Below are 52,710 nucleotides of genomic sequence, written 5' to 3' on the forward strand. Positions count from 1 at the left end.
AAGATGATCAAGCAGCGCAAGGACTCGATCAGCCAGTTCGAAGCCGCTGGCCGCACGGATCTGGCCGACAAGGAAAAGGCCGAGCTGGCAATCCTGTCCGCCTACATGCCGGAACAGATGTCCGAAGCGGAAATCGTTGCCGAAGTCCAGGCGGCGGTCGCGCAAACCGGCGCGGCCGGCCCGCAGGACATGGGCAAGGTGATGGGCGTGCTGAAGCCGAAGCTGGCTGGCCGTGCCGACATGACCGCCGTGTCGGCGCAAGTCAAAGCCGCGCTCGCGAAGTAATTTCCGTTTGTCCGGACTGCGCGCGCCGTCGACCGACCGTGCGCGCAGCGTTGAGTTTTTTAGGTAGCGTCATTTACTGTGATTCCACCGTCATTCCTGCAGGATCTGCTCAACCGCGTCGATATCGTCGACGTGGTCGGTCGGTATGTGCAGCTGAAAAAGGGCGGCGCGAACTTCATGGGGCTGTGCCCGTTTCACAACGAGAAGAGCCCTTCGTTTACGGTTAGTCCGACTAAACAGTTTTATCACTGCTTCGGCTGCGGCGCGCATGGGACGGCCATCGGATTTTTGATGGAGCACGTGGGCTCGTCGTTTCCGGAGGCGGTCAACGAACTGGCGCAATCGGTAGGTTTGACCGTGCCCAACGAGCCGTCGCCCGGATATGGCGGCGGTTCCGGCGGCTATGCGCCGGCTTCCAAAGCCGTCACCACGGCGCTTTCCGATGTGATGCAGACCGCCTGCGACTTTTACCGCAAGCAGTTGCGTGGCGCGCCGGCCGCGATCCAGTACCTGAAGAAGCGCGGCTTGACCGGTGAGATCGCGGCCCGTTTCGGGCTGGGTTATGCCCCGGACGGCTGGCAGAATCTCGAAGCGGCATTTCCGAACTATCGCGACGATGCGCTGGTCGAGGCGGGCCTCGTCATCGTCAGCGAAAAGTCCGATGCACAGGGGCAGAACCGCCGCTATGACCGCTTTCGCGAGCGGATCATGTTCCCGATACGCAACGTGAAGGGGCAGGTGATCGGCTTCGGCGGCCGCGTGCTGGACGGCGGCGAACCGAAATATTTGAATTCGCCCGAAACGCCTCTATTTAACAAAGGCAGCGAGCTATACGGACTATTCGAGGCGCGTCTGGCGATTCGCGAACAGCACTACGTGCTGGTGGTGGAAGGCTACATGGACGTGGTCGCGCTGGCCCAATTGGGGTTTCAGAACGCGGTCGCCACGCTCGGCACGGCCTGCACACCGGTTCATGTGCAGAAACTGATGCGCCAGACCGACATGGTCATCTTCAGTTTCGACGGCGATTCGGCGGGCCGGCGCGCCGCGCGCCGCGCGCTGGATGCGTGCCTGCCGCACGCGGCGGACAACCGGACTATCCGCTTTCTGTTTTTGCCGTCCGAGCACGACCCGGACAGCTACGTGCGCGAGTTCGGCACCGAGGCGTTCGCCGAGCAGGTCGAGCGGGCGATGCCGCTGTCGCAGTTCATGCTCAACGAGGTGCTGACCGGCAAGGAGCTGGATCAGCCGGAAGGCAGGGCCCGCGCGCTGTTCGACGCCAAGCCGCTGCTGCAGGCGCTCCCGGCCAATGCGCTGCGCGCGCAGATCATGCATATGTTTGCCGACCGGCTGGACGTGCCGTTCGACGAGGTCGCCGCGCTTTGCCAGGTCGATTCGCGCATCGCGGCCGCCGCGCGTCTCGCGCCGGCCCGCAAGGACCGGCGCAGCGTGACGGGGATCGAAGAAAAGACGTTACGCAATCTTGTGATGTATCCGCGCACGGTGGCGGTGCTCGATGAGGACGCCGAACAGGCACTGCTGAGCGTGACCCGCCATGGCGAGTTGTTCGAAGAAGTGACGACGCACGCACGGGCGCTTGGCGATTCGGCGGAGTTTCAGTTGCTTTCCGACCTATTGCGAAACGGCGCAAACGCCCCAACTTTCGAGGAAATCTTTCGCAAAATTCTAGACTATGATGAAAATGTCCGGGATTTGCTGCTGAAAGACCCGGAGGACGCGACCGTCATCGAGGAGCGGCGCGAGCAGGAACGGATCGTGGGCGAGGAATTGAAGGCCGCGATCCTCAAGATGCGCTACGACGCATATTGCGACCGGCTCGAGCAGCTTTCGCGGCAATCCCGGCACACGCCGGAAGAGTTTGCGGAGCTTTCGGAATTGAATCGGAAACGGGCTGACATGAAGCGTCAGCTAGGTCTGTAAGGGAGAGGCCAGAAACCTGGGTGGTATAATAAAAGGTTTCTAGCGGTTTGTTTTTTAAGGGTTTTCCTAGCAAAGGCGAAAAGGCGATGCGATGGCAAAGACTACAGGTGGAAATCAGGCAACCGGCACACGCTCCAAGGAGCCGAGCAGAAAGGTCACCGAGGCCAGGTTAGCTTCTTCCACCAGAAAAACGTCTGCTGTCAGTGTTGCACCGGCTGCCAGGAAGAAATCTTCGACCACTTCGGCGATGAATACGGATTCGGTCGGGGCGGCGAAAGCCGTGTCGCCCGTTGCGAAGCGGTCAAGTGTCAGAAGCGCAAGGGAAGCGGCTGCCGCGCAGGACGATGCGGTAGTGCGCGAGACTCCAGTATCCACGGTTCTACCGGCTGTTGTCCACCAGCCGCGAGTCGAGACTACAGCCGGTACGGCGAACTCCATGACGAAAAAGCTGAACGAAGTACCCGTCGATGACGATGCAACCCAGGCCGAAGACACTCCCGCCGCTGCACCGGGCAAAGTGGAAAAGGTCAAGGCTCGCGACCGTCGTGCAAAGGAAAAAGCGCTGCTGAAAGATGCATTCGCGTCGTCGCAGCCGGGCACGGTGGAGGAACTCGAAGAGCGCCGCTCCAAACTGCGCGCGCTGATCAAGCTCGGCAAGGAGCGCGGCTTCCTCACGTACGCTGAAATCAACGACCACCTCCCGGACAATTTCACCGAGACCGAGGCGATCGAAGGCATCATCAGCACGTTCAACGACATGGGCGTGGCCGTGTACGAGCAGGCCCCCGACGCCGAAACGCTGCTGCTGAACGACAACGCGCCCGCCGCTTCGTCCGACGACGAAGTGGAAGAGGAAGCGGAAGTTGCGCTTTCCACGGTCGACTCGGAATTCGGCCGCACCACCGACCCGGTCCGCATGTACATGCGTGAAATGGGCACGGTCGAGCTGCTCACGCGCGAAGGCGAAATCGAAATCGCCAAGCGGATCGAAGACGGCCTGAAGCACATGGTGATGGCCATCTCCGCATGTCCCACCACGATCGCCGACATCCTCGCGATGGCCGAACGCGTTGCGAACGAGGAGATCCGCATCGACGAACTGGTCGACGGTCTGATCGACGCGAACGCGGACGATGCGGACGGCTTCTCCGCGCAAGAGGCGGAAGCGATCGAGAGCGAGGACGAGGACGTCGAGGAAGAGGACGCAGAAGACGAGGAAGAGGACGACGGCACCGCGCAAGCCACGGCCAATGCCGCGCAGATGGAAGCCCTCAAGCGTGCATCGCTCGAAAAATTCGCGTTGATAAGCGAATGGTTCGACAAGATGCGTCGCGCGTTCGAGAAGGAAGGCTACAAGTCCAAGTCGTACCTCAAGGCGCAGGAAACGATCCAGAACGAACTGATGACGATCCGCTTCACCGCGCGTACGGTCGAGCGTCTGTGCGATACGCTGCGCGCGCAAGTGGACGAAGTGCGTCAGGTCGAGCGTCAGATCCTGCACACGGTAGTCGACAAGTGCGGCATGCCGCGCGCGGAATTCATCGCGCGTTTCCCGGGCAGCGAGACGGATCTCGAGTGGGCCGACAAGATTGTCGGTGAAGGTCACGCGTATAGCGCGATCCTCACGCGCAACATTCCGGCGATCCGCGAACAGCAGCAACGTCTGCTGGATCTGCAAGCGCGTGTCGTGCTGCCGCTGAAGGACTTGAAGGAAACCAACCGCCAGATGGCAGCCGGCGAACTGAAGGCGCGCCAGGCGAAGCGCGAAATGACCGAGGCGAATTTGCGTCTCGTGATCTCGATCGCGAAGAAGTACACGAACCGTGGTCTGCAGTTCCTCGACCTGATTCAGGAAGGCAACATCGGCCTGATGAAGGCGGTGGACAAGTTTGAATATCGTCGTGGCTACAAGTTCTCCACGTATGCGACGTGGTGGATTCGCCAGGCCATTACGCGTTCGATTGCCGACCAGGCGCGCACGATCCGGATTCCGGTTCACATGATCGAAACGATCAACAAGATGAACCGCATCTCGCGGCAGATTCTGCAGGAAACCGGCCTCGAGCCGGATCCGGCAACGCTGGCCGAGAAGATGGAAATGCCGGAGGACAAGATCCGCAAGATCATGAAGATCGCGAAGGAGCCGATCTCGATGGAAACGCCGATCGGTGACGACGACGATTCGCATCTGGGCGACTTCATCGAAGACACGAACACCGTCGCTCCGGCCGACGCCGCGCTGCACGCCAGCATGCGCGATGTCGTGAAGGACGTGCTCGACTCGCTGACACCGCGCGAAGCGAAAGTGCTGCGCATGCGCTTCGGCATCGAGATGAGCACCGACCATACACTCGAAGAAGTCGGCAAGCAGTTCGACGTGACGCGTGAGCGGATTCGTCAGATCGAGGCCAAGGCGCTGCGCAAGCTGCGTCATCCGAGCCGGTCGGACAAGCTGAAGTCGTTCCTCGAAGGGAATTGATCAAGGCTAGGCGTTCGCAGCAGATGATGTTGCGGTTGAAGGGGCTTCCCGGTTGTTTCGCGCAAGCGAAGCGGTTGCGGAGGCCCCTTTTTCGTGTAGTATGTCGGCCAATCAACGAATGGGCCCGGACTTTCGCGACCGGGTCTTTTTCTTGGGCCGGACGCCGTGTTGGTTGCAGGCAGCGGACTCATAATCCGCCTCCGAAAGGACATCGTGGGTTCGAATCCCACCCGGCCCACCAAAGCTTGAAAAAAGGGTTCCGAATTTCCGGAACCCTTTTTGTTTGGCGTAAAGCCGTGTGGTTAATCTGTTTCGCCGAATTCAGATTGCGGCTATGTGAAGCGACTTCGTCATTGGATTTGGCGGATTTAAAAGCGCTTCATCGTCATCTCCGCGGCGCACACGGGCTTATTAATCCACCTGGCTCGCATTCGACGAGTATCGTGATTTATTGTCTGGTCGACGCCGCTGAAAACCCCGTGATTTAAATCCTTTGTCTGCGGACATTTCCACAGACAGTCCGGTGCTTCAGCTTGTCTGCGCGGTCCGTCGCACAGACCGCCGCACAGACCGCCGCCGCCGTGCGTTGCTAAGCTCACCTGCAGTTGGTCCGAACTTCGGGTCGAGGGAGTGGCACGTCGTTTGCGAAAGATTGGCGTCCACGCCACACCAATAACGAGAACGATCATGCGATCCGACCACACCGCTACCGAGGTGGCCACGCCTTAACCACCACCAACTGCGCCGCTCGACGGCGCTGGCGAGAGCGTGTCACATAGGGAAATCCGCGCATTGGCGCGGGTCACCTTCTGCTTTGCCTGGCTCTTCGGGCTGGAACCGTTCCTGACCGGGGCGGCCGACGATGTGGCGCGCTCGAAGTTCGGCCGCCATTGACGCTTTCTCGCGTCGCGCACTTGGCGAGACGTCGCGGGGGAGGTGGAAAGTTTTGTCGCGGAACCAAAGCAGTTTCTACAGTCTGGTGCCGTACGGCGAGTAGTCCAGCGCCCGGGCGCTGAGCGGCGTTCGGGGAAGCTGCCCCCGCCGGTTATGAAATGAGAGAAGCCAGCCAAAGCTGAGACGGTTTGGGAATCAGGGCAAACGCCGTGTCAAAAAGGGGCCGGCTGCGCCGTTAGTTGAATGCGGAAGGCAGTTCGATGTTGGCCGTTCGCTTTCAGCACGGGCTATTGTCACGCGGCGGCCGGCGCGGCAGTTCACCTCCGGCAATGCCTGCGCTGAAGGCTTCTCACTCGACGCACGCGCTTGGCAAACCTACTGGGCGCAAAAGCGTATCCCAGGAAAGAATCCCTAGGCGGCCCGCGGACAGCTTGGGGCACAAAGCCCCGCCATCAGGCGACCCGGGCGCTGGCGCACAGTCGATGTGCGCCATGTTCGCGAACGCGTAATTCAATGCGGCCGCGAATAAGTTAATAAAAATCTCAATATCAATCGCGGTCGGCCAGAAATCGCAGAGACTACATTAACTCGATTAAGTTCCCGGTTTTCCAAAATAAATTTAGAGCATGTCCAGATAACGCACGAGCAATTGCCTTATTTTCGAGCAATCAGCTGTCTTTAGTCCGTGTCGTTCCGACCCGATTACGTCACGCGTATTAAACCACTGTTGCATATGCACAACTTTGTTTTTGAGACGTTGCAAATAATTAATGGCGAGAGCCGTCGCGCGGCGTGTTGGATGTTGCGATAAACGTCTGAAAAACAACGACTTAACGCCTTCGCAGCAGACATTGTTGCGGATTTTGAAAAATCCTATTTCGCAAATTGCCGGCGCCGCTATTAGGGTGTCCCCCTACACTCACGCTTCGTTTGAAGGGTGCCCGGCTGTCCGAAACGGTTCGGCCAAAGGGCGGCAGCACGTGCGATGCATGCGCTGACGAGGCAGGTCCCGCTCCCCGTGTAAATTTATCGAACTGGAGTCCCACATGAAGAAGAGTCTCATCGTCGTTGCGGTTGCCGCATCGTTCGCATCCGTCGCTCACGCACAAAGCAGCGTGACCCTGTATGGTCTGTTGGACGCGGGCCTGACGTACACCAGCAACGTTAACCACAACTCCAAGTGGGCAGCAGGCAGTGGCGGCATCAACCAGAGCATGTTCGGTCTGCGCGGTTCGGAAGACCTGGGCGGCGGCCTGAAGGCAATCTTCACATTGGAAAGCGGCTTCAACGTCAACAACGGCAAGTTCGCTAACAACAACGGCATGTTCAACCGTCAAGCGTTCGTCGGTCTGTCGAGCGAGCAATTCGGTACGGTCACGCTGGGCCGTCAATACGACGCGGCTCAAGACTACCTGGCACCGCTGACCGCAACGGGCAGCTGGGGCGGTACGTTCTTCGCGCACCCGTTCAACAACGACAACCTGAACACGAACGGCGGCCTGTCGGTCAACAACTCGGTCAAGTACTCGAGCGCTAACTACGCTGGCTTCACGTTCGGCGGCACGTACGGCTTCTCGAACCAGGCTGGCGCATTCGCCAACAACCGCCAGTACAGCTTCGGTGCCGCATACCAGTGGCAAGGCCTGCACCTGGGCGCCGCTTACGCACAGCAGAACAACCCGGCTGCAAATACCAGCGGTGCTTCGGACGGCGTTCTGGCGAACACAGGCGGCATCATGACGGGCAACTTCCGTCAGCGTGAGTTCGGCGCAGCTGCTTCGTACTCGTTCGGCCCGGCTACTGTCGGTGCGGCGTGGACGCAATCGCGTGTGGACAACCTGGTTGGCGCAGCGCCCGGCCAACGTCAAGGTAGTTCGAACAACTACGAAATCAACGGCAAGTACAACGTGACCCCGGCTCTGGGCCTGGGCATCGCTTACACGTTCACGGACGCACACGGCTACGGTATCAACGCTGACGGCAACGACATGAAGACCCGTTACCACCAGATCGGCCTGCAAGCTGACTACTCGCTGTCGCGTCGCACGGACGTTTACGCTCAAGCCGTGTACCAGCACGCAATGGGCGACGGCGGTGTCGCTTCGATCTACAGCGGCGACAACACGCAACTGCCGTCGTCGTCGAAGAACCAGACGGCTGCTACGGTCGGTCTGCGTCACCGCTTCTAAGCTTCAGCAGAAGCTGCCTGTAGTACGAAAAGGTGCCGTTCGCGGCACCTTTTTTTATGGGCGCGGCAATTCGAATGTCGCGCGCGCTGGCGGGGCCCTCGCGAACCCCGCTCGCCATGCGATTTAGAAGATCGTACGTCCGGCTATTCAGGATCTGACCGACGAGCAATGGCAGCACATCGTGCCGCTGCTGCCGGAAATGCTGAGTCACGGACCTCGGCGCGGGCGTCCCAACATCGACATTCGCTGGGTGCTGAATAGCGTGATGTGGGTGCTACATACACGCGAGCCATGGAGCGCGATGCCCGAGCGCTATGTGTCGTATCAGACCGCGCATCGCTACTACTTGCGCTGGAAGAGATCGGGCGTGCTGGTCGCGATCGCGCTGGCGCTGTTCAAGACCGATGAGATCCTGGAGCGGCGCGTCACCCGCAAGAGCGGTACGCGCGGGGAGTAGGTCGTTAGAGGGCGCTGCTTTTCTTCGCGGCCGCGGCTGCGTCCGCGATCAAGGCCCACTTCGAGGCGCGCCTCGCCGGCCGCTCCGCTAGATCTGCTCCCGCCCGAACGCGCACAGGCGTTCGAGATCGAGCACCTCGATCTGGTTATATGAGAGGCGCAATATCTCCAGTCTTTCGAGGTTTTGCAGCGCCTGGTTGATCCGCTGGCGCGACACGCCCGCCAGCAGTCCGACTTCTTCCTGCGAAATGGCAAGCGTGCGGCCTGTGTCCGGATAGAGGTCCGGGTTGAACAGCTGCGCGAGCGACTGCGCGACGCGCGCATCCACGTCCAGCAGCCGGCTATTCTGGATCGACGCGATGAACTCGCCCATGCGGTTGTTCAGTTGTCGGATCACGAAGCCGGTGAACGGCAGGCTGGACTCCAGCAGCGCATGGAAGGTCGACGACGGCACGAACATCACGAGCGAAGGCTGAATCGCGGCCACGTCGTATTTGCGTAGTTCGCCCTTGATCACGCTGCCTTCTCCGAACCAGCCGCCGGGCGGCACGCCGGACAGCGTGCAACTGCGTCCCGAGGCGTTGTAGATGGCGAGCTTGATCAGCCCGGCATGCACGCCGATCCAATAGTCCGACGGTTCCTGGCGGCGCGCGATCCACGCTCCGCCTTCCAGATGCTGCGCGTGCGCGGTGGCAAGGACCAGCGCCTGATGCTCGGCGGCGAGCGCCCGAAACCACGCGCAGGTCGCAAACAGCCGCGCCAGCTCCGCGCGCGCGATCCGTCCCGGCCGCTCCGGGCGGGCGTCTGCGAGGGTGGCGGGCGTGGCGTCGTTCATAAGCGGCTTGGGAGCGTGTCCAACGAAAGTTTGAGTCCGATAGCGCCACGGACGCACTACTCTGTCATTTGAATGACAGACAGTTCACCATGACCATTGCTAGGCTAGGTCATCAATCAATCAGAACAATCGACGGCGCGGCCCGCGCCTCAGGAGACGATCCCATGAAGCACATGTTCGACGAAGGTCTTGAGCGGCGTGAGGCCAATTATGTCCCGCTGACGCCGATCGACTTCATCGTGCGCGCAGCCGAAGTCTACGGTGACCGGCCGGCGGTCGTCCATGGGGAGATTCGCCGCAGCTGGCGCGAGACCTACGAGCGCGCGCTGCGGCTTGCCAGCGCGCTGCGCCAGGCGGGTATCGAACGCGGCGACACCGTAGCGGCGTTGCTGCCCAACATCCCGGCGATGGTGGAAGCGCACTTCGGTGTGCCGATGGCCGGCGCCGTGCTCAACACGCTCAATACGCGGCTCGATGTGTCGTCGCTGTTGTTCATGCTGCGCCACGGCGAGGCGAAGGCGCTGATCGTCGATACGGAATACGGTGAATTCGCGCATCGCGCCGCGCTGGAATTCCCCGACTTGCGGGTGATCAGCGTGGCCGACGCGATGCCGGCCGACCCCGCGCAATTCATCCGCGCGACGGACTATGAAGCGTTCCTGCAATCCGGCGACCCGGCCTTCGCATGGACGCAGCCGGCCGACGAGTGGGACGCGATCGCGCTGAACTACACGTCGGGCACCACCGGCGACCCGAAGGGCGTGGTCTACCATCATCGCGGCGCGCATCTGAACGCGCTCAGCAATATTCTCGAATGGGACATGCCGAAGCATGCGGTGTACCTGTGGACCCTGCCTATGTTCCACTGCAACGGCTGGTGTTTTCCGTGGACCGTTGCGGCGCGTGCGGGCGTCAACGTCTGCTTGCGCAAGTTCGACGCGAAGACGGTGTTCGAGCTGATTCGCCGCGAGGGCGTCACGCATTATTGCGGCGCGCCGATCGTGCAGAGCGCGCTCGCCAATGCGCCGGCTGAATGGCGCGAGGGCATTGCGCAACGCGTGTCGACGATGGTGGCGGGCGCCGCGCCCGCACCGGCCGTGATTGCGAAGATGAAGGAGATCGGCTTCGATCTGACGCACGTGTACGGGCTGACCGAAACCTACGGGCCCGCCGCGGTCTGCGCGAAACAGCAGGAGTGGGAAGCGCTCGACGACAGCGCACGCGCCGAACTGAACGCGCGCCAAGGCGTGCGCTATCACCTGCAGGCGGCGGTGACCGTGCTCGATCCGGACACGCTCGCGCCAGTGCCCGACGACGGAGAAACGATCGGCGAGATCATGTTTCGCGGCAACATCTGCATGAAAGGCTATCTGAAGAACGAGCGCGCGACTGAGGCAAGCTTCGGCGGCGGCTGGTTCCATACCGGCGATCTCGGTGTGCGGATGCCCGACGGCTATATCCGCATCCGCGATCGCAGCAAGGACATCATCATTTCAGGCGGCGAGAACATTTCGAGCATCGAGGTCGAGGACACGCTGTACCGTCACCCGGCGGTGTCGGTTGCCGCCGTGGTGGCGATGGCCGATCCGAAGTGGGGCGAGGTGCCCTGCGCGTTCGTCGAACTCAAGGAAGGCGCTCAGGTGACCGAAGCGGAAATCATCGCGCACTGCCGGCTATTTCTTGCCGGCTATAAGTTGCCGAAGGCCGTGCGCTTCTGCGAACTGCCCAAAACGTCGACGGGAAAAATTCAGAAGTTCGAACTGCGCGCGCGGATCAAGAGAGAAGAAAGTGACTCGCAATAGCGCGTGATCGCCATAGCACGCGGTTCGCGTAGCATGCCGGGCCGCGCTTAGCCGCGCGTGTCGACCCAATGGTGCGCCCAGCGTGCCGAGTGCTGCAGCGCCTGCTCTTCGTTCGTGAAGTAGTCGAGCGAATAGAACTGGTAGCGGCCTTCGCTGCGCGCGCTGTCGGCGCGTTCGAGCAACAGGTTGGATGAAAAGCTGCCGTCGGGCAAACGATGCGCCGAGGGCTTGACGGCATAGCCGTTGTAATGATGAGTATGTCTGTTTTGCATTTTATATTTTAATGATGTTCGAGTGCGTCCCGGCCGTATGAACCCGTTAGACGAGTTGCACGGACGAGCTGATTCAAAGCCATTGCGAGCCGAATCCTGACGCAGTCGGGAAGCGAAAAAAATGGGCGTTGAAGCCGGAGGGGAGAATGAGGTGCAACGAGGCGTTTGGCGCTTGGGCAAGCTGCTGAATGCAGCTAAAAGCGATCGCGCCAACTGTGGGAGACGAAGCTCCGCGAGGATGTCGCTGCAGCCCGATGTCCGTTGCCGGACACCGAGCCCTTCAAACTTACAGCGGCTTGATGTTAGCCGCTTGCAGACCCTTCGGGCCTTGCTTCGTTTCGAAGCTCACCTTCTGATTCTCAGCCAACGTCTTGAAGCCGTCGCTGCGAATTTCGGAGAAATGCGCGAACAGGTCGTCGCCGCCCTTGTCCGGGGTGATGAAGCCAAAGCCTTTGCTGTCGTTGAACCACTTAACGGTACCGGTATCCATGAAGAATCCTTGAGGAAAAAATAGAAGAAATTGCTCTGTTGAGAGCGCGTGAAGCGTCAAGGAGGGAGAGGACAACGAATACCGCTGACGAGCGAGACATTGATGAACAGCAATCGAACTTCTTGAACTTCGGGTGCCACATTAACCGCCGGGCATGTCAGCGTCAACATATAACTTGTAACTGTTTTGCCGGACGCGGCAAATCATTGCCACTGCGCGTGTTGCGATGGAGCCCTGGTTTCGTCATGCCGTGTTTCGCGTGACGCGGCATGACGCTCAAGTGGATCAAACCGTGCAACAGGCAGTGAAGCCTCAGTGAGGCATCTTTCAAATGCCTACTTTATGTGCGGTCAGAATCAGGCGCAAGCCGAGCGCGGCCACTGCGCTCGCGGCTACGCGATCGATCCACGCTTTCCACTGCAGATAAACTTCGCGCGGCCGTTTGCTCGAAAAGCACAGTGCGACGATCGTGTACCAGCCGGCCTCGATCGCGAAGATTGCGGGCGGCAGCGCGAAGTAGCACCACACCGGCGGATGTTGCGGCAGCAGCGCCGCGAAAATACTGCCGTAATAGACGGCCGTCTTCGGATTGCTGAGTTGCGTGCTCAAGCCGATCCAGAAAGACTTCCGCGGATTGGTGAAGGTGCTCCGCGCCGCGTCGAACGCGAGCGGTTTGGCGGCGCCGCGCCAGATCTTCGACGCAAGGTACATCAGATAGACGCCACCGGCGACCTTCAGGCCGACGTACAGCCATTCGACCGTTGCCAGCAATGTGTAGAGGCCGAGCAGCGCGATGCCGCTGAAGAACACGCCACCAATGCCCATGCCGAGCGCGGTGGCGAGACCGTCGCCGCGCGACAGCCCGATCGCATTACGAGCGACGATGACGAAGCTCGGTCCCGGGCTCATGGCGCCTAGCAGTAGCGCGGCCAGGATAGTGAGGATGGCGGTTGAGGCAGGCATTGTCGTGTCTCCAGCGCACAGAGGTTAATCCGTGAAACATAACATGACGGCGTGAGGTTTGAGGCTTTCGGCGGCCTTTGAATTTTCTGCGGATGGCTTTGACAAAAGAATAAGCAATGAAAAAAGTTCGCAAAGCCAATAGGCACCCGTTACAGGAAGCAAAAAGATTGAATGCTAGAATTGCCGCCTACACGTTGAAGGTCCCCGGAACGTTGGCGCGAGACTCGGCCGCATTCAAGCCGTGGGCTCACGAATTCTCTTTTAATCCAGCCTTTGAAAGACATGTTTTCCAGATGCGTGTTTTGCGCATCGGGACAGACATCGTGAACTCGAATTGCACTCGACCATTTAAATCACGCATGAACCTTCACGTTGTCTTGTGGGGTCTTTGTTTGTCTAACGCGAGCATGACTAGCTGAAACATCGGTAGGCTATGAAAGAGCGAGAAGAACAACTGCAGCTCGATTTCCACGGGAATGCGCGTGAGCGCCTGATCGTGTGGATACGCCGACGCATGCACGAATACGACATCACGATGGAAGCGCTCGCCGACTCGCTCGAAGCCGACGCGAACGCCGCCCGTGCAGTGATGTATCGCGACGCATACGGCAATACGTGGGACGGCCACGGCGACAAACCCGACTGGCTCGCGCGCGCAATTTACGCCGGACAGAACATCGATCACTTCCGCTGTTCGTGAGTCGTTTTGGCCGCGAGCATGTCGTTTGTTCATCGGACGGCGCGCGCGTTTGCCGTTGATCGCATGCATCATCGGTCTTAACATCGGCGGGTCGTTGCCGACTCGTGGCCACTCCATTCGGGCTCACGCGGCACAGAACTGGAAGCTGCATGCCGTATCGTCGTCCAATATCTCCATCCACATTCCCTGCTCATCGTTTTCTTGCGCACCTTCGCTATGCTGTGGTGTTCGGCCTTTTGTGGCTGAACATCGGCTGGTCATTCGGTGCGGCCCATGAACCTGTGCGGCATCCATTCGTTCGCGTGAGCCACCCAGTCGCGCAGCCTGCGACGCACACTTCCAAAGCGAAAGCCACCGCGCGAGGCAACGCGACAAAATCGACCACTGGCAAAGCTCGGCGTCATGTCGCACACAAGCGCAAGCAAGTGACGAGCGCCGAACGGCCGATGCACATCGGCAAGCTCACATCCAAACATCGTCGACAAGTCGCGCGCAATACGAAGGGGCCGCGCGGCGTGAGGCGTCCCGCTGCGTTAGCGGCGCAACACGATGCGCGGTATCCATCTGCATCACGCGCTTCTGCTTCAGCGCGCACGGAGCCGCGTTTATTGGCGCGCTGTGGCTATACGCCTAAATCACATGCACTGCTTCGCGCGAGAGCCGTCTATGTCGTCGACGAACGAACGCATACCGTGCTCACTGAAAAGCAGGCCGACCTGGTCTTGCCAATTGCTTCGGTATCGAAATTGATGACCGCGGTCGTATCGCTCGATGCGAAGCATGCGCTGAACACGCCACTCAACGTCACCGTGCAGGACCAGGATTTCGACAAGTTCACGGGCTCGCGCTTGAGCGTCGGCTCGATACTGTCGCGCCACGACATGTTGCACATTGCGTTGATGTCGTCGGAGAACCGCGCTGCCGCCGCGCTCAGCCGCGATTACGCCGGCGGGCGGCCTGGGTTCGTCGCGGCGATGAACGCCAAGGCTCGCGCGCTCGGCATGCTGCATACGTCGTTCGTCAATGGCACGGGTTTGTCGCCGCAAAACGTTTCGACAGCGCGCGACTTGTCGCGGCTCGTCGAGGCGGCGAGCCGCTATCCGCTGATTCGCGCTTATTCGACAGATCGTGCGCAGGTCGTTTTCCCCGGCGGCGGCCACGCGCAACTGAGCTATCACAACTCGAATGCGCTGGTGCGAGCCGGCGGGCGCTCGATCGTGTTGCAGAAGACCGGCTTCATCAACGAGGCCGGACATTGTGTCGTCGTGCGGATGATGGCGCACGACCGGCCCATCGATATCGTCGTGCTGGGCGCGCCCCGCCCGCGCGATCGCATTGCCGACGTGGTGCGGATCAGCCGCTGGCTGCGCTGTTCGCTGAGGTGAGCAACTGTTCGACAGCCGAAAAAAAGCCCGCACAAGGCGGGCTTAACTACTTGGAGTTTCGCGATCCAGTCGCTGGACGGATCACCCTCAGTGTATGTGAAAGCTATATGAAAGTGTTAAACATACACTTCACAGGTCGAAAAACACGGTTTCCTTGTCGCCCTGCATGTGGATGTCGAAGCGGTACACATTGGCGGTGTTCGGTTCGCGACGCGCGATCAGCGTGCCGCGCCGGTCGGCCGGAACCGCTGTCAACACCGGATCCTGCTCGTTCGCCTGCGCGTTGTCCTCGAAATAGATCCGCGTGAACGTGTGCAGCAGCATGCCGCGCATCGTCAGGATCACATTCACGTGCGGCGCCTGATCCGGGCTGACGCGGCCGGGCTTCACCGTTTCCACGAAAAAGCGCTTGTGCGGGTCCGTGCCCGTGCCGACGCGCGCAAAGCCGCGAAAGCCGGTCTTCAGGATTTCCTCGCGCGACTCCGGGTAGTGGCCGTTCGAGTCCACTTGCGACATTTCGACCATCGCGTCGCCGATCGCTTTGCCGTCGCCGTCGAACACCTGGCCGATGATCGTGATGTGCTCGCCGGCCGCTTCACGGTCGGCCAGAACGTGTGTGAACAGGCTCCTGTAGTCGAAGTCGTATTGCTGCGGACAAAGACCGTACGCGAAGTAGGGTCCAACGGTTTGCGAAGGCGTTTGCTTAAGAGTGGTCATGGCTTAGCGCTCCATCGGGGTTTCGTTCGGGCCGCGCAGCACGATGTCGAAGTCGTAGCCGAGCGCGTAGGCCTCCTGCGTGGTGTCGAGCGAGAAACTCGAGATCATGCGTTCGCGGGCATGCGCCGGCGTGCCCTGGTAGATCGGGTCGAAAGCCAGCAGCGGGTCGCCGGGGAAATACATCTGCGTAACGAGACGCGAGCCGAAGTGATCGCCGAAGAGCGAGAAGTGAATGTGCTGGGGGCGCCACGCGTTCGGGTGATTGCCCCACGGATAGGCGCCCGGCTTGATCGTCATGAAGCGATAGCGGCCTTCGGTGTCGGTGATGCAGCGGCCCGCGCCGAGGAAGTTCGGGTCGAGCGGCGCATCGTGCTGGTCGGCTTTGTGCACGTAACGGCCGGCCGCATTGGCTTGCCAGATTTCGACCAGCGTATTGCGCACCGGGCGACCGCCTTCGTCGAGCACGCGGCCCGTCACGATGATGCGCTCGCCGAGCGGCTCGCCGTTGCGCACCGCGTTGCGCGTCAGGTCGTTGTCGAGCGGATCGAGGTCGTCCGTGCCGTAGACCGGCACCCGCTGGTCGCGCAGTCTTTCCTTCAGCGGAATCAGCGCACGGGTCGGGCCGCGTTTCACCGACGAACCGTAGCTCGGATAGACGTAGCCGGGGTGGGACGGGAAGTCACGCGGGGTAAGAAAGGAATCTTCCATCAGTGTCTCCTTGGGGAATTGTGGGGTGCGGCGATATGAAGCGACTTTATCGAACCGAAGCGGTTATGCAAAATGACGTTTTCGCCCTTTTCGTATAACCTCCCGTTATGCAACGCAGTCTCGCGGACAGCCGCGTCAAATTCCGCCATCTCCAGTGCTTTCTGGCCGTCGCCCAGTTCGGCAGCGTCCAGCGGGCGGCCGATAGCCTGTCGATCACCCAGCCCGCGGTCTCCAAGACAGTCGCCGAACTCGAAGAGATTCTCGGCGTGAAGCTGTTCGAGCGCGGCCGCCACGGCGCCGTGCCGACCCGCGAGGGGCAACTCTTCATGCCGCACGCGAGCGCGTGCGTCAGCGCGCTGCGTCAGGGCGTCGATCTGCTGGCGCGCGCGGAAGGCGCGGCTGCGGCGACGCTGGAGGTCGGCATCCTGCCGACCGTCGCGGCGGCCTTGATCCCGCCGGTGCTCAAGCGCTTCGCGACGCTTTGGCCGCGCGTGATCGTGCGTCTTGCGACCGGCGCAAACCCGGAATTGCTCGAGCGCCTGAAAGCGGGCACGATCGAATTCGCGATTGGGCGCCTCGCCGATCCGGAGCGGATGGTCGGCCTCAGTTTCGAGCAGCTGTTCACCGAGCCGCTGATCGCAGTGGTGCGTGCCGGGCATCCGTTGGCGCAGGGGCCGGGTTTGCCCGCAACGTCGCTGAAGGATTTTCCGGTGGTGTTGCCGCCATTCGGCACGTTGATCCGGCAATCGGCCGATAGTCTTTTGAATGCCTGGGGCGTGCAGCCGCTATCGGCGTTCGTCGAAGTGTTGTCGGTGTCGACGGGCCGCGCGTTGACGCTCGAGAACGGCGCCGTGTGGTTCGTGCCGCTGAGCGCGGTGGAATACGAACTGGCGAACGGCATGCTGGTGCGTTTGCCGCTGCCGTTCGCGGGCACCGGCGAGCCGGTCGGTTTGATCCGGCGCTCGGATACGCAGCCGTCGCCGGTGGGACGGGCGTTTATCGAGGCGGTGCGCGAAGTCGCGCAACAGCGCATGGCGGCCGCTGCGGAGAAGCCTGTGCGCAAACGCAGCAGAAGCAAAGCATCGACGAGTTGATACAGGCTGCCCGAGTCGTTGCGCAGCCGTGCCGGACTGGCCGGAACAGTGGGCGTAGTGACAGCAGCGGGAAGCAGGGAGTGCGCCGCTGACGCCCGTATGAACCATCCAGTACAAAATGAAGGTTGCGAACGCCCTGCTACCAGGTGTACAAACACGGTGCAAAAGCCGTCGCGGGCCGCGTTTGCTGCGGCACATCACGCTGCCGGCGCCTCCCGGCGGGCCGTCGACGGTTGCATCGAACATCGGACACCCCCGGACCCAGCGCCGAAAGACTGTACAAGGAGATTGCCATGCCCAGCGACCTGCCCACTCCAGACGCCGCGCTGCGCGCCGTGTCGGCGCCTGAGCACAACCCGCTCGGCACCGCCGGCCTCGAATTCGTGGAGTTCGCCGCGCGCGACCCGCAGGCGCTCGGCGAGACGTTCGTGAAGCTCGGCTTCAAAGCGGTCGCGCGGCATATCAGCAAGGACGTCACGCTGTATCGACAGGGTGAGATGCAGTTCCTGATCAATGCGGAGCCCGATTCGTTCGCCGCGCGCTACGCCGAGGAATACGGCGCGGGAATCTGCGCGATCGGCATTCGCGTGGCCGACGCGCAGCGCGCTTTCGACCGGGCGATCGAACTCGGCGCGTGGGCGTTCGAAGGCGAGAAGATCGGCGTCGGCGAACTGCTGATCCCGGCGATCCAGGGCATCGGCGACTCGCACATCTATTTCGTCGACCGCTGGCGCGGACGCGGCGGGCAGCGCGGCGGCCTCGGCGATATTTCGATCTTCGACATCGACTTCCGGCCGATCGAAATCGACACGGCGCACGCCGACCTGAGCCATGAGGGGATCGGCCTCGTCGCGGTCGACCATCTGACGCAAACGGTCGGCGAGGGGCGAATGCAGGAGTGGCTCGACTTCTATCGCGACCTGCTCAACTTCCGCGAGATTCACGAACTGCACGCGAACTGGCATGTGTCGGCGGAGTCGCGCGTGATGGTGTCGCCGTGCGGCGCGATCCGCGTGCCGCTGTATGAAGAAGGCACGCGCCGCACCGACCTGATGCACGAGTACCTGCCGGACCATCCGGGCGAAGGCGTGCAGCATATCGCGCTCGCCACCGAGGATATCTTCGCGTGCGTCGAGCGCCTGCTCGCGAACGGCGTCGAATTCGTCGAGCCGCCGCCGCGCTATTACGATCAGCTCGACGCGCGTCTGCCGGGGCATGGGCTCGATGTCGAGCGGCTCAAGCGCACGCACGTTCTGGTGGACGGCGAGATCGGCTCCGACGGCGTGCCGCAGCTGTTTTTCCAGACCTTTGTGCGCCGCCGCAGCGGCGAGATTTTCTTCGAGATCGTGCAGCGCCAGGGGCATCACGGTTTCGGCGAAGGCAATCTTGCGGCTCTCGCGCAGGCACGTGGGGCCGGCGTCTGATCACACGCCCGATCAATCGGGATCAGGCGTACCCGCCAGCTCGGGATAGACCATGCGGTAGGCCGTAGCTTCCTGCAACAGCCATTCGCGGAAACTGGCGAGCGGCTTGCCGTGGCTCAGTTCGGTCGGATAGACGAGGTAGTACGCCGAATCCGTGACCGCCGGCGTATCGAGCGGGATCACGAGCCCAAGCTGTTCCAGCTGCGTATCGACGAAAAAGCGCGGCACCAGCGCGATGCCGAGCCCTGCCGCCGCAGCGCTGATCAACATCGTGTGGAGTTCGTAACGCACGCCCTGCATGGTCCGGTTGTCGTCGACATCCAGGTTCGCGAACCATGCGGCCCAGCCGTCGGGCCGGGTGGTGGAGTGCAGCAGCGGATAGTCGAGCAGTTCGGCCGCATGCTTCACACGCCGCGTCAGCAAACTCGCGGCGCACACCGGCACCACTTCCTCGCAAAACAGAAAATCCGCCGACGTGCCGGGCCAGGTCGGCCTGCCGTAGTGAATCGCCGCTTCGAAATGGGTATCGGCGAACGGGAACGTACCGGTGCGCACTCCCATATTCACGCGCACGTCCGGGTAGTGCGTATTGAATGCCGCGAGCCGCGGAATCAGCCATTGCGATGCGAACGTCGGCAGCACCGCCAACTCCAGATAACCGCCACCGCTGCCATGCGCGATGATCGACAGCGTGTCGCGGTCGAGGTGTTCCAGCGAGCGCCTGACCTGCGCGCTATAGACCTTGCCCGCCTTCGTCAGCACCACGCGCTGTTTGACACGCACAAATAGCCGCACGCCGAGGTTGCTTTCCAGCGTATTGATCTGCCGCGATACCGCGCTCTCGGTGAGGAACAGTTCGCGCGCCGCATGCGTGAAGCTTTCGTGTCGCGCGGCGGCTTCGAAAGCGAGCAGCGCTCCCATGTTGGGGATCTTGAACTTTCGCACGTTGATTCCAAAAAAGCATCAAGTGGCGATTTTATCTCGCTTTACGGCAGCCTTGCGGATTTTGAATAATCTCGCCTTCGAGATGCCGCGCCGCCTTTGCGTGCGCGCCGGCTGGTCACGTCGAGCGCAGCGGCACTCGCCCGAAACGCTGCGTGGAGAACCCCAAATGCGAAACACCAAGAATGCAAATGTCGAACAACTGCTGTTGAAATTGCTGGGTGCCGATAAGACCGCGCGCCTGTTCGCGACGCTGAATCATCCGCGTGTGCTGAACGAATGGGAAGACGGCAGCGTCACGCGCGCGGAACTCGCACAGGCGATGAATATGGCGCTCTTCGAAGACCTGCTCACTCGCTCGGCGAATGGCCGTCAGTACACCGAGGACACGATCGCCGCCGGTGGCAGCGTGTACTTCGACCACGGCGCGCTGCGCACGGTACGCTGGCCGCACAGCGGCGCGCTGCCGCCAGGCGAAGGCGCGTTCGCGCGCATTCTGCGGCCACTCGGCTTCAGCATCAACGGCCGCTATCCGCTCGACCGCCTCGGCATGACCGGCCGCGCGTGGGCGCATGACGATGCGCCCGATGAGATCGCGCAGTTCTTCGTCAGCGAGTTGCATCCGGAACGTTTCTCGGCGGCGTTTCAACAGGCTGTGACGAATGTGATCGGCGCGTCGCGCGATCCGCTGACGCCGCGAGCCGCCGGCCAGTTGTGGGAGCTCGAACGCGAGGGCGTGCTGCCGCTCGACGCGGCCCATGAATTGCTGCCGGTGATCGTCGGCGCGTTCGCGCGTCAGCACGACACGCCACGCGAAGCCGATTACGACGTATTGTTGAAGGAGTCGGCGGAAATGGCGTGGATCGCGACCGAAGGGAACGCGTTCAATCACGCCACCGATCGCGTCGATGACGTGTTCAAGCTGTCCGGCGACGAGAAGGCCAAGGGACGTCCGATGAAACCGGATGTCGAACGCTCGCGCTCGGGCCGCGTGTTCCAGACCGCGTATCGCGCAGACATTGTGCGGCGCGAATTAAGGGCGGCCGACGGCAGCATCGTGACGCGCGAGGTGCCGGGTTCGTTCTACGAGTTCATCACGCGCAAGCGCAGTTTCGACCAGGACGCGCGCCGCTGGGAAACGGACCTGCGTTTCGACGCGGGCAACGCGCAGGGCATCTTCAAGATGACCGCGAGCCAGGCGGCCTGAGCGAAAAACGCAAACATGGGCGGTCAGGCAAGCGATGTCGGAGACGAGGAGCGCAGTGGGAACGTCATTGGATGAAGAGCAGGGCGCGAGCGTGAATGCGTTGGACCAAGGGATGCCGCGCACGTCGAACGAGCCGCGCGGCGCCACACCTTTCACGGGCACCGCCGCCGTGATGCGGGCGCTCGAAAGCGATTTGCGCGGTCACGTGCGCGGCGAAGTGCGCTTCGATCAGGGATCCAAAGCATTGTATGCGTCGGACGCGTCGAACTATCGGCAAGTCCCGCTCGCCGTTGTCGTACCTGCGGATGTCGACGATCTGCTCGCCACGCTCGCCGCCTGCCGCCGCAACGACGTGCCGTTTCTCGCGCGCGGCGGGGGCACGTCGCAGAACGGCCAATGCGTGAATGTCGCGGTCGTGGCCGACGCGAGCAAGTACGTGAACCGCGTGGTGTCGGTCGATCCCGTCGCGCGCGTGGCGATCGTCGAACCGGGCGTGGTTTGCGACACGTTGCGCGACGCCGCCGAGCAGCACGGCCTGACGTTCGCCCCTGATCCGGCGACGCATAGCCGCTGCACGCTCGGCGGCATGATCGCCAACAATTCGTGCGGCGCGCATTCGGTGATGGCCGGCAAAACGGTTGAAAACGTCGAGGCGCTGGAGATCGCGACCTTCGACGGCGCGCGCTTCTGGGTCGGCCCTACCTCCGACGATGAACTCGCGCGCATCATCGCCGGAGGCGGTCACCAGGGCGAAATCTACGCTGCGCTCAAGCAATTGCGCGATACCTACGCCGATCAGATTCGTGCGAAATTCCCGCGCATCAAGCGGCGCGTGTCCGGGTTCAATCTCGATCAACTGCTGCCGGAAAACGGCTTTAACGTCGCGCGTGCGCTGGTCGGCACCGAAGGCACGTGCGCGGTGACGTTGCGGGCGAAAGTGCGTCTCGTGAAGAGCCCGGCCGAACGCGTGATCGTCGTGCTCGGCTTCACCGACATCTACACCGCGGCGGATGCCGTGCCGCATTTCATGCGCCGCGGGCCGATCGCGATCGAAGGGTTGGACCGCGCGATCATTCGCGGCTTGCAGGCGCGCGGACTGAAGAAGGACGAGATCGCGCTGCTGCCCGAAGGTGATGCGTGGGTCGTGCTCGAATTCGGCGCTGACACGCAGGACGCGGTGCTTCGCGACGCGCAGGCCGCGGCCGCGTATTTCTCGTCGGGCGAAGCGGGGCCCAACGTGTCGGCGGCGCTCGTCGAAGACTGCGCGTTGCAGGCGAAGGTGTGGTCGATCCGCGAGACGGGAGCGTCGGCGGTGGCGTTGTCCGTCGAGTCGGGCAAGCCCGATCCGGTGGTCGGCTGGGAAGACGCGGCGGTCGATCCGCTGCGCCTCGGCGATTATTTGCGCGCGTTCCAGGCGCTGGTGGATCGCTACGGCTACGAGACCTGCCTGTACGGCCATTTCGGCGACGGCTGCGTACACGCACGCATCACCTTCGATCTTCGCAGCGCGCAAGGCGTGTCGACGTGGCGCAAGTTTCTGCGCGAGGCGGCGGAGCTGGTGGTCGAATTCGGCGGTTCGCTGTCGGGCGAACACGGCGACGGCCAGGCCAAGGCCGAGTTTCTGCCGATCATGTACGGCCCCGAATTGATGCGGGCGATGGAACAGTTCAAGGCGATCTGGGACCCGACCAATCGCCTGAATCCGGGCAAGGTGGTGCGCGCGTATCGCGCCGACGAGAACCTGCGGATGGGCCCGGCCTACAAGCCGGTGACGCTGCAAACCAGACTCACGTTCGCGAGTCGCGAAGGCGACGGCTTGCAGCGCGAGATCGAGCGATGCATCGGCATGGGCAAGTGCCGCTCGCTAACGGGCGGCACGATGTGCCCGAGCTATCGCGCGACGCGTGAAGAGAAGTATTCGACGCGCGGCCGCGCGCATCTGTTCTGGGAAATGCTGCAGGGCGACGTGATTGCCGATGGCTGGCAAAGCCGCGAAGTGAAAGAGGCGCTCGATACCTGCCTCGCGTGCAAGGGCTGCAAGTCCGATTGCCCGACGCATACGGATATGGCCTCATACAAAGCGGAATTTCTTTCGCATTACTACGAGACGCATCGCCGGCCGCGTCAGGCGCTGTTCATGGGGCGGATCGGCGAATGGGCGCCGTGGGCGGCGCGCTTTTCACGTGTCACCAATTTCATGACGGCGGCGCCGGGACTGGCTACGGTAGGCAAGTGGATCGCCGGTGTGGCGCAGGCGCGTGTATTGCCGAAGTTCGCGGAGTCCACGTACAGACAGATTGCGCGCCGTTCACCGCAAACGGCGCATGGCAATGGCGATTGCGTGAAGAAAGTGGTCCTCTGGGTGGATACTTTCAACGATCACTTCACCCCCGAAATCGCGCAAGCCGCCGCCGATGTGCTCACGCAACTGGGCTGGCACGTCGTGTTGCCGAAGAACCGTTTGTGTTGCGGTCGTCCGCTATATGACTACGGTTTGCTCGAACGTGCGCGCGAACTGCTCACGCAAATTCTCGACGACCTCGCCGACGATATCGCCGCAGGCGTGCCGCTAGTCGGTTTGGAACCCGGTTGCTTGTCAGTGTTCAAGGACGAACTGCTGAAGCAACTGCCGGGTCATCCATTAGCGAAACAACTGTCCGCGCAAACGTTCCTGTTCTCCGACTTCGTCGCGCGTCAGCCGTTCGACTGGCCGACGCTTGCCGCCGATGTGATCGTCCACGGGCATTGCCACCAGAAGGCATTGTTCGGCATGCAAGGCGATAGCGTGCTGCTGAACAAGCTCGGCGTGAAGTGGAAGCTGCTCGATGTCGGATGTTGCGGCATGGCGGGATCGTTCGGCTTCAACGCGGAACACCACGCGCTGTCGCTGAAGATCGGCGAAGACAAGCTGTTTCCGGCGGTACGTGAAGCGACTGCGGCGAATGCGGAGACGATCGTGCTGACGAACGGCTTCAGTTGCCGCGAGCAGATCGAGCAGGGGACGGGACGTCATGCGATGCATATCGCGCAACTGGCGCAGCGGGCGTTGGCGCGGAGATAAGCTTTACCGCGCGACGCACCCGAGGCAAGCGCGCCCCGACACCCCGCGCGCTCTGTTATTTCTTCGCCGCTTCGCCGATTGTCGGCGCTTGCGCAAGGTCCGCGCTAGTCGCCATCCACAACACTTCCGCGTCTTCTTCGCTAGTGGAGACCGCGGCGTGGCCGGTGCGGCTGTCGAAGTACAGACTGTCGCCGGCGTTCAGATGCGTCGGCGCATACAACTCCGAATACAGGCACACGCTGCCGCTGATCACGTAGAGGAATTCTTCGCCTTCGTGGCGGCCCCAGTCGTCGAATGCGTCGAGCGTATGCGCGGAGATGCGGATGCGAAACGGCAACATCGCCTTGTGCGCGAGGTCGGTGGCGAGCAACTCCATCTGGTAGCCGCGATACGCGTGGCGCTGGCCTTCGTTTTTGCGGGTCAGCGCGCGGCGCCCGCTCGCGCTCACCTTCGGCGTGGAGCCGAACAGTTCGCCGATTTCGATCTTCAGCCCGAGGACGATTTTTTGCAGCACATCGAAAGTGGGGGACATCAGGCCGTTTTCGACTTTGGATAGCGTCGAGCGGGAGACGCCGCACAGGCGGCTTGCGGTCTCCAGCGTCAGGTCCTGCGCCTGACGGGTGGCGCGGACACGGCGGCCGAGGTCGGTGGTTGACGGGTCGGCGGGTTTGCTGAGATGGGTGTCCATGGGGTTTGCTGCTTTTTCGGGTACGCGCTTTACGGTGGCGAGTTGTGTTTCCGATAATAACATTTGGCGCGACGGCCGGATTTACAGCAGCGGATGGTGCGGGTAGCGCGGGGTGGAGAAAGCGGCGGGCACGCCCGCTCGCTTTTCTCATCGGAAACCCCGACATGGGACGAGACCCTGCGAGCCGCTACCCGACAGCCGCAACGCAATCGATTTCAATGTCGAAATGAACGGGCCAGGCGGGCACGTTCACGAAGATCCGCGCAGGTGGATCGACTGGAAAATAACGTTTGTAGACCGTGTTGACCGCAGCGAACTTCTCGACCGACGTGCAGTAGACGTTGCACTTGAGCACCTGCTCCAACGATGACCCGGCCGTTTCCAGGCACAGCTTCATCTGCTCCAGAACCAGTTCGGTCTGACGCTCGATCGGCGCGTCGATGACCTCGCCCGTCGCAGGATCGAAGGGCGGAAAGCCTGAAACATAAACCGTGTCGCCGTGGCGCGTCACTGCCGAAGTGGGCGCTTTCCAGTTATCAAGGTAGGTCGACAGCGGTTCCACACGAATGATTTCACGAGCCATGCTTGTCTCCATCTAAATCATCAGAAAGGGCTTGCGCGGGCCGGGCTCTTGTTCTCACGCACCATTGCGGAAAAGCTCGTTGAGTTGCGCGCCGGAAGCCGCGCCCGCAAAGCCGTCGAAGCGCCCCTCGGTCAGCGCCTGCGCGGCCTGCATGAAGCCGCCCCATGCCGCGCGGGCCAGCGCACCGCCGACACTGATACGCCGCACGCCGAGCGCGGCGACGTCCTGCAACGTGAGCGCCGACGTGGAGCCGATCAACAGGTTGACGGGCTTTGGCGCCACGGCGGCGACCACGGCCTCGATCTGCTCGCGCGTCTCAATGCCCGGCGCGTACAGGCAATCGGCGCCGGCCGCGGCATAGGCCTTCAGGCGCGCGATCGAGTCATCGAGATCGGGCTTGCCGGCGAAGAAATTCTCCGCCCGGCCGATCAGCAAGGTCTCGCCACCCGTTTCATCGATCGCCCGGCGTGCTGCGCTGAGCCTTTGAACGGCGACATCGATCGGGAACAGCGCGCCGGCGGGGTCGCCCGTGGAGTCTTCGATCGACAGGCCCGCAACGCCGGTTGCGACGGCCAGCTTCACGCTTTCGGCCACGCCTGCGGGGTCGTGGCCGAAGCCGTTCTCGAAGTCGGCGTTCACCGGCAGATCGGTCGCTTCGACGATATCGCGCAGGTGCGCGAGGATCGCCTCGCGAGGCAGCGTGTTGTCGGCGTGGCCGGTGGACCACGCAAAACCCGAACTCGTGGTGGCGAGCGCCTGGAAGCCGAGGGTTTGCAGATAGCGGGCGCTCCCAGCATCCCACGGATTGGGCAGCACGAAGCAGCCGGACGTGTGCATCGCGCGGAAGGCGGCGCGCTTTTCAGCGATGGTGCGGGGCATGGCGTGTCTCCTGGAAATGAGGGAGCCGAGGCTCCCATGTGGATCAGGCAACTTCGGGATCGACTACTGGAAAGTCTATTTCCGTATCGAACGCATTGTTGACGAAATTCGTCAGCATGTACTGTGCGCTCAATGCGATGATCTCGACGATGTTCGCATCGCTGAAGCCCGCCGCGCGCACTTTTTCCAGATCGGCTTCGGAAATCTTGCCGCGCGTTTCCATCAGCGTGCGGGCAAACGCGACCGCTGCGGCGGTGGGCGGGTTGTCCGCTTGCCCGAGCCGGTTGCGGCGTATTTCGTCATCCGCGATATGCGCGAAGTTGCCGGCGACATATGTGTGGGCGGACAAACAATACTGGCAGCCGTTCACCTGCGAGACAGCGAGTGCGATACCGTCGCGGGTCTTCGCGTCGAACGTCTTCGTCAATGCGGCTTGCAGGCCGGCCCAGCCGTTCAATGCGTGCGGGCTCAGGGCCATGATACGGAACAGGTTCGGCGTCATCTTCAACTGCCTGGTGAGTGCGTCGAGGACGGGTCGCGATGCTTCGGGCGTCTGGTCGATGGTCGGAATTGCGATGCGTGACATGGTGATCTCCTGATCGGTTGAGAGGATGCATTCGGCGTTTGCATGCAGAGGCTGCACTGAGCGGCTGCGTTCCTGCATGAGGATGAAGTCTAGGTTCGGTGGCTTTGCTCGGGGTCCGCGAAACGATCGGAAAAGTCCAGCCACGAATGTCGAAGGTCAAATGAAAATCGGCGCCTTGCGCCGACATGAATCTGTCGATGCAAGGCGCCGAAGAAAAGCGCGCTGAAGGGTGCTAGATCATGATCATGTGCGACGCGCACGCGTTCGCGCGGTGTTGCGCGCCTTGCTGCCTTCTATCGCCATCAACGCGGCCTTGGTATGCAGGCCGCCGGCAAAGCCGGTCAGGTCGCCCGAGGAGCCGATCACGCGATGACAAGGCGCGACGATCGATAACGGATTGCGTCCGTTCGCCGCGCCGACGGCCCGCGTGGCGCGGCTGTTGCCGATCTGCGTTGCGATATCGCGGTAACTGCGCGTTTCCCCAAAGGGAATGGTGAGCAAGGCATTCCAGACTTTCTTCTGGAACTCGGTGCCGACGAACTCCGTGTCCAGCTCGAAGCGCGTGCGTGTGCCCGCGAAGTACTCGTTCAACTGGCGCGCGGTTTCCACGAGTACGGGGTTGTCGCCGGCCTCGTGCATGTCGCCGAGCTTCACCCGATTGGGCCGATCGTTCTCCCAAAGAATCGCGACCAGCTTGTCATGCGACGCAACCAGCTTGAGCTTGCCCACCGGCGACGCGATCACCTTGAATTCGTAAGCCATTCTGTCTCTCCATCCGGTTTGATCCGTGAAAGAAGAATAGGGCGGATGACTTTGCGGAGGGTCCGCCGGAGCGTGCGGATCGTCCTTGAATCAGGCAGGGCCAGTGTCGGTGCGATAGTCGGCGGGGCTCGTGCCATAGACCTCGCGGAACGCTCGCACGAACGTGCCACGGCTCGTATAGCCGGCGTTGCGGGCCACCTGGTCGAGCGCCACGTCGCCGGTGCGCAGTTGCGCCGCGGCCTGCCGCATGCGGATGTCGCGCAACACCTGCATCGGCGACTGGCCGAGCGCTTCGGAAAAGCGCGCCATGAACGCGGAGCGGCTCAGGAACGCGGTCCCGGCGAGGCTCGCGACCGTATGTGGCGCGGCTGGGCGCGCGACCATATCGGCAAAGGCTCGCGCGATCTGCGGGTCGCCGAGCAGCGCGAAGCGTTCCATCCACAGCGCGTTGGATTTCAGCGAGCGACGCACGAGAGCCACGATGGCCTGTTTCAGAAGCGCGCCGGACATCGCGCCCGCGCCGACTTCCTGCGCGCTCAGTTCGTCGAATGCCGAGCGCAGATAGACATCGAGCCGGTCCGACACATCGAACTGTTCGACGATCGGCGTCGACAGCGTCTGGAACAGATTGATCGACGCGCCATACGTCGCGCTGAAGTAGCCGCAGATCATCACGGTCATCGGCTCCTCGTTGCCGGCGCGGAAGCGGTTGACGGAATCGACGATCTTCTTGTGCTCGCTGCCGAGAATGGTGGTCGGCGCAATGCCCGCGTGAGGGCTGGGCACTTCGAGCCGCAGGGGATGACGCGGCGGCACGATCAGCAGCGTGTGCGGCGCGAGTTCGACCGGCTGCGCGCCTTCGATATGCAGTCTGCCGGTGCCGGAAAGAATGTAGTGAATTCCCGGCGCCGCGTTGCCGTCGAGTTCGAGAATGAACCCCGGACTGACGAGGCATTCTGACAGACTGAGGACCTGGATCTCGAGCAGCGTCATCAGCTCGTTGAGGTCCTTTTGAGCGATGCGGGAGGTGTTGGGGGTGGGCACGGGTTGCGTATTCGAGTATGGGCGATGCTTGGGGCGAGTCGGTGAATTACGTCTGCCGTATTTTGTCACTTTTGACGCAGCATGAGATATCCCGCGCCGGCAAGGGAACTTGCGAGGCGCGAGTAGCAGACGTATTGCGTGATGGCTGAATTGGGAAAGCAGGAAGGGGTCAATGCTGCGGCAAGCGGGCCGCGAACTTATTCAAACGTTTTTCCGACGGGCGAAGCGCAACAGTCATACTTCGCTCAACACACAAAAAAACGAGCACATGCGTTGCCACGCATGTGCTCGACCACACCACGTAACAACGGCCAGTTATTGCCCCGTATTCGCCCCAGCCGCACTCCCACCCGCTTGCGATGACCCCGTTGGCGTCGTCCCATATCCGGTGGTATCGGCCTGCGCAGTCGCGTTCTGCGCGGCGACGCGCGCTTCGGCAGCCTGGATGTCAGCGGGGTAAGTGGCGTCGGTAGACTTGGCCGGGTTATACCCCGCCTGCTCGATTTGCTGCAATTGAGCCTTGACCTCCGCACGCGTGAGCGGTTGCTCGGTTTGTGCGAACGACGCCACCGGCGCGGCAAGAACAAGCGCCAGCGCCACTGTCTTGATGAGTAATTTCATGATGCTTCCCTCCGAGATTGTCAGATCCGGCACCGCAATCTCCGGCACCCATTGAAGGAGTCTAGGAAGCGATTAATCCAGGGGAAACCGCCCAGGCGTTAATTCAGTATTGCAGCAAACAATAAGTCGGCGTCATGTAATGTTGTTTGCAAGGATCGTGTCAAACACCCTTGCGCACGTCGACCCGATAAACCGTCACTTGCCGGTATGTATCGCCGGGCCGCAAGATGACCTCGTCCTGCCCGGCCATATTGACCTGGTTCGGAAAGCCGCCTGCTTCCAGACACAAGCCCGCATACCGTTGATACCTGACGCCGCCGCGTCCCGAGTCGCCATTCAGGAAGTTGCCGGTATAGAACTGTAAGCCGCGCTGATCGGTCGACACGGTCAGTTCGCGGCCGCTGCCGGGGTCGTATGCGCAGGCGACCTGGCGCAGCGGCGGCGCGCCTTCACTCGCGCCGTCGCCGGCTGCATCGCGCAGCACGTAGCAATGATCGAAACCCCCAGCCCGCGCCAGTTGCGTGTGCGGCCAGTCCAGCCGCGCGCCGATCGGTGCGCTCTGGCGGAAGTCGAACGCATTGCCCGCGACCTCGGCCAGCTCGCACGGAATCATCGCGGCGTCGACTTCGAAGAACTGCTCGGCGTCGATCGACAACATATGGCCGCGAATGTCGGTGCCCTTCCGGCCCGTTAGATTGAAGTATGGGTGGCTCGTCAGATTGAGCGGCGTTGCCGCATCGGCGATCGCTTCGTACTCGATGGTCAATGTGCCGTCGTCGCCGAGCGAATAGCGCACTTGCGTGGTCACGTTGCCCGGAAAACCGGCGTCTCCCTCGGGCGACTCCAGACGCATCAGCAACGCGCCGTTGTCCTCGCTCACGTCCCACAGCGCGCGATGAAAACCCACGGTGCCGCCGTGCAGCAGGTTCGCGCCTTCGTTGCGGTCGAGCGTGTACTCGATACCGTCGAGCGTGAAGCGCGCATTGGCGATGCGGTTCGCCCAGCGGCCGATCAGGCCTCCCATGTAAGTGGTCGCCGCCACGTATTCGGCGGGCGTGTCATGGCCGAGCAGGATGTCGCCGAGGCGACCGGCGCGATCCGGCGCGTGCCACGAGACCAGCGTCGCGCCGAGGTCGCTGATGGCGACCTTCATGCCGTGCGCGTTGCGCAGCGTGTAAAGCCGGACGCGATCGCCGCCGTGCAATGTGCCCCACGCCTCAGAAGAAAGTTGTGCGATGCTGATCATGTCGTCGGTGGAAGGAAAAGAGAAAAGGCATGTTCAGCCGGGCGCTGTCGTCGGATTCGCGCGCTCCTGGTATTCGCGCGGCGTACAGCCGAGTTCACGGCGAAAGACCGCGTACATGTATTGCAACGACGTGAAGCCGCAACGAATCGCCACTTCCGCGCTCGACGCATCGCGTTTGGCCAGCAGCGCCTTCGCGACATCGAGCTTATGGCGCAGAATTTCCTGGTGCACGGTGCACTGCCGTTCGCGCCGGAAGTACTCTTCGAGCGACGAGCGCGATACGCCCACATAGTCGGCCACCTGCTCGGTGCGAATCCCCTGGCACGCGTACTGACGGATGAAGTGCCGCGCGCGCATCACATACGGACTCGCGAGCGGTTGATGCCGGGTCGATTCGAGCACGTTGATGCCGACCGGCGGCACGAGAATGCGCCGCCCCGGAAAACGTGCGCCGTGCAGCATCTGATGCAAAACGTGCGCGGCGGTGCGACCCATTTCCTCGGTGCCCTGAATCACCGACGAAAGCGGAATGCGCGTCAACGTGCGCGTTAGCGGGTCGTTGTCGATACCGATAATCGCGACTTCCTCGGGCACCGGAATGCCCGCGATCAGACACGCCTGCAACAGATGCCGCGCCCGCGCATCGGTCACGGCGATGATGCCGACCGGCTTCGGCAGTTGCCGCAGCCAGGCGGTGAGTTGCTCGGTCGCCTGGTTCCATGACGGCGCGCTGGTCGACAGGCCGCGATAGATCTCGCTGTCGATCTGCGCGTCGCTGCGTCCATCGGCGCGGCGCAAATGGGCGAACGCGAGTTCGCGCTGCTGCGCCCAGCGGTTTTCCTGCGCCTGCGGCAGGCTATACGACGCGAAGTGTTCGAGGCCCGCGCCGATCAGATGCGTGTAGGCGAGCGACACGAGCTTGCTGTTGTCGGTCGCGATATAGGGTAAGTCCGGAGGGTAGTGCGCCGGGTCTTCGAACGACGACCCGACCGCGACCACCGGCAACGGACAGTCGCGCAGCGCTTCACCCACAGCGGGGTCGTCGAAGTCCGCGATGATGCCGTCGCCGTCGAAGCGCTCGATGCCGGTCAGCCGGCAGCGGAAATCTTCTTCGAGGAAGAGATCCCACGCGACTCGGGTGGACAGCAGGTAATTGCCGATGCCGGTGATGATCTCGCGGTCGTAAACCTTGTTCGCATTGAACAGCAGTGCGATCCGATGGGTCGTCTGGGGTGTTTGCGGACGGAGCATGACGGTGAGTGGCGTGCGGATCGTGGGACCCAACGCGCCTTTGTCTCCTGTTTAGTGGCCGCTTAACGCGGCGCCATTTTTAAGCGTCTGGTTATTCTAGGCCCCGAATCGGGCGCCGGTGCGAAACAAACACACGGGCGGTAAGAAACATCAAGCGAGCTGCGCAATTTCGCAATTGCCGATGCTCCCCGCAAGCGGCAGCATGGCGACACCTTGTAGACCGGCGTGACGAAGCGGCACGAGTTGCGGTGCAACATACACTGGAGACGCTGATGTCTTACTTCGAACACATTCCCGAGATCCACTATGAAGGCCCGCAATCGGACAACCCGCTTGCGTACCGTCATTACGACAAAAGCAAACGGGTACTCGGCAAGACACTCGAAGAACATCTGCGCCTTGCGGTGTGCTACTGGCATACGTTCGTGTGGCCGGGCGTCGACATTTTCGGGCAAGGAACCTTCAAGCGTCCGTGGCAGCAGGCCGGCGACGCGATGGAGCGAGCGCTGCAAAAAGCCGATGCGGCATTCGAATTCTTCTCGAAGCTCGGCACGCCGTACTACACGTTTCACGACACCGACGTCGCGCCCGAAGGCGCGAGTCTGAAGGAATACAGCGAGAACTTCCCGCGCGTCGCCGACTATCTGGCGCGCAAGCAGCAGGACAGCGGCATCAAGCTGCTATGGGGCACGGCCAACCTGTTCTCGCATCCGCGTTACGCGGCGGGCGCCGCGACCAGCCCCGATCCGGAGATCTTCGCGTTTGCCGCGACCCAAGTGCGCCACGCGCTCGACGCGACGCAACGGCTCGGCGGTGAAAACTATGTGCTGTGGGGCGGGCGCGAAGGTTATGACACGCTGCTCAACACCGACCTCGTGCGCGAACGCGAACAGCTCGCGCGCTTCCTGCACATGGTGGTCGATCACGCGCACAAGATCGGCTTCAAGGGCTCGCTGCTAATCGAGCCGAAGCCGCAGGAGCCGACCAAGCATCAATACGACTACGACGTCGCGACCGTACACGGCTTCCTGCTGCAGTACGGGCTGGAGAAAGACATCCGCGTGAACATCGAGGCCAATCACGCGACGCTCGCGGGCCACTCTTTTCATCACGAGATCGCGACAGCTTACGCGCTGGGTATCTTCGGCAGCGTCGACGCGAATCGCGGCGATCCGCAAAACGGCTGGGACACTGACCAGTTTCCGAATAGCGTCGAAGAACTGACGCTGGCCTTCTACGAGATTCTCAAGCACGGCGGCTTCACGACGGGCGGCATGAACTTCGATTCGAAAGTGCGACGCCAAAGCGTCGATCCGCAAGATCTGTTCTACGGCCACATCGGCGCGATCGACAATCTCGCGCTGGCCGTCGAGCGCGCGGCGGTGCTGGTCGAAAACGATCGTCTCGAACAGTTCAAGCGTCAGCGCTACGCGGGCTGGAACGCGGAGTTCGGCCGCAAGATTCTTTCCGGCGACTACTCGCTGTCGACCCTCGCGACGGATGCACTGGCGCGAGGCCTCAACCCGCAGCATGCGAGCGGTCAGCAGGAGAGGATGGAGAACATCGTCAATCAGGCGATTTATAGCGGAAGCTGAAAGGCATCCGGCGTATGCAATAGAAACACAAAGCATCACATAAGGATCGCGCGGCCACGTCGACCGCGCGAAGGGGAAGCTTTGGCTTGTCGCTTGACCGGTCCTGTCGCTCGCAGCGCAGGCCGAACAATCCGGTATTCCGGCTATTACAACGAAACCATCTTTCATGGGACCGGAGTAAGTGCTGAAGCACTAACTAGTACAACGAAACCATCTTTCACGGGACCGGAGTAAGTGCTGAAGCACTAACTCCGGTCGACAAAGGAGACAGACATGCAATTCAAAACGCGTCGTAACGTACTGAGTTCCCTCGTGTGCGGAGCGGTACTCGCCAGCCTTTCCCTTGCCGCGCCGCTCGCGCATGCCAGCAAGGATCACCCGGAAATCGGCTTCTGTATCGACGATCTGCGCGTCGAGCGCTGGTCGCGCGATCGTGACTATTTCGTCGCCGCAGCGGAAAAGCTGGGCGCGAAAGTGTCGGTGCAATCGGCCGACGCGAGCGAGGAGCGGCAAATCTCGCAGATCGAAAACCTGATCTCGCGCGGTGTGGACGTGATCGTGATCGTGCCGTTCAATTCGAAGACGCTCGGCAACGTGGTCGCCGAAGCGAAGAAAGCGGGCATCAAGGTGGTCTCGTATGACCGTCTGATTCTCGATGCCGACGTCGACGGCTATATCTCGTTCGACAACGAGAAGGTCGGCGAACTGCAGGCACAAGGCGTCTACAACGCGCAGCCCAAGGGCAACTACTTCCTGCTCGGCGGCGCGCCGACCGACAACAACGCGAAGATGCTGCGCGAAGGCCAGCTCAAGGTGCTCAAGCCCGCCATGGACAAGGGCGACATCAAGGTGGTCGGCCAGCAGTGGGTGCCTGAGTGGAGCGCGTCGACGGCGCTTCGCATCGTCGAAGACGCGCTGACCGCGAACAACAACAAGATCGACGCGATCGTCGCATCGAACGACGGCACCGCGGGCGGCGCGATCCAGGCGCTGGCCGCGCAGCACATGGCGGGCAAGGTGCCGGTGTCGGGCCAGGACGCGGACCTCGCGGCGGTCAAGCGCGTGATCGCCGGCACGCAAACCATGACTGTGTACAAGCCGCTGAAGCTGATTGCGGGCGAAGCGGCGAAACTCTCGGTCGCGCTGGCGAAGGGCGAGAAGCCCGCGTACAACGCGCAGTACGACAACGGCAAGAAGAAGGTCGACACGGTGCTGCTGCAACCCACGTTGCTCACCAAGAGCAATGTCGATGTGGTCGTCAAGGACGGCTTCTATACCCAGGCCCAGCTCGCGAGCCAATGAGCGTAACGCGCGCGCGGCGCAGCCCGGTGCGTGCGATGCGCATCGAGGCCGCCGTGCGCCTTGCAGCGAGGCATAGCGAATGACGCAACCTCTACTGACGATGCGCGGCATCGTCAAGGCGTTTTCCGGCGTGAAGGCGCTCGACGGCATCGACCTGACGGTCTCGCCGGGCGAGTGCGTCGGTTTGTGCGGCGAGAACGGCGCGGGCAAATCGACACTGATGAAAGTGCTTTCAGGCGTGTATCCGCACGGTACCTGGGATGGCGAAATAATCTGGGAAGGCACGCCGCTGAAGGCCGCCAACGTGCGTGACACCGAACGCGCCGGCATCATCATCATTCACCAGGAGTTGATGCTGGTGCCGGAGTTGTCGGTGGCGGAGAACATCTTTCTCGGCAACGAGATCACGCTGCCCGGCGGCCGCATGAACTACGCCGCGATGTACCAGCGCGCCGACGAATTGCTGCGCGAGCTCGGCATCAGCGGCATCAATGCCGCGCAGCCGGTGATGAACTATGGCGGCGGCCATCAGCAGTTGATCGAGATCGCCAAGGCGCTGAACAAGCGTGCGAAGCTGCTGATTCTCGATGAGCCTTCGTCGTCGCTGACCACGTCGGAAATCAGCATCCTGCTCGACATCGTGCGTGATCTGAAGCGGCGCGGCATCGCCTGCGTGTACATCTCGCACAAGCTCGACGAGGTTGCGGCGGTATGCGACACGATCAGCGTGATTCGCGACGGCCGTCACGTCGCGACGGAGCCGATGCACGCGCTCACCACCGATCGCATCATCTCGCTGATGGTGGGCCGCGAGATCAAGAACCTGTTTCCGCGCGAGCCGCATCCGATCGGCGACGTGATCTTCGAAGCCCGTCACGTCACCTGTTTCGATGTCACCAACCCGCGCCGCAAGCGCGTGAACGATGTGTCGTTCGCGTTGCGGCATGGCGAGATTCTCGGCGTGGCCGGGCTGGTGGGCGCGGGCCGCACGGAGTTGATGCAGGCGATCTTCGGCGCGTATCCTGGCGTGAGCGACGCGACCGTGCTGCTGGACGGCAGGCCGCTCAAGATTCGCGCGCCCATCGACGCGATTCGCGCAGGCATCGCGATGGTGCCGGAGGATCGCAAGCGCCACGGCATCGTGCCGGGCATGAGCGTCGGTCACAACATCACGCTCGCGGTGCTGGAGCGATTCGCATCCGGTGGACGGATCGACTCGGCCGCCGAACTCGACACGATCCACACGGAGATGAAGCGGCTTTCAGTGCGCGCCGCGCATCCGATGCTGTCGATCGCGAGCCTGTCGGGCGGCAATCAGCAGAAAGCCGTGCTGACGCGCATGCTGCTCACCAATCCGAAAGTGCTGATCCTCGACGAACCGACGCGCGGCGTCGATGTCGGCGCGAAGTACGAAATCTACAAGCTGATTTTCCAATTGGCGCAGCGGGGCATGTCGATCGTGATGGTGTCGTCCGAATTGCCCGAGGTGCTCGGCATCAGCGATCGCGTGCTGGTGATCGGCGAAGGCGAGTTGCGCGGCGACTTCGTCAACGACGGTCTCACGCAGGAGGACATCGGTCTCACGCAGGAGGACATCCTCAGCGCCGCGATCCGTCCCGTGCAGCGATTAAAGAACCCTACCGCAGCGAGTGCAGCATGACGCCCGACGTTACTTCCCAACGCGCCGACAACACCGTGCCGCGAGGCGCGTTCGGCGGTCCGCAGCGTATTCAGCAACTGTTCGCGCGCTACAAGATCCTCGCGTTGCTGATTGCCGTGGCCGCGATCTGGATTTTCTTTTCCTTGCTCACGCACGGCGCGTTCGTCACGCCGCGCAATCTGTCGAACCTGCTGCGGCAAATGTCGATCACCGGCATGCTCGCATGCGGGATGGTGTTCGTGATCATCGCCGGTGAAATCGATCTGTCAGTCGGTTCGCTGCTCGGATTGCTCGGCGGCGTGGCGGCGATACTCGACGTCAACCGGCACTGGCCGATCGGCGTCACCGTGCCGGTGGTGATGCTGCTCGGCTTGCTCGTCGGCATGTTCAACGGCTGGTGGTCGACCTACCGGCGCGTGCCTTCGTTCATCGTCGGCCTCGGCGGGATGCTCGCGTATCGCGGCATTCTGCTCGGCGTGACCGGTGGCTCGACGATCGCGCCGGTGTCGGACAGTTTCGTGTTCGTCGGCCAGGGGTATCTGCCACGGCTCGCGGGCGACACGCTCGCGGTCGTGCTGTTCCTGCTGCTCGCGTTTCTGACGATCCGGCAACGCGCGAATCGCCAGCGTTATCAGTTGCGGGTGGTGCCGTTCTGGCAGGACGTGGCGAAGGTGGTCGGCGCGGGTGCGATTCTGGCTGGCTTCGTCGCCACGCTGGATCGTTACGGCGGCATTCCGGTTCCGGTTCTGCTGCTGCTTGCGCTGCTCGGCATCTTCACGTGGATCGCGACACAGACCGTGTTCGGGCGGCGCATCTATGCGGTCGGCTCGAACCTCGAAGCGACGCGCCTCTCCGGCGTCAACACCAACCGCGTGAAGCTGGCGATCTTCGCGCTGATGGGGCTGATGTGCGCGTTCGCCGGGATCGTCAACACGGCGCGGCTCGCAGCCGGCTCGCCGTCAGCGGGCTCGATGGGCGAACTCGATGCGATCGCCGCGTGCTTTATCGGCGGCACGTCGATGCGCGGCGGCTCCGGCACCGTGTACGGCGCATTGATCGGCGCGCTAGTGATGGCGAGCCTCGATAACGGCATGTCGATGCTCGATGTCGATGCCTACTGGCAGATGATCGTGAAGGGCAGCATTCTCGTGCTGGCGGTGTGGATCGATGTCGTGTCGGGATCGAACCGGCGATGAGGTGAGACGCGAGTCCATTTTCAACGTGCGGTCGCGCCGGGCTGTCGCCCGGTTGCACCGCACCGAACCGCCTCGAAGGGCTCCTCGCCGTTCCACGCATTTAATGAAACACCCCACGATTTCCCTCATCTCGTAGTGATCGCCTGATTTCCCCGCCCCGCGCCCGCCTCACCTGAGCAGACGAATTTAAGTCTCCCGTCTGCTCCTCCGTCTTATTACTATTCCGCAACAACACGCCAGGCGCCCCACGCGCTTTCGCAGCTTCCTTTGGTCATCATCGCGCAAGCTGATCGAGCCATGTCATGTTAAAGCGCAGAACCTTCCTGCTCGGCGGCGCCAGCGCGGTGGGCGCATTGCTGGTCGGCTGGTCGGTATTGCCGCCGCGGCAGCGCCTGACTACGTCGACGCCGCTGCCGGCGGAAGGCTCGCAAGTCGCGCTCAACGGCTGGGTCAAGATCGCCGCCGACAACAGCGTGACGATCATCATGTGCAAGGCGGAGATGGGCCAGGGCATCCACACCGGCCTTGCGATGCTGCTCGCCGAGGAACTCGACGCCGACTGGTCGCAGGTGCGGGTGGAAGAAGCGCCGATCGACAAGATCTACAACAGCATGCAGAACGTCATCGACGATCTGCCGTTTCGTCCCGACGACGACAGCGTCGTGAAACGCACCACAGTCTGGTTCACGCGCAAACTGGTGCGCGAGGGCGGCACGATGATGACGGGCGGTTCATCGAGCATCAACGATCTGTGGACGCCGATGCGAGAAGCCGGCGCCTCGGCGCGCGCGATGCTGATCGGCGCGGCGGCTTCGCAATGGAACGTGCCGCCCGGCGAATGCCGCGCTGCAAGCGCCCACGTGCTGCACGGGTCGGGCCATAAGGCGAGCTTCGGCGAACTGTCGTCGCTGGCCGCGCAGCAGGCGCTGCCGCGCAAGGTCACGCTGAAAAATCCCGCCGACTTCAAACTGATCGGCCAACCGGTGCGGCGTATCGAAGCCGCGTCGAAGATCAACGGCACGGCGCGCTTCGGCATTGACGCGCTTCCCGATGGCCTGCTGTACGCCAGCGTCGTGATGTGCCCGACGCTCGGCGGTACGGTTGCGCATTTCGACGCGACGCCCGCGCAAAAAATGCCGGGCTTCATCAAGGCGTTCGCGGTCGCGCCGTATGGCGGCGGCACCGGCGGCGTCGCCGTGATCGCGGAGAATCCGTTTCGCGCGATGAACGCGGCCAGCGCGATCGGCGCGACCGGCGTGACCTGGCAGGACGGCGCCGCTGCGACGCTGTCGAGCGCGGACACGCAGGCGCGCCTCGCGCGGGCGCTCGACGACAGCGACGGTTACGCGTACTTTCATCGCGGCGATGTCGACGCCGCGATGATCGGCGCGAAGCACACCGTCTGCGCCGAGTACTACGCGCCGTATCTCGCGCATGGCGCGGTCGAGCCGGTCAACTGCACCGTGCAGGTCGCGGACGGCTCGGCCACCGTGTGGGTCTCGACGCAGATGCCGGCGCTCGCGCGGGCGCACGTCGCCAAAGTGCTGGACCTCGACGCGGACAAGGTCGACGTGCAGACGCAATTACTCGGCGGCGCGTTCGGGCGGCGGCTCGAACTCGACTTCATCGCGCAGGCCGCGGCAATTGCGCGCGAGGGGGGCGGGCGTCCCGTGCAGACCATCTGGTCACGTGGGGAGGACTTCACGCACGACTTCTATCGGCCAGCGTGCGTGTCGCGGCTGAAGGCCGGCCTCGACGCGCATGGCAAGCTGGTCGCGTGGCACAGCACGTCGGCGGGTCAGGCGATCGTGCCAGAAGCGCTCAAACGCTACTACGGCGCGCCGCGCATTCCGATCGACAAAACCACCTGCGAAGGCGCGTTCGATCAACCGTACGAATGGCCTGCCGCGCGCGTCGCGCACAAGGTCGTCGAGTTGCCGGTACCGGTCGGCTTCTGGCGCTCGGTCGGTCATTCGCATCAGGCGTTCTTCACCGAGAGTTTCACCGACGAGGTCGCCGCCGCCGCCGGCCAGGACCCGATCGCGTTTCGCGCCGCGCTGCTCGTCGAGCATCCGCGTCATCTGGCGGTGCTAAAGCGCGTCGCTGTGTTGTCGGATTGGGGGCATCCGTTGAAGCGCGCGGCCGATGGCGCGCCGTGTGCACGCGGTGTCGCGCTGCATGAGGCGTTCGGCAGTGTCGTCGCGCAGGTGGCGGAGGTGTCGATCGGGCCGAAGCGGCAGATTCGCGTGCATCGGGTGGTGTGCGTGATCGATTGCGGCTTGCCGGTGAATCCGAATCTGATCCGTCAGCAGATGGAAGGCGGGATCGTATTCGGTTTGTCGGCCGCGTTGCAGGATGAGATCACGATCGTGAAGGGCCAGGTGCAGCAGAAGAACTTTGTCGATTTCCCGGTCGTGCGGATCGACGATTGTCCGGTGATCGAAACGGACATCATGCCGAGCCAGATGCATCCGCAGGGCGTCGGCGAACCAGGCGTGCCGCCGATCGCGCCCGCGGTGGCGAACGCGGTGTTCGCGCTGACCGGCACGCGTCTGTACACGTTGCCGTTGCGGCTGGCGTGACGCACGGCGCTTCGAACCTGCTTCACGGCGATACCAAAGCGCGGCGACTCGGGAGGCAAGCATGGGATCACTGAACATCAACGGCCGTGCGGTGGCGGTGCAGGCCGAACCGGATATGCCGCTGCTATGGGTGCTGCGCTGCGAACTAGGCATGACCGGCACCAAGTTCGGCTGTGGCGTGGGCATCTGCGGCGCGTGCACGATTCATCTGGACGGCGCCGCGTGCCTTGCGTGTCAGACGCTGATGTCGGGCGTGCGCACGCAGAAGATCACGACTATCGAAGGCGTGCAAGGCGCCGAAGCGCAGGCGTTGAAGGCGGCGTGGATCGATCTCGACGTGGTGCAGTGCGGCTATTGTCAGAGCGCGCAACTGATGGCGGCCTGCGCGCTGCTCAAACGCAAGCCCCATCCGACTGACGCCGATATCGACGCGGCGATGTCGAACATTGTGTGCCGTTGCGGCACGTATCCGCGAGTGCGGGCGGCGATTCATCAGGCGGCGGCGAAGCGCCGGCCGGCCTGAAGCCGTACCGGCGCGTGTTTCGCAAAGCTAAGCTGCTCGCTGTTGAACGCCGTGCGGGCTCAATTCGCCAGCATCTCCACGACGGTGACCACCACCGTGAAAATTCCGATGCATCCGCCCAATGTGACTACGCCTTGCATGAATGGCGACATACGTGACCCCGCAACGTGTGGTTGGTGTCCACGTATTTAACCGGAAATGAAAGGAAAAAGAAAGGTTATAAATAATAAATCGTAAGCATTAGGGGGCTTTTGCCCCCGTGGCCGTTGCCGCGGTCGGCACGGCCTTCGCCCCGGTCGGCACGGCCTTTGCCGATGCCGCAGCATGAGGCGCGGCGGCCCCGGCCGTGCCTGGCGCGCTCTGCGCATCGGTTTCCCAGCCGCCGCCTAGCGCGAGGAACAGGTTGACCTGATCGATCGCTACCTGGCCTTCCACTGCCGCCACCTGGGACTTCGTCGACGTCAGCGTGCGCGTCGCATCCAGATCGGAGATGAACGACTCGCGCCCGGCGAGATACAGCCGATGCGTTTCATCCGCCGACTCGGTCGCCGACTTCAGCGCGGCGCGCAATGAGTCGGCGCGCGCGTAGTCCGATGCATAGGTCGCGAGATTGGTTTCGGTCTCGCGCAGCGCGGTTAGCACCACGCCGTCGAACTTGGCGAGCGCCACCTGGCTGGACGCCTGCGCTTCGCGCACGCGGCCGCGCGCGCCGTTGGCCGGGAAGGTCCAGCTGATCAGCGGACCGAAGCCCCAACGCGCGGTGGCCGCCGAGCCGAGGTCTTCGAGAATCCCGGTCAGGCCCGCCGATGCCCCGATGCTCACCGTCGGATACAGCGCGCCCGTGGCGACGCCGATGCGCGCGGTCGAAGCTGCCAACTGACGCTCGGCCTCGCGCACGTCCGGGCGGCGCTTGAGCAGCGCGGCGCCGTCGCCGACTGGAATCGGCTGGCGGATTTGCGGTAGCCGGTCGCATGCCAGCACGGCCGGCGGCAGGTCGGACGGCGCGCGCGCGAGCAGCGCTGCGAGCCGGTATTGCGCGATTTTGCGCCGAGCCGTATAGCGCGGAATATCCGCCGACAACGTATCCACCTGGGTTTGCCCGCGCGTCACTTCGGTCTGATTGCCCCGGCCCGCGTCGCGTAGACGGCGTGACACGTCTACCCGCTGCTTCTGCAGCGTGAGCGATTGCTGCGCGATCCTCAGTTCTTCGGCGGCCGAGCATTGCTCGACATACGAGCGCACCACGTCCGCCACCACGGTGATCCGCGCGAGATCGCCGGCGGCCTCGACGGACTCGGTGTCCGCTTGCGCCGCTTCGACGCCGCGCCGCAGCTTGCCGAACAGATCGATCTCATACGCGACGCTGATGCCGATGTCGCCTTCATTGACGACCGGTACTTTCTCCGTGAGCAGAAACTGCTGGGCCGATATCTGCGCGCGCTCGACCAGCGCCGAGGCTTGGCCGGAGAAGCCGCCTTGCGCCTGGGCGACGCCCAGCGCTTCACGCGAGCGCGCGAGATTCGCCGCCGCGACGCGCAAGTCGGAGTTCGATTGCAGCGCCTCGTCGACGAGACCGTTGAGCACCGGATCGTCGTACAGCTTCCACCACACGGCGGGCACGTTGCCGGTCGAGGTCAGCGCGGGGTCGGCGCCTTCGATCGGCGCGTTGGCGAGCGGCGCATTGACGAGCGCCTGCTGCGGCAGCGAGTAGTTGGGGCCTACATTCATGCAGCCGTCGAGCGCGAGGGCGAGCGGCAACAAGGGCAACAGCGGCAGGAAGGGCAGGGTCCGCGACAGCTTCATTGCGAGGCGCCCGACGAAACCGCGACCGACGCCGGCTGTGCAGCTGACGCAGCCGGAACCGAGGACGTTGTCGCAGGGGAAGCCGAAGCCGCCGACGCATCCACTGCACCCGAAGCACCCACTGTCCCCGACGCCCCCACCGGCTGCCGCCTTCTCACCGGCGACAGATCACGCACCGACACCGTCGCGGTGCGTCCCGCGATCATGCGGAAGTCGGCGGGCACCTCGTCGAGTGCGACGCGCACCGGAATGCGCTGCGCGAGCCGCACCCAGCTAAATGCGGGATTGACGTTCGGCAGCAGGTTCGAGCCTTGCGTGCGGTCGCGGTCCTCAATGCCGGCGACGATGCTTTGCACGTGCCCGCGCAACGGGGTCGGCTCGCCCATCACCGTGATGTCGACCGGCTGGCCGATGTCGATCCCGCGCAGTTTGGTTTCCTCGAAATAGCCGTCGACGCGGAATGAATGCATGTCGACCACCGAGAGCACCGGTCGCCCCGCCGTGACGAATTCGCCGGCGCGCGGCGCACGATCGTTCAGATAACCGTCGACCGGGCTCAAGATCGTCGCGCGTTGCAGGTTCAGCCTCGCGGTGTCGATCGCCACGTTGGCATCGGCAAGCGCGGCTTCGCCCGCCTCGACGCGCGAGCGGCTTTCTTCCGCGACTTCCGCGGCGACCAGGTTGCCGAGCTTGCGGTTGCGCGCATCTTCGCGGCGCGCCTGATCGAGCGTCGCGCGGCGTTGCAGCGCGGTCGCCTGCGCCTGGCGCAGCGCCAGCGAGTAGCGGGCCTGATCGATGACGAACAGCACCTGGCCTTGCTTGACCTGCTGGTTGTCCACCACCTCGACCGACGACACCAGCCCCGAGATATCCGGCGCGACCTGGATCACGTCGGCGCGCACGTGTCCGTCGCGGGTCCACGGCGCGAACATGTAATAGGCGACGAGCTTCCACAGCACGAACGCTGCAATCACGACGACGATCAAGGTCAGCAGAATCTGACCGACGGAGAACCAGGTTTTTTTCACGTTATTAGTTTGTGCGAAACGACAACGACAAGGCCCAGCACCAGCACATAGATGCCGAGATCGAAGATGGAGCGATGCCAGACGAAGCGGTAAAAGCCCACGCGTGCTAGCACCGTGCGGATGACCAGATTGACCAGGTACGCGATCAACATCAGCACGAGCACGGCCGGCACGAACACCCCGAAGATGTCTATTTCACCGATCATCGCGGGAAGTCAGAAAGAGGTGGAGCGGGTTGCGGGACGGGCGCATCAGGCGGTGGCCTCCGGTTCGGGCGGCGTCGGTGTCATCAGCGTCGCCGGAAACAGCGATAGACGCAAGCCGACCAGCGCGTGCAGCGCGTCGCGCAGCTGGCGCGCCGAGGATTGCGATGTCGGGCTGGGCGCGCTGGCGTTGGCGAGCCCCAGCGCGGTTACGCGCGCGACGGCGGCATCGATCGACGACATCAGGCTCTCTGGCACCGGGCCGCGCTTACGGCGGTCGACGCAGTCCTCGTAGTAAATGCGTACTCCATCGAGAACATGGTTGATCGCGGCCGGCGCTTCGCCGCCTAGCTTGTGGGTCAGGCGCCGCAGGTCGAGCGCATTGAACGCGATGCGCAGATCACGGAAGCTTTCGATCGACGGATGACGGTGATCGTCAGTCGCGGCCAGGCGCGGGATCAGCTGCATCAGGCGGTCGAGCATACGCGCGGCGAGGTTGCGCTGGTCCTCGATCGGCCGTGCGGTCGTGGCGGTGAGCGCGACATCGGCCCAGCTCGAACGCAACAGGCGCGATGCTGCGAGTTCGGCGCCGAACGGGCGTGTCACGCGGGTCCACAGGTACGCGTAGAGCAGACCGGCGAGGCCCGCGAAATTGCTGTTCAGGAACGTGAGGAAGTTGGCGTCGTAAGCGTCCTGAATGCTGATGAAAGTGGCCGTGTTCACCGCGACCAGCACCGTCACCATGTTGAACTGCGGACGCGGGATCAGCGTGCCGACCATGATGAACGGCACCGCGAACAGGATGACCAACATCGGGAAGTCGTGCACGTGCGGCAGCACCGCGAACAGATAGATGCCCGCCGCCGCCACGCTGACGCCGGTCGCCAGGAAGAAGCGGAACACCATCGGCGCGGGTTCGTCGAGCGCGGCGAAGAAGCAGCAGGCCACCGCTGCCAGCGTCACCGCGCTGGCGCCGTCGTTCCAGCCCGAGCTGATCCACAGGCTGCACGCGAGAACGACCGCCGCGGCCGCCGAGGTGGTCGAGAACAGCATGATGCCGCGATCGTAGAAGCGCTCGGTGCCGCCGAGCCGCCAGTGGCGAAAGCGCGGCCGCCACGCGCCTTCTTCGCGCGTGATGATGATGCGCAGGGAGCGGCAGTCCTGCCATACGTCGATGACCTGCTTCATCCGCCATAGCGCGTTCGACAGCAGCGCGACGTCCCAGTTGGCGAGCGCGGCGGCCGGCGGGCGCATGGCCGCGATGCGCTCGCGCAGCGCGTTGGCGGTTTCGTCGGGGTGATAGCCCTGACTCACGGCGGGCGGCGGCGCCTCGAACCACTTGATGACGTCGGCGAGCAGCGCTTCGAGACCCTCGGGCCAGCTCTGACGGCCGCTGTTATACAGCGCGATCAGCGGATCGGCGAGCGACGAGATGATCGGCAGCAGCAGTTGCATGCGTCCGCGCAGTTCATGCGCGCGCGCCAGCAGGTCCGGCCGCGTGTGATCGTAGGCGAGCTGGCTCAGCAGCAATTCCAGACCGTTGCTGGTGGCCGCGAGCCGCTGCCGCGCGCCCGAGATCGCCGCGCCGGCAATCCGTCCGGACAGCGTTTCCGTCGCATAGAACGCGGCGTCGCGAAACCACGCGTCCGTGCGCTCGATGATGGTGGGCGCGAGCTTGCTCGGAAACAGCGCCCCGCCGACGATGCTCGCGCAGACGATGCCGACCAGGATTTCCTCGGTGCGGCTGACCGCCAGATCGAACACGCCGGCCGGATTGGTCACCGAGGGCAGCGCGATGATAGGCATCGTATAGGCGGCCAGCATGAACACGTAGCTGCGCGCGGTGCGGTCGGACACGGCGAGGTACAGCAGCGTGCCGGTCCATAGCGCGACGATCACGCTGAACAGATACGGCGATTCGACGAACGGCGGCACCAGCAGCACCGCGCCCGCCGCGCCGAGCGCGGTGCCCAGGGCCCGGTACAGCGCCTTCGAGCGGGTCGCTCCGACGAACGGATTCGACACGATATAGACGCTGGCCATCGCCCAGTACGGACGCGGCAGTTCGAACGCGAGACCGATATACAACGCGAGCATCGCGGCGGCAAAGGTCTTGACCGAGAACAGCCAGTCGCGCAGGGTGGGATAGACCATAAAGCGTTATGCCGGATCGGCGGTGTGATGCGGTGCCGCTGCGTCTGCTTCGCCTTTGCCGGGACTGGGCGCCTTGGCGGCTTTGCGGGTCTTGCCAGTGGCCGGCGCGGGCTCGGCGCCGCGTTGCTCCGCGCGCCCGGCGGCATCCGTCGTGAAGGCGTTCAGCACGCGCAAGGCCGCTTCGAGATCGCTGCGCGATACGCCTTTGAGCGCCTGCGCCCGCAGCGTGACCAGTTCTTCTTCCATTTTCGCCGTGACGGCGCGGCCTTCGTCGGTGAGCGCCACGGTTTTCGCGCGGCGGTCCTCGGGATCTTCTTCGCGGCGCATCAGGCCCGCCGCGCACAGTTGATCGAGCAGCCTCACGAGCGACGGCCCCTCGATGCCGATGTGATCGGCCAGCGTGACCTGGCGCACCGCCGAGCCGAGCCGGCTGGCGGTCAGAAGCGGCGTGGCGCACGCCTCGGAGACGTTGAAGGCCGCCAGCACGCCATGGCTCGTGCGCCGCCACTTTCTGGCAGCGACAACCAGGGTGCTGCTGACGGTGCGGCGCAGGACATCGAGATTTGGCATGGCCGGTATTGTATTTCCAAAATATTCGTTAGCAAACTATTGAATTGGAAATTGTTGCCGGGCCGGGACAGTCTGCAAGCGGAATGTGACAACGGTTCTACGGTCGGCGGGCTCGGGTCGGAACGGCGCGTGCATGGCCATTGACCTGGCGGTCCGGCTGGCCGGTCATCATGAGTTAGTCGAAGCGAGCCTGAAGCGCGGGAGCGGTTAAGCCGCCAGCCCAAGCCGCACGGTTCGCGCCAGATCGTCGAGCTGAAACGGTTTGCGCAGGATCGTGCAGCGCTTCACCGCCAAGCCGGAAATGTCCACGTCCGCGTAACCGGTCGCGAGAATCACCGGCAAATCCTCGCGCAATTTGCGCGCCTCGGCGATGACGTCGATCCCGTTCATGCCCGGCATCGCGAAGTCGACCACCAGCAGGTCGGGTTTGTCGTCCTGCAAGCGGCTCAGGCCGGCTTGTCCGTCCGCTGCTTCGGTCACGGTATAGCCGAGCATGCGCAGCGACTCGACCAGCATGGCCCGCACCTCGCCGTCGTCTTCGACCACCAGGACGCGTTTTTCACCGACCGCGTTCGCTTCGGCGTTGGATGCCGTCTCGGTCTGCGGGACCGCGCGTTCGCGCAACGGCAGCCAGATCTCCACGGTGGTGCCCGCGCCTTCTTCGCTGAAGAGACGCGCAGTGCCGCCCGCCTGGGTCGCGATGCCGTAGACCTGGCTCAGGCCGAGTCCCGTGCCCTTGCCGATCGGCTTGGTGGTGAAGAATGGATCGAACACGCGTGACACGACGTCGGGCGGCACCCCCGAACCGCTGTCGGCGACTTCGACCACCACGTAATGCCCGTCGTTGAGCAACTGATCGGGCGCCGCGCGTTCCTTCACGCGAATGCCGAGCTGGCCGCCGGCCGGCATCGCGTCACGCGCGTTGATCGCGAGATTGAGGATGGCCAGTTCCAGCTGGTTGGCGTCCGCATGCGTCCACATCTCGTTGCGGTCGAACTCGTTGGTGTAGCGGATGCTCGATCCGAGCGACACCGTGATGATGTCGCGCATGCCTTGCAGCAGCGCGACCACGTCCACCGCTTTCAGATCGAGGTTGCTGTTGCGCGAGAAGGTCAGCAACTGGCCCGTCAGTTTCGCGCCGCGTTCGGTCGCGCGTTTGACGGTGGCGGCCATGCCGCGAATGCGTTCGTCGCCGCTGACCCGCGCGATCAGCTCGGCGTTGACCATGATCACGTTCAGCAGATTGTTGAAGTCGTGCGCGATGCCGCCGGTGAGCTGCCCGAGCGCTTCCATCTTCTGCGATTGCACCAGCACCGCCTGCACTTTGGCGCGCTCGTGAATCTCCATCATCAGGCGGTTGTTCGCGGACGCGAGTTCATGCGTGCGTGCGGCGATGCGGCTTTCCAGCGAATCGTTCAACTGCACCAGCGCTTCCTGCGCCTCGATCCGTTCGGCGAGATGGCGGCGCGATTCGTACTGCCGCGCGCGCGCCCGCAGCGACGACGCCACCGCGCGCCGCAGCGTTTCCGAATTCAGCGGACGTTCGAGCACGACGACGTTGCCGAGCCGCTCGAGCACTTCGAGCCCGCGGGCGGAGCGCTGCCCGACGCGCGATGCCGCGAGGAGGATGAACGGAAAGTCGGACCATGCCGGCTGTTTTTCGAGCCATGCGAACAGGCGCGACGCATGCTCGCCGGCCAGCGCTTCCTCGGCGATCAGCGCAGCGCCCGCGCCGGCGTCGAGCGCGGCGGAAAGCGCATCGGCGTCGCGGAACGCCACGCACGCGCGCTCGTCCTTATGCAGGACCTCGGCAATCACATCGGCGTCGCGGCCGAACGGCGCGAGAATCAGGACGCATTGCTCCATGACCTTACTGCCCGGGCGTGGCGATGATGCGGTCGGTCGCGCCGAGCAGGGCGGTGCTGCCGCGATAGGACGGCAGGCCGGACAGCACGCCCTCGAAGTCGCGCAGCGCTTCGCCCACTTCCACGCCGCCGCTGCCGAGACGGAACTGGCGGATCGAGCGTTCGTGGGCATTCGCCCGGCTCTTCACGGCGGTCACCGCGGTCAGCACTTCGCCGTGGTGCTCGAAGTAGCGGAACAGCACGACGACGTCGCTCAGATAGCTGATGTCGATATCGTTCTGCACTTCGCCGATGATGCCGTGCTGGCCTAGCACCAGCATCGTGATGATGCCTTGCTGGTTCAGATAGCCGAGCAGCTCGTGCATTTGCAGCAGCAGGTAGCGCTCGCCGGGCATCGCCTGGAGATAGGCGTTCAGGCTGTCGATCGCGACATAGCGCGCGCCCTTCTTCTCGACCGAGTTGCGCACGTCGCTCGCGAATTCGCCCGGCGAGATTTCCGCCGGGTCGATCTGGCGCAGCGTCAGCAGACCGCTCTCGACGTACGGCGCGAGTTGCATGCCGAGCGTGGCGCAGCGGATCATCAGCGTGGTGAGCGTTTCGTCGAACACGTAGTACACACAGCGCTCGCCTCGCGCGAGCGCCGCGAGCAGACACGAGACCACGGTGGTGGTCTTGCCGACGCCCGACGGGCCGATCATCAGCGCATTGGTGCCGGGGATCAGGCCGCCGCCGAGCAGGGCGTTCAGACCCGGCGTGCCGGTGCTGACCACTTCCTTGTCGAATTGCGTGTGGTGCTCGGCCGCGACGAGACGGGGATACACATGGATGCCGCCGGTGTCGAGCGTGAAGTCGTGGAAGCCCTCGCGGAATTTGATGCCGCGCATCTTCGCGATGCGCGCGCGGCGCCGGTTGCCGCCGTAGTCGTGGGTGATGTTGTCGAGGCTGATCACGCCGTGCGCGATGCTGTGCAATTGCACGTCGCCGGGAGCCGACGAGTTGTCGTCGAGCAGCAACACCGTGCATTCGCGGGTCGCGAAATAGCGTTTGAGCGCGAGAATCTGCCGCCGGTAGCGCAACGGGTTCTGCGACAGCAGGCGCAACTCGGAGAGACTGTCGAGCACGATGCGCGCGGGTTTGAGGTCGTCAACCTGTTTGATCACATCGCGCACGGTCTCGCCTAGTTCGACTTCGGCGGGATGCAGCACGGACTGCTCGTATCGCGGGTCGAGGCCTTCGTCGGAGAGCAGTTCGAGGATCGCGAAGCGGGTCACATCCCAGCCATGGCTCTCGCCGACCGCCAGCAATTCGGCGCGAGTTTCGGACAGCGTGATGTACAGGCCGACCTGGCCTTCCTCAACGCCCTTGAGTAGGAATTGCAAGGCCAGGGTGGTTTTACCTGTACCCGGTGCGCCTTCCACGAGGTACATCCGATGAGGCGTGAGGCCGCCGCCCAGGATGTGGTCGATTCCTTCGATTCCGGAAGACAGACGCTTCGGTGCGTCTGCGGCAGGTATGTTTGGCATGGTGTAGCGTTGTGGTCGAATTGAGTGGCGGGCGATTGCTCAGCCGGTACGGCGCAAACGCAATTTGTGTGCCATTGAGTTGTTTGAGGTGTGCGGGCTCATGCGGGGGATGACGCGTGGGAGCGCTGTGGAGTCGACGCAGTGCTTTGGGCGGAGGAACGGGACGGGCGTCGGTGGGCGGCGGGGCCATGCCTTGGCACAGAGCGTGCTGACACGGCCATACCACGCTGGTTGCGCTGGTTGGTGTCAATGCCAACCCGTTGGCTTCTTGCGAAGGGCCACGCCCAATATGAACAGAACCCGACTATTCGCCACCGGACTTGCCGTTGCAACGCTCGGCGCGCTGCCGCCGGCCCGCACCGCCTATGCCGACGATGCGCCCAGCCCGTGCGCATCGCTCAAACGGATCGTGGCGGCCGCGCCGGACGGCCTCGCCTCGTTGACCCCGGACGACGGCAAAGGCGTCGCGCAACCGTACGGCGACGACGCGCAATGTTCTCCGAGCCATCGCAGCTTTCAATGCATGTGGACGCCGCATCACGATGCCGGTTCGAATGCGGACGCGCTAGAGGCGGTGGCGGCGGACATCGCGTCGTGCTTGCCGGACGCGACGCACGATCAGAACCCGCCAGGCCGCCAGCATTTTTATCTAGGCGCGAAGGGCCGGCGCACCGACATCACGCTGACGCCCGCGGGGTCGAACAGGTTGCCGGCTGGTGGTGTCGGGTAAGTGAGGCGCGAGGCGGCCACGGTGCATATCAGATCGAGGCCGGTGATGCCGGCCACCATGTCCAGCCGCGTTGTGAATGACGCAATTCGATCACCGACAGGGGGCCGATCTCGATACGCGGAAACACCGACGGCGATGCCCCGAGCGCATGCACGACCGCTGCCCGCAGCAGCGGCGCATGCGTGATGGCGACGATGTTGGACGCATGGTTCGGCTTCGAGGGGTTGCTAGCCGTGTCCTTGATCGCAGCGTGCCGTGCGTCGAGCCATATCCCCATGCGCTTCACTAATTCACTGAACGACTCGCCGCCGTGCGGCGCCGCGTCCGGATCGCGCGTCCATGCGGCTAGCGCCTCTGGCGCCTCAACGGCGAGCTCGGCGAGGCGCCGGCCTTGCCAGCTACCGTAGTTCATATCCGCCAGAGTCTCGTCGATCATCGCGGCGAGGCCGAGCGCCAACGCGGTTTCGCGCGCGCAAGCGGCCGGGCTGGCGAAGACCGCCGCGTCGCCGGGAAGCGCGACGCGCGCACGTGCGGCCTCAACTTCCGCGAGGCCGCGGGCATCGAGCGGATCGTCGGCGGGAAAGCGGCCGGCGCGCTGCGCGGCCGTCGATGCGTGGCTGACCAGTAAGAGTCGCGCGTCCATTCGGTTCGTTTCCATTGATGACACGTCGGTGCGTATCGCATGGACACGCCGGCTTCGCGTGCCTTTGCGTTCACGAAGGCCGAAGTTTAGCGCGTAGAATAGCGGGACTGCGAAGCACGGAAGCCGGTGAGAGCCCGGCGCGGTCGCGCCACTGTAATCGGCACTTCGAGCCGAAAGCCAGACCTGAACTTCGCACCAATCCTCTGCAATCTGCTTTCGGGGCGCGCTACCCCAGGAGATGTCCATCATGACTGAAGCTGTCTACGATCCCGCTTCCCAGCCCGTTGCTCAACCCACGCCGATTCCGCTGCGCGAGTTGCTGCCCTGGGTCGTGTTCGGCGGTTTGCTGCTGTTGCTCGCGCTTTACTTCGTTGGGGCGGAACAGGGCGCCACGTCGCTGGTGCCTGGCATGTACGTGCATGAGTTCGTGCACGACGGCCGCCATCTGCTCGGCTTTCCCTGCCACTAACGGAGTCGAATATGGTTGGTAAATTGTTGGTACGCGGGATGCTCGCAGGCATCGCCGCGGGATTGCTCACGTTCGGCTTCGCCAGATTGATGGGCGAGCCGCAGGTCGATCAGGCGATCTCATTCGAAGAGAAGGCCGACGCCGCTAAAGGCGAGGCTCCCGAGCCCGAATTGGTGAGCCGCGAAACGCAAGCGGGCCTGGGCTTGCTGACGGGCGTGGTGACTTACGGCGCGGCGTTCGGCGGCTTGTTCTCGCTGGTGTTCGCGTACGCGTATGGTCGGGCGGGGGCGCTGAGTGTGCGCGCGCTGTCCGCATGGCTCGCGCTCGGCGCGTTCATCGCGCTGGTGATCGTGCCGAACATCAAGTATCCGGCGAATCCACCTTCGGTCGGCGATCCTGAAACGATTGGCACGCGCACCGGGCTGTTCTTTCTGATGATCGCGATCTCGCTGGCCGCGATGATGTTTTCGCTGAAGGTGCGGCGTCGCGCGGTGATGAAGCTCGGTGCATGGAACGGCTCGATCGTGGCGGGGGTGGTGTTCGTCGCGATTATCGTGGCGGTGCAGTTGTCGATGCCGGCCATCAACGAAGTGCCGGCGGCTTTCCCGGCGGTGCTGCTGTGGAAGTTCCGCGTCGCGGCGATCGGCATGCAGGTGATCATGTGGGCGACGATCGGGCTGCTGTTCGGCGCGCTGGTCGAGCGGAGCGCTGTCATGCATTCGAATGGGCGCCGGGTGGTGAAGTCGGCTTGAGGTTTGTCTTAAGCTGGCTTGGCCGCGCAACCGCGGAGGCGGTTGGGCGGCGCGAGCAAAGCCCAACATCGTATTTGCATCAAGGACTTGGGCGGGTTGTGGAAGGGTTGTCCACAGGCTTGTGCCCAAAAATTGGGGATAACGTTGGGCCATTACCCCGATACGCTGCGCGTAGAACACGTCGATGATGCTGGGATAAGAACTTCTGTCAGAACCCATGGCAAGTGAAACGTTCATGGCAACCTTCCGGAAGTCTAGGCTCTAGTAGTGAATCTTTGGCTAATAGCGTAAGCACGCGCTCTTGTTGCATCCGGGGAAACTTCTGACGGTGTTCCTCAGGAATCAAACGCCGCGCCATCGAGCTGGAATGAATGCGCCTGGTCTGAGAGTGTCGAGCTCTCGGCGCGGGCGTGTATATCCCCGGTGTCTTCCAGAAACAGGTAGCTAATCGTCAAGGGCGGCGGCCGAAAATGCGACGTCTTACGAAGCATGCAATTATATCGGATGCCTAACTAATTAGATGCTGTCGCTGCAGTGCTCAATTTTTGATCTTCTCAACTTTCTGAAAATAATTGCGCGGAAGGGGTTGACGGGGTGCGGGCTGCATC

The 52,710-nt window shown here is 63.2% G+C and carries 46 protein-coding genes, 1 tRNA gene, 1 pseudogene and 1 riboswitch (1 of these 49 running past the window's edge); of the genes and pseudogenes, 23 read left to right on the forward strand and 25 right to left on the reverse strand.

The features are described from left to right. On the forward strand, positions 1–285 hold the 3' portion of the coding sequence (locus P0D89_RS03275) for a GatB/YqeY domain-containing protein (protein WP_408376078.1). It extends 162 nt beyond the left edge of the window; 285 of the gene's 447 nt are visible here — the last part of the coding sequence; its start codon lies off the left edge, out of view; its stop codon occupies positions 283–285. 78 nt (positions 286–363) lie between these two features. Further along, positions 364–2,226 carry a DNA primase gene (gene dnaG, locus P0D89_RS03280; RefSeq protein ID WP_408358240.1) on the forward strand — a complete coding sequence of 621 codons (1,863 nt, stop codon included), beginning with the start codon at positions 364–366 and terminating at the stop codon, positions 2,224–2,226. A gap of 114 nt (positions 2,227–2,340) precedes the next feature. Here dnaG and P0D89_RS03285 read toward each other — a convergent pair whose 3' ends face one another. Further along, on the reverse strand, positions 2,341–2,601 hold the full coding sequence (locus tag P0D89_RS03285; protein ID WP_408358319.1) for a hypothetical protein: 261 nt from the start codon (positions 2,599–2,601) through the stop codon (positions 2,341–2,343). Here P0D89_RS03285 and rpoD point away from each other — a divergent pair. The 5 genes from rpoD to P0D89_RS03310 all read left to right on the forward strand — a co-directional run bounded on the left by rpoD (position 2,507) and on the right by P0D89_RS03310 (position 8,245). Beyond that, positions 2,507–4,705, forward strand: coding sequence for an RNA polymerase sigma factor RpoD (gene rpoD, locus P0D89_RS03290; protein WP_408358317.1), 2,199 nt, complete (start codon positions 2,507–2,509; stop codon positions 4,703–4,705). The genes P0D89_RS03285 and rpoD overlap by 95 nt on opposite strands. 153 nt (positions 4,706–4,858) lie before the next feature. Next, positions 4,859–4,946: transfer RNA gene (locus P0D89_RS03295), tRNA-Ile, on the forward strand. A gap of 527 nt (positions 4,947–5,473) precedes the next feature. Next, complete coding sequence (locus P0D89_RS03300) at positions 5,474–5,599, forward strand: hypothetical protein (protein WP_408358239.1); 126 nt, start codon at positions 5,474–5,476, stop codon at positions 5,597–5,599. Positions 5,600–6,645: 1,046 nt separating this feature from the next. Beyond that, positions 6,646–7,788, forward strand: a complete 1,143-nt coding sequence (locus P0D89_RS03305) for a porin (RefSeq protein ID WP_408358238.1) — start codon at positions 6,646–6,648, stop codon at positions 7,786–7,788. 154 nt (positions 7,789–7,942) lie between these two features. Then, on the forward strand, positions 7,943–8,245 hold the full coding sequence (locus P0D89_RS03310) for a transposase (protein WP_408376081.1): 303 nt from the start codon (positions 7,943–7,945) through the stop codon (positions 8,243–8,245). A gap of 87 nt (positions 8,246–8,332) precedes the next feature. Here the strand turns inward: P0D89_RS03310 and P0D89_RS03315 are convergent, their stop codons facing one another. Next, on the reverse strand, positions 8,333–9,079 hold the full coding sequence (locus P0D89_RS03315; protein WP_408358237.1) for a Crp/Fnr family transcriptional regulator: 747 nt from the start codon (positions 9,077–9,079) through the stop codon (positions 8,333–8,335). A gap of 164 nt (positions 9,080–9,243) precedes the next feature. Between P0D89_RS03315 and P0D89_RS03320 the strand changes: the two genes are divergently transcribed. Continuing rightward, on the forward strand, positions 9,244–10,881 hold the full coding sequence (locus P0D89_RS03320) for an acyl-CoA synthetase (RefSeq protein WP_408358236.1): 1,638 nt from the start codon (positions 9,244–9,246) through the stop codon (positions 10,879–10,881). 47 nt (positions 10,882–10,928) lie between these two features. Here P0D89_RS03320 and P0D89_RS03325 read toward each other — a convergent pair whose 3' ends face one another. The 3 genes from P0D89_RS03325 to P0D89_RS03335 form a co-directional block, all read right to left on the reverse strand. Next, positions 10,929–11,153, reverse strand: a complete 225-nt coding sequence (locus P0D89_RS03325; RefSeq protein WP_408358235.1) for a hypothetical protein — start codon at positions 11,151–11,153, stop codon at positions 10,929–10,931. Positions 11,154–11,439: 286 nt separating this feature from the next. After that, positions 11,440–11,643 carry a cold-shock protein gene (locus P0D89_RS03330; protein WP_028225987.1) on the reverse strand — a complete coding sequence of 68 codons (204 nt, stop codon included), beginning with the start codon at positions 11,641–11,643 and terminating at the stop codon, positions 11,440–11,442. 327 nt (positions 11,644–11,970) lie between these two features. Next, positions 11,971–12,606 (reverse strand): LysE family translocator, encoded by a 636-nt coding sequence (locus P0D89_RS03335; RefSeq protein WP_408358234.1) that lies wholly within the window; start codon positions 12,604–12,606, stop codon positions 11,971–11,973. Positions 12,607–13,039: 433 nt separating this feature from the next. Here P0D89_RS03335 and P0D89_RS03340 point away from each other — a divergent pair, with 433 nt between their 5' ends. Continuing rightward, positions 13,040–13,306 carry an H-NS family nucleoid-associated regulatory protein gene (locus P0D89_RS03340; protein ID WP_408358233.1) on the forward strand — a complete coding sequence of 89 codons (267 nt, stop codon included), beginning with the start codon at positions 13,040–13,042 and terminating at the stop codon, positions 13,304–13,306. Positions 13,307–13,455: 149 nt separating this feature from the next. After that, entirely contained in the window at positions 13,456–14,691 is a 1,236-nt protein-coding gene (locus P0D89_RS03345) for a serine hydrolase family protein (RefSeq protein ID WP_408358232.1), read from the forward strand. A gap of 129 nt (positions 14,692–14,820) precedes the next feature. On the opposite strand, the gene pcaG is transcribed toward P0D89_RS03345, so the two are convergent. Further along, positions 14,821–15,408 carry a protocatechuate 3,4-dioxygenase subunit alpha gene (gene pcaG / locus P0D89_RS03350; RefSeq protein WP_408358231.1) on the reverse strand — a complete coding sequence of 196 codons (588 nt, stop codon included), beginning with the start codon at positions 15,406–15,408 and terminating at the stop codon, positions 14,821–14,823. A 3-nt stretch (positions 15,409–15,411) separates the two neighbouring features. Then, a complete protein-coding gene (pcaH, locus tag P0D89_RS03355) occupies positions 15,412–16,116 on the reverse strand; it encodes a protocatechuate 3,4-dioxygenase subunit beta (RefSeq protein ID WP_408358230.1) in 705 nt (234 codons plus the stop codon). Positions 16,117–16,223: 107 nt separating this feature from the next. Between pcaH and pcaQ the strand changes: the two genes are divergently transcribed. Continuing rightward, positions 16,224–17,210: a pca operon transcription factor PcaQ gene (pcaQ, locus tag P0D89_RS03360; protein WP_408358229.1), complete on the forward strand. Its 987-nt coding sequence runs from the start codon at positions 16,224–16,226 to the stop codon at positions 17,208–17,210. Positions 17,211–17,503: 293 nt separating this feature from the next. Next, positions 17,504–18,634 carry a 4-hydroxyphenylpyruvate dioxygenase family protein gene (locus tag P0D89_RS03365; protein WP_408358228.1) on the forward strand — a complete coding sequence of 377 codons (1,131 nt, stop codon included), beginning with the start codon at positions 17,504–17,506 and terminating at the stop codon, positions 18,632–18,634. Positions 18,635–18,646: 12 nt separating this feature from the next. On the opposite strand, the gene P0D89_RS03370 is transcribed toward P0D89_RS03365, so the two are convergent. Further along, positions 18,647–19,579 carry a LysR substrate-binding domain-containing protein gene (locus P0D89_RS03370; protein ID WP_408358227.1) on the reverse strand — a complete coding sequence of 311 codons (933 nt, stop codon included), beginning with the start codon at positions 19,577–19,579 and terminating at the stop codon, positions 18,647–18,649. 166 nt (positions 19,580–19,745) lie between these two features. On the opposite strand from P0D89_RS03370, the gene P0D89_RS03375 reads away from it, so the two are divergent. Together P0D89_RS03375 and P0D89_RS03380 are read left to right on the forward strand one after the other, a co-directional pair. Next, positions 19,746–20,783: a DUF1338 domain-containing protein gene (locus tag P0D89_RS03375; RefSeq protein ID WP_408358226.1), complete on the forward strand. Its 1,038-nt coding sequence runs from the start codon at positions 19,746–19,748 to the stop codon at positions 20,781–20,783. A gap of 55 nt (positions 20,784–20,838) precedes the next feature. Next, the gene (locus P0D89_RS03380) at positions 20,839–23,844 is read left to right on the forward strand and encodes an FAD-binding and (Fe-S)-binding domain-containing protein (RefSeq protein ID WP_408358225.1); all 3,006 of its coding nucleotides are present in this window, start codon (positions 20,839–20,841) and stop codon (positions 23,842–23,844) included. Positions 23,845–23,899: 55 nt separating this feature from the next. Here P0D89_RS03380 and P0D89_RS03385 read toward each other — a convergent pair whose 3' ends face one another. From P0D89_RS03385 to P0D89_RS03425, 9 genes are all read right to left on the reverse strand, one after another. Beyond that, positions 23,900–24,532 carry a helix-turn-helix domain-containing protein gene (locus P0D89_RS03385; RefSeq protein ID WP_408358224.1) on the reverse strand — a complete coding sequence of 211 codons (633 nt, stop codon included), beginning with the start codon at positions 24,530–24,532 and terminating at the stop codon, positions 23,900–23,902. 187 nt (positions 24,533–24,719) lie between these two features. Next, positions 24,720–25,115: a RidA family protein gene (locus tag P0D89_RS03390; RefSeq protein ID WP_408358223.1), complete on the reverse strand. Its 396-nt coding sequence runs from the start codon at positions 25,113–25,115 to the stop codon at positions 24,720–24,722. 54 nt (positions 25,116–25,169) lie between these two features. Then, complete coding sequence (locus P0D89_RS03395) at positions 25,170–25,994, reverse strand: isocitrate lyase/PEP mutase family protein (RefSeq protein ID WP_408358222.1); 825 nt, start codon at positions 25,992–25,994, stop codon at positions 25,170–25,172. A 43-nt stretch (positions 25,995–26,037) separates the two neighbouring features. Next, on the reverse strand, positions 26,038–26,580 hold the full coding sequence (locus P0D89_RS03400) for a carboxymuconolactone decarboxylase family protein (RefSeq protein ID WP_408358221.1): 543 nt from the start codon (positions 26,578–26,580) through the stop codon (positions 26,038–26,040). Between the two features lie 243 nt (positions 26,581–26,823). Then, positions 26,824–27,342, reverse strand: a complete 519-nt coding sequence (locus P0D89_RS03405; RefSeq protein WP_408358220.1) for a methylated-DNA--[protein]-cysteine S-methyltransferase — start codon at positions 27,340–27,342, stop codon at positions 26,824–26,826. 90 nt (positions 27,343–27,432) lie between these two features. Continuing rightward, entirely contained in the window at positions 27,433–28,386 is a 954-nt protein-coding gene (locus P0D89_RS03410) for an AraC family transcriptional regulator (protein ID WP_408358219.1), read from the reverse strand. Positions 28,387–28,701: 315 nt separating this feature from the next. After that, complete coding sequence (locus P0D89_RS03415) at positions 28,702–29,007, reverse strand: DUF4148 domain-containing protein (RefSeq protein ID WP_408358218.1); 306 nt, start codon at positions 29,005–29,007, stop codon at positions 28,702–28,704. Positions 29,008–29,167: 160 nt separating this feature from the next. Then, on the reverse strand, positions 29,168–30,253 hold the full coding sequence (locus tag P0D89_RS03420) for an aldose epimerase family protein (RefSeq protein WP_408358217.1): 1,086 nt from the start codon (positions 30,251–30,253) through the stop codon (positions 29,168–29,170). A 33-nt stretch (positions 30,254–30,286) separates the two neighbouring features. Further along, positions 30,287–31,504 (reverse strand): XylR family transcriptional regulator, encoded by a 1,218-nt coding sequence (locus P0D89_RS03425; protein WP_408358315.1) that lies wholly within the window; start codon positions 31,502–31,504, stop codon positions 30,287–30,289. A 272-nt stretch (positions 31,505–31,776) separates the two neighbouring features. Here P0D89_RS03425 and xylA point away from each other — a divergent pair, with 272 nt between their 5' ends. The 6 genes from xylA to P0D89_RS03455 all read left to right on the forward strand — a co-directional run bounded on the left by xylA (position 31,777) and on the right by P0D89_RS03455 (position 40,362). Continuing rightward, positions 31,777–33,099 (forward strand): xylose isomerase, encoded by a 1,323-nt coding sequence (gene xylA / locus P0D89_RS03430; protein WP_408358216.1) that lies wholly within the window; start codon positions 31,777–31,779, stop codon positions 33,097–33,099. Between the two features lie 273 nt (positions 33,100–33,372). Further along, positions 33,373–34,401, forward strand: coding sequence for a D-xylose ABC transporter substrate-binding protein (xylF, locus tag P0D89_RS03435; RefSeq protein WP_149670475.1), 1,029 nt, complete (start codon positions 33,373–33,375; stop codon positions 34,399–34,401). Positions 34,402–34,480: 79 nt separating this feature from the next. After that, positions 34,481–36,061 carry a D-xylose ABC transporter ATP-binding protein gene (gene xylG / locus P0D89_RS03440; RefSeq protein WP_408358215.1) on the forward strand — a complete coding sequence of 527 codons (1,581 nt, stop codon included), beginning with the start codon at positions 34,481–34,483 and terminating at the stop codon, positions 36,059–36,061. After that, positions 36,058–37,257, forward strand: coding sequence for a sugar ABC transporter permease (locus P0D89_RS03445; protein WP_149670473.1), 1,200 nt, complete (start codon positions 36,058–36,060; stop codon positions 37,255–37,257). Before xylG ends, P0D89_RS03445 begins: the two co-directional genes overlap by 4 nt. 302 nt (positions 37,258–37,559) lie before the next feature. Further along, positions 37,560–39,839 carry a xanthine dehydrogenase family protein molybdopterin-binding subunit gene (locus tag P0D89_RS03450; RefSeq protein WP_408358214.1) on the forward strand — a complete coding sequence of 760 codons (2,280 nt, stop codon included), beginning with the start codon at positions 37,560–37,562 and terminating at the stop codon, positions 39,837–39,839. Positions 39,840–39,900: 61 nt separating this feature from the next. Continuing rightward, positions 39,901–40,362 (forward strand): (2Fe-2S)-binding protein, encoded by a 462-nt coding sequence (locus P0D89_RS03455; RefSeq protein WP_408358213.1) that lies wholly within the window; start codon positions 39,901–39,903, stop codon positions 40,360–40,362. 240 nt (positions 40,363–40,602) lie between these two features. Here the strand turns inward: P0D89_RS03455 and P0D89_RS03460 are convergent, their stop codons facing one another. The 7 genes from P0D89_RS03460 to P0D89_RS03490 all read right to left on the reverse strand — a co-directional run bounded on the left by P0D89_RS03460 (position 40,603) and on the right by P0D89_RS03490 (position 49,508). Next, positions 40,603–42,165, reverse strand: a complete 1,563-nt coding sequence (locus P0D89_RS03460) for an efflux transporter outer membrane subunit (protein WP_408358212.1) — start codon at positions 42,163–42,165, stop codon at positions 40,603–40,605. Further along, positions 42,162–43,193 (reverse strand): efflux RND transporter periplasmic adaptor subunit, encoded by a 1,032-nt coding sequence (locus P0D89_RS03465; RefSeq protein WP_408358211.1) that lies wholly within the window; start codon positions 43,191–43,193, stop codon positions 42,162–42,164. The genes P0D89_RS03460 and P0D89_RS03465 overlap by 4 nt, the downstream gene beginning before the upstream one ends. Continuing rightward, entirely contained in the window at positions 43,190–43,399 is a 210-nt protein-coding gene (locus P0D89_RS03470; RefSeq protein WP_408358210.1) for a DUF1656 domain-containing protein, read from the reverse strand. The genes P0D89_RS03465 and P0D89_RS03470 overlap by 4 nt, the downstream gene beginning before the upstream one ends. A 45-nt stretch (positions 43,400–43,444) precedes the next feature. Next, positions 43,445–45,550 (reverse strand): FUSC family protein, encoded by a 2,106-nt coding sequence (locus P0D89_RS03475; protein ID WP_408358209.1) that lies wholly within the window; start codon positions 45,548–45,550, stop codon positions 43,445–43,447. 6 nt (positions 45,551–45,556) lie between these two features. Next, complete coding sequence (locus P0D89_RS03480; RefSeq protein ID WP_408358208.1) at positions 45,557–46,120, reverse strand: MarR family winged helix-turn-helix transcriptional regulator; 564 nt, start codon at positions 46,118–46,120, stop codon at positions 45,557–45,559. A 207-nt stretch (positions 46,121–46,327) separates the two neighbouring features. Further along, positions 46,328–47,986, reverse strand: coding sequence for an ATP-binding protein (locus P0D89_RS03485; RefSeq protein WP_408376079.1), 1,659 nt, complete (start codon positions 47,984–47,986; stop codon positions 46,328–46,330). 4 nt (positions 47,987–47,990) lie between these two features. Then, a complete protein-coding gene (locus P0D89_RS03490) occupies positions 47,991–49,508 on the reverse strand; it encodes an ATPase domain-containing protein (RefSeq protein WP_408358206.1) in 1,518 nt (505 codons plus the stop codon). A 289-nt stretch (positions 49,509–49,797) separates the two neighbouring features. On the opposite strand from P0D89_RS03490, the pseudogene P0D89_RS03495 reads away from it, so the two are divergent. Further along, a pseudogene (locus P0D89_RS03495) lies at positions 49,798–50,242 on the forward strand (hypothetical protein). 24 nt (positions 50,243–50,266) lie between these two features. Here the strand turns inward: P0D89_RS03495 and P0D89_RS03500 are convergent. Continuing rightward, complete coding sequence (locus P0D89_RS03500; RefSeq protein WP_408358205.1) at positions 50,267–50,881, reverse strand: histidine phosphatase family protein; 615 nt, start codon at positions 50,879–50,881, stop codon at positions 50,267–50,269. 59 nt (positions 50,882–50,940) lie between these two features. Then, positions 50,941–51,142, forward strand: a riboswitch (cobalamin riboswitch). On the opposite strand from P0D89_RS03500, the gene P0D89_RS03505 reads away from it, so the two are divergent. After that, positions 51,129–51,350, forward strand: coding sequence for a CbtB domain-containing protein (locus P0D89_RS03505; RefSeq protein WP_408358204.1), 222 nt, complete (start codon positions 51,129–51,131; stop codon positions 51,348–51,350). It overlaps the preceding riboswitch by 14 nt. A gap of 11 nt (positions 51,351–51,361) precedes the next feature. After that, positions 51,362–52,102 carry a CbtA family protein gene (locus P0D89_RS03510; protein ID WP_408358203.1) on the forward strand — a complete coding sequence of 247 codons (741 nt, stop codon included), beginning with the start codon at positions 51,362–51,364 and terminating at the stop codon, positions 52,100–52,102. Positions 52,103–52,710: the final 608 nt, after the last annotated feature.

This window comes from Paraburkholderia sp. RL18-085-BIA-A, assembly GCF_046027075.1.
In the GTDB taxonomy this organism is placed as follows: domain Bacteria; phylum Pseudomonadota; class Gammaproteobacteria; order Burkholderiales; family Burkholderiaceae; genus Paraburkholderia.

What these genes read in the sequence shown, in the direction of transcription:
- P0D89_RS03450 (WP_408358214.1), top strand. Translation starts at nt 37,560, where the DNA reads ATGTTAAAGCGCAGAACCTTCCTGCTCGGCGGCGCCAGCGCGGTGGGC.
- P0D89_RS03480 (WP_408358208.1), bottom strand. Translation starts at nt 46,120, where the DNA reads ATGCCAAATCTCGATGTCCTGCGCCGCACCGTCAGCAGCACCCTGGTT.
- P0D89_RS03315 (WP_408358237.1), bottom strand. Translation starts at nt 9,079, where the DNA reads ATGAACGACGCCACGCCCGCCACCCTCGCAGACGCCCGCCCGGAGCGG.
- P0D89_RS03390 (WP_408358223.1), bottom strand. Translation starts at nt 25,115, where the DNA reads ATGGCTCGTGAAATCATTCGTGTGGAACCGCTGTCGACCTACCTTGAT.
- P0D89_RS03460 (WP_408358212.1), bottom strand. Translation starts at nt 42,165, where the DNA reads ATGAAGCTGTCGCGGACCCTGCCCTTCCTGCCGCTGTTGCCCTTGTTG.
- P0D89_RS03425 (WP_408358315.1), bottom strand. Translation starts at nt 31,504, where the DNA reads ATGCTCCGTCCGCAAACACCCCAGACGACCCATCGGATCGCACTGCTG.
- P0D89_RS03395 (WP_408358222.1), bottom strand. Translation starts at nt 25,994, where the DNA reads ATGCCCCGCACCATCGCTGAAAAGCGCGCCGCCTTCCGCGCGATGCAC.
- pcaG (WP_408358231.1), bottom strand. Translation starts at nt 15,408, where the DNA reads ATGACCACTCTTAAGCAAACGCCTTCGCAAACCGTTGGACCCTACTTC.
- xylF (WP_149670475.1), top strand. Translation starts at nt 33,373, where the DNA reads ATGCAATTCAAAACGCGTCGTAACGTACTGAGTTCCCTCGTGTGCGGA.
- pcaH (WP_408358230.1), bottom strand. Translation starts at nt 16,116, where the DNA reads ATGGAAGATTCCTTTCTTACCCCGCGTGACTTCCCGTCCCACCCCGGC.
- P0D89_RS03455 (WP_408358213.1), top strand. Translation starts at nt 39,901, where the DNA reads ATGGGATCACTGAACATCAACGGCCGTGCGGTGGCGGTGCAGGCCGAA.
- P0D89_RS03415 (WP_408358218.1), bottom strand. Translation starts at nt 29,007, where the DNA reads ATGAAATTACTCATCAAGACAGTGGCGCTGGCGCTTGTTCTTGCCGCG.
- xylG (WP_408358215.1), top strand. Translation starts at nt 34,481, where the DNA reads ATGACGCAACCTCTACTGACGATGCGCGGCATCGTCAAGGCGTTTTCC.
- P0D89_RS03470 (WP_408358210.1), bottom strand. Translation starts at nt 43,399, where the DNA reads ATGATCGGTGAAATAGACATCTTCGGGGTGTTCGTGCCGGCCGTGCTC.
- P0D89_RS03505 (WP_408358204.1), top strand. Translation starts at nt 51,129, where the DNA reads ATGACTGAAGCTGTCTACGATCCCGCTTCCCAGCCCGTTGCTCAACCC.
- P0D89_RS03335 (WP_408358234.1), bottom strand. Translation starts at nt 12,606, where the DNA reads ATGCCTGCCTCAACCGCCATCCTCACTATCCTGGCCGCGCTACTGCTA.
- P0D89_RS03340 (WP_408358233.1), top strand. Translation starts at nt 13,040, where the DNA reads ATGAAAGAGCGAGAAGAACAACTGCAGCTCGATTTCCACGGGAATGCG.
- P0D89_RS03330 (WP_028225987.1), bottom strand. Translation starts at nt 11,643, where the DNA reads ATGGATACCGGTACCGTTAAGTGGTTCAACGACAGCAAAGGCTTTGGC.
- P0D89_RS03385 (WP_408358224.1), bottom strand. Translation starts at nt 24,532, where the DNA reads ATGGACACCCATCTCAGCAAACCCGCCGACCCGTCAACCACCGACCTC.
- P0D89_RS03375 (WP_408358226.1), top strand. Translation starts at nt 19,746, where the DNA reads ATGCGAAACACCAAGAATGCAAATGTCGAACAACTGCTGTTGAAATTG.
- P0D89_RS03420 (WP_408358217.1), bottom strand. Translation starts at nt 30,253, where the DNA reads ATGATCAGCATCGCACAACTTTCTTCTGAGGCGTGGGGCACATTGCAC.
- P0D89_RS03490 (WP_408358206.1), bottom strand. Translation starts at nt 49,508, where the DNA reads ATGCCAAACATACCTGCCGCAGACGCACCGAAGCGTCTGTCTTCCGGA.
- xylA (WP_408358216.1), top strand. Translation starts at nt 31,777, where the DNA reads ATGTCTTACTTCGAACACATTCCCGAGATCCACTATGAAGGCCCGCAA.
- P0D89_RS03405 (WP_408358220.1), bottom strand. Translation starts at nt 27,342, where the DNA reads ATGGCTTACGAATTCAAGGTGATCGCGTCGCCGGTGGGCAAGCTCAAG.
- P0D89_RS03320 (WP_408358236.1), top strand. Translation starts at nt 9,244, where the DNA reads ATGAAGCACATGTTCGACGAAGGTCTTGAGCGGCGTGAGGCCAATTAT.
- pcaQ (WP_408358229.1), top strand. Translation starts at nt 16,224, where the DNA reads ATGCAACGCAGTCTCGCGGACAGCCGCGTCAAATTCCGCCATCTCCAG.
- P0D89_RS03445 (WP_149670473.1), top strand. Translation starts at nt 36,058, where the DNA reads ATGACGCCCGACGTTACTTCCCAACGCGCCGACAACACCGTGCCGCGA.
- P0D89_RS03400 (WP_408358221.1), bottom strand. Translation starts at nt 26,580, where the DNA reads ATGTCACGCATCGCAATTCCGACCATCGACCAGACGCCCGAAGCATCG.
- P0D89_RS03325 (WP_408358235.1), bottom strand. Translation starts at nt 11,153, where the DNA reads ATGCAAAACAGACATACTCATCATTACAACGGCTATGCCGTCAAGCCC.
- P0D89_RS03365 (WP_408358228.1), top strand. Translation starts at nt 17,504, where the DNA reads ATGCCCAGCGACCTGCCCACTCCAGACGCCGCGCTGCGCGCCGTGTCG.
- P0D89_RS03485 (WP_408376079.1), bottom strand. Translation starts at nt 47,986, where the DNA reads ATGGAGCAATGCGTCCTGATTCTCGCGCCGTTCGGCCGCGACGCCGAT.
- P0D89_RS03500 (WP_408358205.1), bottom strand. Translation starts at nt 50,881, where the DNA reads ATGGACGCGCGACTCTTACTGGTCAGCCACGCATCGACGGCCGCGCAG.
- P0D89_RS03510 (WP_408358203.1), top strand. Translation starts at nt 51,362, where the DNA reads ATGGTTGGTAAATTGTTGGTACGCGGGATGCTCGCAGGCATCGCCGCG.
- P0D89_RS03305 (WP_408358238.1), top strand. Translation starts at nt 6,646, where the DNA reads ATGAAGAAGAGTCTCATCGTCGTTGCGGTTGCCGCATCGTTCGCATCC.
- P0D89_RS03475 (WP_408358209.1), bottom strand. Translation starts at nt 45,550, where the DNA reads ATGGTCTATCCCACCCTGCGCGACTGGCTGTTCTCGGTCAAGACCTTT.
- P0D89_RS03345 (WP_408358232.1), top strand. Translation starts at nt 13,456, where the DNA reads ATGCCGTATCGTCGTCCAATATCTCCATCCACATTCCCTGCTCATCGT.